The sequence below is a fragment of the Streptomyces sp. NPDC053493 genome (assembly GCF_044544825.1).
GTDB lineage: Bacteria > Actinomycetota > Actinomycetes > Streptomycetales > Streptomycetaceae > Streptomyces.
On sequence record NZ_JBITXS010000005.1, the window covers coordinates 115,344 to 169,404 of the forward strand.

The 54,061-nt window shown below is 72.4% G+C and carries 58 protein-coding genes, 2 tRNA genes and 2 riboswitches (2 of these 62 only partly in view); of the genes, 45 read left to right on the top strand and 15 right to left on the bottom strand.

The genetic code is table 11. The annotated features are described in order from the left end of the window. On the top strand, positions 1-970 hold the 3' end of the coding sequence (locus tag ACIGO8_RS16740) for an immune inhibitor A domain-containing protein (protein WP_399730367.1). 1,448 nt of this gene lie to the left of the window's left edge; the window shows 970 of its 2,418 coding nt (coding positions 1,449-2,418); its start codon lies off the left edge, out of view; the stop codon is at positions 968-970. 144 nt (positions 971-1,114) lie between these two features. Continuing rightward, the gene (locus ACIGO8_RS16745) at positions 1,115-1,417 is read left to right on the top strand and encodes a hypothetical protein (RefSeq protein ID WP_399730369.1); all 303 of its coding nucleotides are present in this window, start codon (positions 1,115-1,117) and stop codon (positions 1,415-1,417) included. Positions 1,418-1,510: 93 nt separating this feature from the next. Here ACIGO8_RS16745 and ACIGO8_RS16750 read toward each other — a convergent pair whose 3' ends face one another. Both ACIGO8_RS16750 and ACIGO8_RS16755 read right to left on the bottom strand, forming a co-directional pair. Further along, positions 1,511-2,104 (bottom strand): nicotinamidase, encoded by a 594-nt coding sequence (locus ACIGO8_RS16750; RefSeq protein ID WP_399730372.1) that lies wholly within the window; start codon positions 2,102-2,104, stop codon positions 1,511-1,513. An 86-nt stretch (positions 2,105-2,190) separates the two neighbouring features. After that, positions 2,191-3,519, bottom strand: a complete 1,329-nt coding sequence (locus tag ACIGO8_RS16755; RefSeq protein ID WP_399730374.1) for a nicotinate phosphoribosyltransferase — start codon at positions 3,517-3,519, stop codon at positions 2,191-2,193. Positions 3,520-3,631: 112 nt separating this feature from the next. Between ACIGO8_RS16755 and clpS the strand changes: the two genes are divergently transcribed. The 10 genes from clpS (at position 3,632) to ACIGO8_RS16805 (ending at position 11,433) form a co-directional block, all read left to right on the top strand. Further along, on the top strand, positions 3,632-3,937 hold the full coding sequence (gene clpS, locus ACIGO8_RS16760) for an ATP-dependent Clp protease adapter ClpS (RefSeq protein WP_399730377.1): 306 nt from the start codon (positions 3,632-3,634) through the stop codon (positions 3,935-3,937). Continuing rightward, positions 3,937-4,521, top strand: coding sequence for a DUF2017 domain-containing protein (locus tag ACIGO8_RS16765; protein WP_399730380.1), 585 nt, complete (start codon positions 3,937-3,939; stop codon positions 4,519-4,521). The genes clpS and ACIGO8_RS16765 overlap by 1 nt, the downstream gene beginning before the upstream one ends. 343 nt (positions 4,522-4,864) lie before the next feature. Continuing rightward, positions 4,865-6,301 carry an amino acid permease gene (locus tag ACIGO8_RS16770; protein WP_399730383.1) on the top strand — a complete coding sequence of 479 codons (1,437 nt, stop codon included), beginning with the start codon at positions 4,865-4,867 and terminating at the stop codon, positions 6,299-6,301. Between the two features lie 86 nt (positions 6,302-6,387). Continuing rightward, the gene (locus tag ACIGO8_RS16775) at positions 6,388-6,813 is read left to right on the top strand and encodes a Mov34/MPN/PAD-1 family protein (RefSeq protein WP_399730386.1); all 426 of its coding nucleotides are present in this window, start codon (positions 6,388-6,390) and stop codon (positions 6,811-6,813) included. Next, positions 6,795-6,936: riboswitch (cobalamin riboswitch) on the top strand. It overlaps the preceding gene by 19 nt. A gap of 42 nt (positions 6,937-6,978) precedes the next feature. Next, positions 6,979-8,052 carry an ABC transporter substrate-binding protein gene (locus ACIGO8_RS16780; RefSeq protein ID WP_399730388.1) on the top strand — a complete coding sequence of 358 codons (1,074 nt, stop codon included), beginning with the start codon at positions 6,979-6,981 and terminating at the stop codon, positions 8,050-8,052. Further along, positions 8,049-9,080 (top strand): FecCD family ABC transporter permease, encoded by a 1,032-nt coding sequence (locus ACIGO8_RS16785; protein WP_399730391.1) that lies wholly within the window; start codon positions 8,049-8,051, stop codon positions 9,078-9,080. The genes ACIGO8_RS16780 and ACIGO8_RS16785 overlap by 4 nt, the downstream gene beginning before the upstream one ends. After that, positions 9,077-9,874: an ABC transporter ATP-binding protein gene (locus tag ACIGO8_RS16790; RefSeq protein WP_399730393.1), complete on the top strand. Its 798-nt coding sequence runs from the start codon at positions 9,077-9,079 to the stop codon at positions 9,872-9,874. The genes ACIGO8_RS16785 and ACIGO8_RS16790 overlap by 4 nt, the downstream gene beginning before the upstream one ends. A 44-nt stretch (positions 9,875-9,918) precedes the next feature. After that, the gene (locus ACIGO8_RS16795) at positions 9,919-10,095 is read left to right on the top strand and encodes a putative leader peptide (protein ID WP_399730396.1); all 177 of its coding nucleotides are present in this window, start codon (positions 9,919-9,921) and stop codon (positions 10,093-10,095) included. A gap of 94 nt (positions 10,096-10,189) precedes the next feature. Next, positions 10,190-10,468 carry a MoaD/ThiS family protein gene (locus ACIGO8_RS16800; protein WP_399730398.1) on the top strand — a complete coding sequence of 93 codons (279 nt, stop codon included), beginning with the start codon at positions 10,190-10,192 and terminating at the stop codon, positions 10,466-10,468. Between the two features lie 14 nt (positions 10,469-10,482). Further along, on the top strand, positions 10,483-11,433 hold the full coding sequence (locus tag ACIGO8_RS16805) for a PLP-dependent cysteine synthase family protein (RefSeq protein ID WP_399730401.1): 951 nt from the start codon (positions 10,483-10,485) through the stop codon (positions 11,431-11,433). Between the two features lie 22 nt (positions 11,434-11,455). On the opposite strand, the gene ACIGO8_RS16810 is transcribed toward ACIGO8_RS16805, so the two are convergent. Then, on the bottom strand, positions 11,456-11,992 hold the full coding sequence (locus tag ACIGO8_RS16810) for a type II toxin-antitoxin system PemK/MazF family toxin (protein ID WP_399730404.1): 537 nt from the start codon (positions 11,990-11,992) through the stop codon (positions 11,456-11,458). Between the two features lie 199 nt (positions 11,993-12,191). On the opposite strand from ACIGO8_RS16810, the gene ACIGO8_RS16815 reads away from it, so the two are divergent. Continuing rightward, positions 12,192-12,944, top strand: a complete 753-nt coding sequence (locus ACIGO8_RS16815; protein ID WP_399730407.1) for an MBL fold metallo-hydrolase — start codon at positions 12,192-12,194, stop codon at positions 12,942-12,944. Positions 12,945-13,054: 110 nt separating this feature from the next. On the opposite strand, the gene ACIGO8_RS16820 is transcribed toward ACIGO8_RS16815, so the two are convergent. Together ACIGO8_RS16820 and ACIGO8_RS16825 are read right to left on the bottom strand one after the other, a co-directional pair. Further along, a complete protein-coding gene (locus ACIGO8_RS16820; protein WP_399730409.1) occupies positions 13,055-14,308 on the bottom strand; it encodes a PTS transporter subunit EIIC in 1,254 nt (417 codons plus the stop codon). 258 nt (positions 14,309-14,566) lie between these two features. Further along, on the bottom strand, positions 14,567-15,868 hold the full coding sequence (locus tag ACIGO8_RS16825; RefSeq protein WP_399730411.1) for a PTS transporter subunit EIIC: 1,302 nt from the start codon (positions 15,866-15,868) through the stop codon (positions 14,567-14,569). A 195-nt stretch (positions 15,869-16,063) separates the two neighbouring features. Here ACIGO8_RS16825 and ACIGO8_RS16830 point away from each other — a divergent pair, with 195 nt between their 5' ends. The 4 genes from ACIGO8_RS16830 to rdgB all read left to right on the top strand — a co-directional run bounded on the left by ACIGO8_RS16830 (position 16,064) and on the right by rdgB (position 18,244). Continuing rightward, the gene (locus ACIGO8_RS16830; RefSeq protein WP_399730412.1) at positions 16,064-16,297 is read left to right on the top strand and encodes a glucose PTS transporter subunit EIIB; all 234 of its coding nucleotides are present in this window, start codon (positions 16,064-16,066) and stop codon (positions 16,295-16,297) included. 91 nt (positions 16,298-16,388) lie between these two features. Continuing rightward, the gene (rph, locus tag ACIGO8_RS16835) at positions 16,389-17,120 is read left to right on the top strand and encodes a ribonuclease PH (protein ID WP_399730415.1); all 732 of its coding nucleotides are present in this window, start codon (positions 16,389-16,391) and stop codon (positions 17,118-17,120) included. Positions 17,121-17,220: 100 nt separating this feature from the next. Beyond that, positions 17,221-17,634, top strand: coding sequence for a hypothetical protein (locus ACIGO8_RS16840; protein ID WP_399730418.1), 414 nt, complete (start codon positions 17,221-17,223; stop codon positions 17,632-17,634). Positions 17,635-17,641: 7 nt separating this feature from the next. Continuing rightward, on the top strand, positions 17,642-18,244 hold the full coding sequence (gene rdgB, locus ACIGO8_RS16845) for an RdgB/HAM1 family non-canonical purine NTP pyrophosphatase (RefSeq protein ID WP_399730421.1): 603 nt from the start codon (positions 17,642-17,644) through the stop codon (positions 18,242-18,244). Between the two features lie 54 nt (positions 18,245-18,298). On the opposite strand, the gene ACIGO8_RS16850 is transcribed toward rdgB, so the two are convergent. The 3 genes from ACIGO8_RS16850 to bcp form a co-directional block, all read right to left on the bottom strand. Then, positions 18,299-18,371: transfer RNA gene (locus tag ACIGO8_RS16850), tRNA-Leu, on the bottom strand. Between the two features lie 103 nt (positions 18,372-18,474). Further along, positions 18,475-19,971, bottom strand: coding sequence for a glycine betaine/L-proline transporter ProP (gene proP / locus ACIGO8_RS16855; RefSeq protein ID WP_399730424.1), 1,497 nt, complete (start codon positions 19,969-19,971; stop codon positions 18,475-18,477). 168 nt (positions 19,972-20,139) lie between these two features. Beyond that, on the bottom strand, positions 20,140-20,613 hold the full coding sequence (gene bcp, locus ACIGO8_RS16860) for a thioredoxin-dependent thiol peroxidase (RefSeq protein ID WP_399730426.1): 474 nt from the start codon (positions 20,611-20,613) through the stop codon (positions 20,140-20,142). A gap of 125 nt (positions 20,614-20,738) precedes the next feature. Between bcp and ACIGO8_RS16865 the strand changes: the two genes are divergently transcribed. From ACIGO8_RS16865 to ACIGO8_RS16875, 3 genes are all read left to right on the top strand, one after another. Continuing rightward, positions 20,739-21,059, top strand: a complete 321-nt coding sequence (locus tag ACIGO8_RS16865; protein ID WP_399730429.1) for a DUF3618 domain-containing protein — start codon at positions 20,739-20,741, stop codon at positions 21,057-21,059. A 79-nt stretch (positions 21,060-21,138) separates the two neighbouring features. Further along, a complete protein-coding gene (locus tag ACIGO8_RS16870) occupies positions 21,139-21,477 on the top strand; it encodes a GroES family chaperonin (protein WP_399730430.1) in 339 nt (112 codons plus the stop codon). A gap of 73 nt (positions 21,478-21,550) precedes the next feature. Further along, a riboswitch (guanidine-III (ykkC-III) riboswitch) is annotated at positions 21,551-21,620 on the top strand. Positions 21,621-21,654: 34 nt separating this feature from the next. After that, a complete protein-coding gene (locus ACIGO8_RS16875) occupies positions 21,655-21,975 on the top strand; it encodes a multidrug efflux SMR transporter (RefSeq protein ID WP_086831901.1) in 321 nt (106 codons plus the stop codon). Positions 21,976-22,002: 27 nt separating this feature from the next. Here ACIGO8_RS16875 and ACIGO8_RS16880 read toward each other — a convergent pair whose 3' ends face one another. Next, on the bottom strand, positions 22,003-24,489 hold the full coding sequence (locus ACIGO8_RS16880; protein WP_399730434.1) for a transglycosylase domain-containing protein: 2,487 nt from the start codon (positions 24,487-24,489) through the stop codon (positions 22,003-22,005). 121 nt (positions 24,490-24,610) lie between these two features. Between ACIGO8_RS16880 and ACIGO8_RS16885 the strand changes: the two genes are divergently transcribed. The 4 genes from ACIGO8_RS16885 to ACIGO8_RS16900 all read left to right on the top strand — a co-directional run bounded on the left by ACIGO8_RS16885 (position 24,611) and on the right by ACIGO8_RS16900 (position 28,772). Continuing rightward, complete coding sequence (locus ACIGO8_RS16885; protein ID WP_399731285.1) at positions 24,611-25,411, top strand: ABC transporter permease; 801 nt, start codon at positions 24,611-24,613, stop codon at positions 25,409-25,411. A gap of 241 nt (positions 25,412-25,652) precedes the next feature. Further along, positions 25,653-26,420, top strand: coding sequence for an ABC transporter permease (locus tag ACIGO8_RS16890; RefSeq protein WP_399731288.1), 768 nt, complete (start codon positions 25,653-25,655; stop codon positions 26,418-26,420). A 9-nt stretch (positions 26,421-26,429) separates the two neighbouring features. Then, positions 26,430-27,491 (top strand): ATP-binding cassette domain-containing protein, encoded by a 1,062-nt coding sequence (locus tag ACIGO8_RS16895; RefSeq protein ID WP_399730437.1) that lies wholly within the window; start codon positions 26,430-26,432, stop codon positions 27,489-27,491. A 12-nt stretch (positions 27,492-27,503) separates the two neighbouring features. Next, positions 27,504-28,772, top strand: a complete 1,269-nt coding sequence (locus ACIGO8_RS16900; RefSeq protein WP_399730439.1) for a DUF445 domain-containing protein — start codon at positions 27,504-27,506, stop codon at positions 28,770-28,772. 13 nt (positions 28,773-28,785) lie between these two features. Here the strand turns inward: ACIGO8_RS16900 and ACIGO8_RS16905 are convergent, their stop codons facing one another. Continuing rightward, entirely contained in the window at positions 28,786-29,088 is a 303-nt protein-coding gene (locus ACIGO8_RS16905; protein WP_399730441.1) for a hypothetical protein, read from the bottom strand. 123 nt (positions 29,089-29,211) lie between these two features. On the opposite strand from ACIGO8_RS16905, the gene ACIGO8_RS16910 reads away from it, so the two are divergent. After that, complete coding sequence (locus ACIGO8_RS16910) at positions 29,212-30,144, top strand: YDG/SRA domain-containing protein (RefSeq protein ID WP_399730444.1); 933 nt, start codon at positions 29,212-29,214, stop codon at positions 30,142-30,144. Between the two features lie 104 nt (positions 30,145-30,248). Here ACIGO8_RS16910 and ACIGO8_RS16915 read toward each other — a convergent pair whose 3' ends face one another. Next, entirely contained in the window at positions 30,249-31,250 is a 1,002-nt protein-coding gene (locus ACIGO8_RS16915) for an SEC-C metal-binding domain-containing protein (protein WP_399730447.1), read from the bottom strand. Between the two features lie 63 nt (positions 31,251-31,313). Between ACIGO8_RS16915 and ACIGO8_RS16920 the strand changes: the two genes are divergently transcribed. Beyond that, on the top strand, positions 31,314-32,105 hold the full coding sequence (locus tag ACIGO8_RS16920) for a class E sortase (protein ID WP_399730450.1): 792 nt from the start codon (positions 31,314-31,316) through the stop codon (positions 32,103-32,105). Positions 32,106-32,145: 40 nt separating this feature from the next. On the opposite strand, the gene ACIGO8_RS16925 is transcribed toward ACIGO8_RS16920, so the two are convergent. Beyond that, positions 32,146-33,633: an MFS transporter gene (locus ACIGO8_RS16925; protein ID WP_399730452.1), complete on the bottom strand. Its 1,488-nt coding sequence runs from the start codon at positions 33,631-33,633 to the stop codon at positions 32,146-32,148. 106 nt (positions 33,634-33,739) lie between these two features. Here ACIGO8_RS16925 and ACIGO8_RS16930 point away from each other — a divergent pair, with 106 nt between their 5' ends. The 5 genes from ACIGO8_RS16930 (at position 33,740) to ACIGO8_RS16950 (ending at position 38,080) form a co-directional block, all read left to right on the top strand. After that, positions 33,740-34,285 carry a winged helix-turn-helix transcriptional regulator gene (locus ACIGO8_RS16930; protein ID WP_399730454.1) on the top strand — a complete coding sequence of 182 codons (546 nt, stop codon included), beginning with the start codon at positions 33,740-33,742 and terminating at the stop codon, positions 34,283-34,285. A gap of 121 nt (positions 34,286-34,406) precedes the next feature. Beyond that, complete coding sequence (locus ACIGO8_RS16935; protein ID WP_399730456.1) at positions 34,407-34,712, top strand: DUF6412 domain-containing protein; 306 nt, start codon at positions 34,407-34,409, stop codon at positions 34,710-34,712. A gap of 144 nt (positions 34,713-34,856) precedes the next feature. Then, complete coding sequence (locus ACIGO8_RS16940) at positions 34,857-35,588, top strand: YidC/Oxa1 family membrane protein insertase (protein WP_399730458.1); 732 nt, start codon at positions 34,857-34,859, stop codon at positions 35,586-35,588. Positions 35,589-35,726: 138 nt separating this feature from the next. After that, positions 35,727-36,584, top strand: coding sequence for a fumarylacetoacetate hydrolase family protein (locus ACIGO8_RS16945; RefSeq protein ID WP_399730459.1), 858 nt, complete (start codon positions 35,727-35,729; stop codon positions 36,582-36,584). A 77-nt stretch (positions 36,585-36,661) separates the two neighbouring features. Continuing rightward, on the top strand, positions 36,662-38,080 hold the full coding sequence (locus ACIGO8_RS16950; RefSeq protein ID WP_399730461.1) for a choice-of-anchor A family protein: 1,419 nt from the start codon (positions 36,662-36,664) through the stop codon (positions 38,078-38,080). Here the strand turns inward: ACIGO8_RS16950 and ACIGO8_RS16955 are convergent. Further along, positions 38,052-38,552 carry a heme-degrading domain-containing protein gene (locus ACIGO8_RS16955; protein ID WP_399730463.1) on the bottom strand — a complete coding sequence of 167 codons (501 nt, stop codon included), beginning with the start codon at positions 38,550-38,552 and terminating at the stop codon, positions 38,052-38,054. The genes ACIGO8_RS16950 and ACIGO8_RS16955 overlap by 29 nt on opposite strands. Further along, positions 38,549-39,628, bottom strand: coding sequence for a Gfo/Idh/MocA family oxidoreductase (locus tag ACIGO8_RS16960; RefSeq protein WP_399730465.1), 1,080 nt, complete (start codon positions 39,626-39,628; stop codon positions 38,549-38,551). Before ACIGO8_RS16960 ends, ACIGO8_RS16955 begins: the two co-directional genes overlap by 4 nt. Positions 39,629-39,684: 56 nt before the next feature. Between ACIGO8_RS16960 and ACIGO8_RS16965 the strand changes: the two genes are divergently transcribed. From ACIGO8_RS16965 to ACIGO8_RS17025, 13 genes are all read left to right on the top strand, one after another. After that, complete coding sequence (locus ACIGO8_RS16965; protein ID WP_399730467.1) at positions 39,685-41,067, top strand: ROK family protein; 1,383 nt, start codon at positions 39,685-39,687, stop codon at positions 41,065-41,067. A 159-nt stretch (positions 41,068-41,226) separates the two neighbouring features. After that, a complete protein-coding gene (locus tag ACIGO8_RS16970) occupies positions 41,227-42,123 on the top strand; it encodes a hypothetical protein (protein ID WP_399730470.1) in 897 nt (298 codons plus the stop codon). Between the two features lie 61 nt (positions 42,124-42,184). Continuing rightward, entirely contained in the window at positions 42,185-42,952 is a 768-nt protein-coding gene (locus ACIGO8_RS16975; RefSeq protein WP_399730473.1) for a GntR family transcriptional regulator, read from the top strand. Between the two features lie 175 nt (positions 42,953-43,127). After that, positions 43,128-44,249: a TIGR03364 family FAD-dependent oxidoreductase gene (locus ACIGO8_RS16980; RefSeq protein ID WP_399730476.1), complete on the top strand. Its 1,122-nt coding sequence runs from the start codon at positions 43,128-43,130 to the stop codon at positions 44,247-44,249. A 7-nt stretch (positions 44,250-44,256) separates the two neighbouring features. Then, positions 44,257-44,943 (top strand): phosphonatase-like hydrolase, encoded by a 687-nt coding sequence (locus tag ACIGO8_RS16985; RefSeq protein ID WP_399730478.1) that lies wholly within the window; start codon positions 44,257-44,259, stop codon positions 44,941-44,943. After that, positions 44,940-45,995, top strand: coding sequence for an ABC transporter ATP-binding protein (locus ACIGO8_RS16990; RefSeq protein ID WP_399730480.1), 1,056 nt, complete (start codon positions 44,940-44,942; stop codon positions 45,993-45,995). The genes ACIGO8_RS16985 and ACIGO8_RS16990 overlap by 4 nt, the downstream gene beginning before the upstream one ends. Beyond that, the gene (locus ACIGO8_RS16995; protein WP_399730483.1) at positions 45,988-46,926 is read left to right on the top strand and encodes a 2-aminoethylphosphonate ABC transporter permease subunit; all 939 of its coding nucleotides are present in this window, start codon (positions 45,988-45,990) and stop codon (positions 46,924-46,926) included. Before ACIGO8_RS16990 ends, ACIGO8_RS16995 begins: the two co-directional genes overlap by 8 nt. Further along, positions 46,913-47,710 (top strand): ABC transporter permease, encoded by a 798-nt coding sequence (locus tag ACIGO8_RS17000; protein WP_399730486.1) that lies wholly within the window; start codon positions 46,913-46,915, stop codon positions 47,708-47,710. The genes ACIGO8_RS16995 and ACIGO8_RS17000 overlap by 14 nt, the downstream gene beginning before the upstream one ends. 67 nt (positions 47,711-47,777) lie before the next feature. Continuing rightward, on the top strand, positions 47,778-48,845 hold the full coding sequence (locus tag ACIGO8_RS17005) for a 2-aminoethylphosphonate ABC transporter substrate-binding protein (RefSeq protein WP_399730489.1): 1,068 nt from the start codon (positions 47,778-47,780) through the stop codon (positions 48,843-48,845). Between the two features lie 164 nt (positions 48,846-49,009). Continuing rightward, complete coding sequence (locus ACIGO8_RS17010) at positions 49,010-50,554, top strand: alkaline phosphatase family protein (protein WP_399730493.1); 1,545 nt, start codon at positions 49,010-49,012, stop codon at positions 50,552-50,554. A gap of 80 nt (positions 50,555-50,634) precedes the next feature. Next, the gene (locus ACIGO8_RS17015) at positions 50,635-51,414 is read left to right on the top strand and encodes an HAD-IIA family hydrolase (RefSeq protein WP_399730495.1); all 780 of its coding nucleotides are present in this window, start codon (positions 50,635-50,637) and stop codon (positions 51,412-51,414) included. Positions 51,415-51,499: 85 nt separating this feature from the next. After that, entirely contained in the window at positions 51,500-52,168 is a 669-nt protein-coding gene (locus ACIGO8_RS17020) for a hypothetical protein (protein WP_399730498.1), read from the top strand. Positions 52,169-52,172: 4 nt separating this feature from the next. After that, complete coding sequence (locus ACIGO8_RS17025; protein ID WP_399730500.1) at positions 52,173-52,817, top strand: class F sortase; 645 nt, start codon at positions 52,173-52,175, stop codon at positions 52,815-52,817. A gap of 218 nt (positions 52,818-53,035) precedes the next feature. On the opposite strand, the gene ACIGO8_RS17030 is transcribed toward ACIGO8_RS17025, so the two are convergent. Further along, positions 53,036-53,109: transfer RNA gene (locus ACIGO8_RS17030), tRNA-Lys, on the bottom strand. 183 nt (positions 53,110-53,292) lie between these two features. Here ACIGO8_RS17030 and ACIGO8_RS17035 point away from each other — a divergent pair. After that, a protein-coding gene (locus tag ACIGO8_RS17035; RefSeq protein WP_399730502.1) for a peptidoglycan-binding protein crosses the window boundary here: on the top strand, positions 53,293-54,061 show its 5' portion. The gene runs 758 nt beyond the window's last position; only the first 769 of its 1,527 coding nucleotides appear in the window; the start codon lies at positions 53,293-53,295; its stop codon lies off the right edge, out of view.

Below are 54,061 nucleotides of genomic sequence, written 5' to 3' on the forward strand. Positions count from 1 at the left end.
TGACGACCTCAAGAACACCCTGACCCGCTCCGTCGACCTGACCGGCAAGTCGACCGCCTCCCTGGAGCTCCAGGGCTGGTACGACATCGAGCAGGACTACGACTACCTGTACGCCGAGGTCTCCACCGACGGCGGCGCCAACTGGCACGCCCTCGACGGCACCGCCGACGGCAAGCCGCTGCAGAAGGACGCGTCCGGCGCCCCGGCCCTGACCGGCGCCTCGAACACGCACCAGAAGCTCGTCTACGGCCTGGACGCGTACGCGGGCAAGAAGTTCGACCTGCGCTTCCGCTACCAGACGGACGGCGGCGCGGGCGGCAAGGGCTTCACGGCCGACGCCATCACGCTGACCGCGGACGGTGCCGCCGTGTTCTCGGACAACGCCGAGAACGGTGCCAACGGCTGGGTCGCCAAGGGCTTCTCCCGCATCGGCAAGGGCTTCGCGAAGGAGTACGAGCAGTACTACATCGCGGAGAACCGCCAGTACGTCTCGTACGACAAGACCCTCAAGGTCGGCCCGTACAACTTCGGCTTCACCGGCGACAAGGCCAGCTGGGTCGAGCACTACCCGTACCAGAACGGTCTGCTGATCTGGAAGTGGGACCTGTCCCAGAAGGACAACAACACCTCCCAGCACCCGGGTGTGGGCCGCATCCTCCCGATCGACGCCCACCCGAGCCCGCTGAAGTGGGGCGACGGCACGCTGATGCGCGGCCGCGTCCAGGCGTACGACTCGCCGTTCAGCATCTCCCGCACGGACGGCTTCCAGCTGCACAACAAGGGCGTCGGCACCTGGGTCCCGTCCCAGGCCGGCAACCCGACCTTCGACGACCGCAAGGGCGTCTACTGGTTCAAGGAGACCCAGCGCTCCGGTGTCCAGGTAACTGACACCAACACCAAGATCCAGGTCGTCAAGGAGGCCAAGGACGGCTCCACGATCACGGTCCAGGTGGGTCCCTCGACGAAGTAACGACGAGTTTTTCTGAATCGTCGCAGGTCAAAGCATGATCGGCCGTCGCCCTCTAGCGGGCGGCGGCCGATCGTGTTTAGGTGCGTCTTACGGCTTCGGCCGCCCGACCTTATTGACAGTAGTTCCACGGGGGAGTGGTTCCGCATGCCCAACGGAGGGTTCAGCAGACTGCCGGGAGGCAGTGTCGTCGTCGCCATCGGACTGCCCAGCCCGGCCGGCGACGGGGCCACCGTCCGCTTCCTCGTGCACGCCGCGAACCGCGCCCGCGCCCTGACCCGGCTGCGGAACCTCGGCCTGCGGGCGGTCTACCTCCGCGGCAACACCGAGCCGCCCACGCCGGACGAGATCACGGCCGTCCTGCACCACCCGGAGGGCCTGCTGTGGCGGACCACCGCCCAGGAGCTGTGGCACCCGATACGGTCCCTGCCCCAGGCCCCGGCCGCCTGAGCCCGGCGACACGCGGGACCCGGGCCCGCGGGCCCCGGCCGCCCGAGCCCGGCGACGCGCAGGGCCTGAGCCCGGGGCTCCGCCGCCGCGCTGCTACGAGGCGACGATCGGCTTGCCGGACAGCTCCACGCCCGCCTCGCGCAGCTCGTCCAGCGCCCGCTCGGTGGTCTCCTTCGCCACTCCGGCCGTCAGGTCGAGCAGCACCTGGGTGCGGAAGCCCTCACGGGCCGCGTCCAGGGCCGTCGCGCGCACGCAGTGGTCGGTGGCGATGCCGACCACGTCGACCTCGGTGACCTTGCGGGCCCGCAGCCACTCGGCGAGCGTCTCGCCGTTCTCGTCGTGCCCCTCGAAACCGCTGTACGCGGCCTCGTAGGCGCCCTTGTCGAAGACCGCGTCGATCGCGCCGCTGGCGACGGCGGGCGCGAAGTTCGGGTGGAAGCCGACGCCCTCGGTGCCGGCCACGCAGTGCCGCGGCCAGGACGACACGTAGTCCGGCTCGTCCGAGAAGTGGTCGCCCGGGTCGACGTGGTGGTCGCGGGTGGCGACCACGTGCTGGTAGGCGGCGCCGCCCGCCATCCCGACCAGTTCGGTGACGGCGGCGGCGACGTCGGCGCCGCCCGTCACCGCGAGGCTGCCGCCCTCGCAGAAGTCGTTCTGAACGTCCACAACGATCAATGCGCGGTGCATGGCGGGTGTCCTTAGCGAGGCGGCCGTGGGGTCGGATTCGAGCCTAGAGACTTCCCCCTCCCTTCGGGAGGGGGCGCTCTGGGGCGTTACAGGTATTCGGTCGGCAGGACCGGCTCGCCCCGCGACAGCTGCATCGCCGACATCGGCAGCGCGGCGCGGGCCGCGATGTGCCGGGAGCGGGCCGCCTCCAGGGGCTCGCGGGCCACCACGTCGCCGCCCTTGACCAGCTCGACCAGGAGCTGGCGGTCGACGAGCTCGGCCGGGACGGCGCCGGTGCCGATGACCTCGGCCTCGGCCACGCCCTCGGCGTCCGTCCGGCGGGCCGCCCACTTGCGGCCGCCGACGGAGGCCTTGCCGCCCACCGACTTCTTCGCCACCGGCGTCAGCGGCGCCTTCGGGTCGGCCGAGGCGGCCCGAGCGACCAACTTGTAGACCATGGAGCAGGTCGGGTGGCCGCTGCCGGTGACCAGCTGGGTGCCGACGCCGTACGCGTCGACGGGCGCGGCCGCGAGCGAGGCGATGGCGTACTCGTCGAGGTCGGAGGTGACCACGATCTTGGTGTCGGTCGCGCCGAGCTCGTCGAGCTGCGCGCGCACCCGGTGGGCGACGAGCAGCAGGTCGCCGGAGTCGATGCGGACCGCGCCGAGCCCGGTGCCGGCCACCTCGACGGCGGTGCGGACGGCCTCGGCCACGTCGTAGGTGTCGACCAGGAGGGTGGTGCCGGCGCCCAGCGAGTCGACCTGGGCGCGGAAGGCGTCGCGCTCGGTGTCGTGCAGCAGCGTGAAGGCGTGCGCGGAGGTGCCGACGGTCGGGATGCCGTAGCGGAAACCGGCCGCGAGGTCGGAGGTGGAGTCGAAGCCGCCGACGTACGCGGCGCGCGAGGAGGCGACGGCGGCCAGCTCGTGGGTGCGCCGGGCGCCCATCTCGATGAGCCGGCGGCCGCCCGCGGCGGCCGACATGCGCGAGGCGGCGGCCGCGATGGCGGAGTCGTGGTTGAGGATGGAGAGGATCACGGTCTCCAGCAGGACGCACTCCGCGAAGGAGCCCTCGACCCGCAGGATCGGCGAGCCCGGGAAGTACACCTCGCCCTCGGGATAGCCCCAGACGTCGCCGGAGAAGCGGTAGCGCGCGAGCCAGGCGAGGGTCGGCTCGTCGACGATCTGCCGCTCCCGCAGGAAGCCGATCACGCCGGCGTCGAAGCGGAAGTTCTCGACCGCGTCCAGGACCCGTCCGATGCCCGCGACCACGCCGTAGCGCCGCCCTTCGGGCAGCCGGCGGGTGAAGACCTCGAAGACGGACCTGCGGTCCGCCGTGCCGGCCCTGAGGGCCGCCTGGAGCATCGTCAGCTCGTACTGGTCGGTGAAGAGCGCGGTCGACGGCACGTCCACCGGCAGCCCAAGGTCCGCAGCGTTCATAGGAGGATGCTACCGCAGTATTCGTCAGAGTGACGAATATTCGGCGGCCGATGGCGCCGTGCGGGTGGCCCCGTTTGTGCGACGGGCCGGTCAGGGTGGCAGCATGGGGTAAGTGAGCGTTGCGCCTATCGAGATCGAACGGACCGCACCGGCCGAGGAGGTCTCCGCCGTCGTCGAACCCGACGTGCCCTGGGTGACCCTCGTGCACAACGACCCGGTCAACCTGATGAGCTACGTCACCTACGTCTTCCAGGCGTACTTCGGCTACTCCAAGGACAAGGCGCACAAGCTGATGCTCGACGTGCACCACAAGGGCCGCGCGGTGGTCTCCAGCGGCACCCGTGAGGAGATGGAACGGGACGTGCAGGCGATGCACGGCTACGGACTGTGGGCGACGCTCTCCCAGGACCGCGGCTGATGGCGGGGCACTTCGAGGCGCTGCCCGGCGGCGGCGCGGCCGTCGCGCTCGACGAGGTCGAGATCTCCATCCTGCGCTCGCTCGCCGTGCAGCTCATGGAGCTGATCGGCCCGGGCGACGAGCCCGTGGAGGGCGAGGACCCGCTGGCCGCGCTCTTCGCCGAGGGCCCGAGCGAACCGCCCTCCGACCCGGCGCTGCGCCGGCTCTTCCCCGACGCGTACGGGGACGACACCGACGAGCTGCGGCAGGCCGCGGCCGACTTCCGCCGCTTCACCGAGAACGACCTGCGGGCCCGCAAGCGCGACGACGCCCTCGCGGTCGTGCGCAGCCTCGACGCCCTCGCCTCGGCGGCGGCCGGCGAGGGCGGCGGCGTCCTCAAGCTCACCGCGGACGAGTCCCGGGCCTGGCTCGGCGCGCTCAACGACCTGCGGCTGACCATCGGCACCCGGCTGGAGGTCAAGGACGACGACGAGAGCGAGCAGCTCTACCGGCTGCCCGACTCCGATCCGCGCAAGCCGATGGTGATGGCGTACCTCTGGCTCGGCGGACTTCAGGAGTCACTCGTCGAGACGCTCCTGCCGTAGCGGCGCTCCGCGGAACGGGCTACCGGCCGGTATCCGCGGTGTTCGCTCAGCGGACGCTCAAATCCGGATAACGAATACGTTATCCAAGCGCCTTCCTTGCCCTCTTGTGTCCTTTTGGCCCTGCTATTCATGTGGCGTGGGTCACGCGCGAACGCGCCGATCACTGTGAACCCCGTGATAAATCTTCACGACCACCCGGGGACGCCACCCCTGTCCCCGGGGGCGCTACGACCGGCTGACCGCCGGCGGCACTCCATCCACATCCGGGGGGATCAGGACCTGACCCGCAGCACACACGGCCCAGCGGCCGCGCGCGGATCAGCATGGAGAAAGGCGCACCACCATGACCTCAGTGCAGGTCGACAAGCAGCACGACGGCAATGAGGCCGCGGACTCCGCCTCGGGCGAGGGTTATCACCGGGCACTCGGCGCCCGCCAGATCCAGATGATCGCGATCGGCGGCGCCATCGGCACCGGACTCTTCCTGGGAGCCGGCAAGGGCATCTCCATCGCGGGACCGAGCCTGATCCTCGCGTACGCCATCGCGGGCCTCGTCATCTTCTTCATCATGCGGGCGCTCGGCGAGCTCCTCATGTACCGCCCCGTGTCCGGCTCCTTCTCGGAGTACGCGCGGGAGTTCATCGGCCCCTTCGCGGGCTTCGCGACCGGCTGGACGTACTGGCTCTTCTGGGTCGTCACCGGCATCACCGAGGTCACCGCCGCGGCGACCTACATGACGTACTGGTGGGACATCCCGCAGTGGCTGTCCGCCCTCGTCTTCACCGTGATCCTCTACGGCGCCAACCTGATCTCCGTGAAGCTCTTCGGTGAGCTGGAGTTCTGGTTCTCCATGGTCAAGGTCACCGCCATCGTCGGCATGATCCTGATCTGCGCCGGCATCCTCACCCTCGGCTTCTCCGACGCCGGCGACACCGCCTCCGTCACCCACCTGTGGGACCTCGGCGGCTTCTTCGCCGGCAAGGACGGCATCTTCTCCACCCTGATGACCCTGCAGATGGTCATGTTCGCCTTCCTCGCGGTCGAGCTGGTCGGCGTGACGGCGGGCGAGTCGAAGGACCCGAAGACGGTCCTGCCGAAGGCCATCAACACCGTGCCGTGGCGCATCGCCGTCTTCTACGTCGGCGCGCTGATCATGATCCTGTCGGTCGTCCCGTGGACCGAGTTCAAGCCGGGCGTCAGCCCGTTCGTCGCGGCCTTCGAGAAGATGGGCCTCGGCATCGGCGCCGCCATCGTCAACTTCGTCGTCCTGACCGCGGCCCTGTCCTCCTGCAACTCGGGCATGTACTCCACCGGCCGCATGCTGCGCGACCTCGCGCTCAACGGCCAGGGCCCGAAGGTCTTCACCAAGCTCACCAAGTCCGGCACGCCGCTGGTCGGCACCACGGTCTCCGCCGCGCTGATGACGGTCGGCGTCTGGATCAACTACCAGTGGCCCGGCGAGGCGTTCAACTACGTCGTCTCCTTCGCCACCATCTCCGGCATGTGGGCCTGGATCGTCATCCTCATCTGCCAGATCCGCTACCGGCTCAAGGCCGACCGCGGCGAGCTGCCCCAGTCGCCGTTCAAGGCGCCGGGCGGCATCTGGTTCAGCGTCTTCTCGCTCGCCTTCATCGCCATGGTCGTCGTCACCATGGGCATGGACAAGGACAACCGGGTCGCGCTCTACGGCGCGCCGGTCTGGGGCCTGATCCTGGCCGTGTCCTACCTGGTGCTCAAGGCCCGCAACCCCGAGAGCGCCGCCTTCGCCAAGCGGTCGTAACACCTCCGACCTGCACCGTCTCAGCATGCGGGCCGCTTCGTACCACTTCTCGGTACGGAGCGGCCCGTCTGTTTATTCTGATGAGCATGCTGACCATCACCCGGGCCCTGTACGACCAGATCGTGGAACACTCCCGCGCGGACCACCCCGACGAGGCCTGCGGCGTGGTCGCCGGACCGGCCGGCACGGGCCGCCCCGAGCGCTTCATCCCGATGCTGAACGCCGCCCGCTCGCCCACCTTCTACGAGTTCGACTCCGGCGACCTGCTCAAGCTCTACCGCGAGATGGACGACCGGGACGAGGAGCCCGTGGTCATCTACCACTCGCACACGGCGACCGAGGCCTACCCGTCCCGTACGGACATCTCCTACGCCAACGAGCCGCAGGCCCACTACGTCCTCGTCTCCACCGCCGACACCGACGGCGCCGGGCCCTTCCAGTTCCGCTCCTACACGATCGTCGACGGCGTCGTGGCGGAGGAAGAGGTCAAGATCGTCGAGGCCTACGAGTAGGCTGATCGCGACCTTTCGGGCGGCAGGACCCAGGAAGCCGGTGCGAATCCGGCGCGGTCCCGCCACTGTGACCGTCCCCCAGGGGACGCGAGCCAGGAACTGACCTGCCGCCTTCTCACCACCGCTCGGGGACGTGGAAATCCCCGTCAGGAGGCCCGCACCGTCATGTCCTGGCGCCGCCCGCTGCTGTCCGCCGCCGCCCTGATACCCCTGCTCGCCGCCTGCTCCGCACCGGCGCCCGGCACCGGGACCCCAGCCGCCGGCGCGGCCGCGCCCGGCTTCCCGTACACCGTCACCAACTGCGGTGTCACCACCACCTTCCAGGCCCCGCCGAAGCGCGCCGTGACGATGAACCAGCACGTCACCGAGATCATGCTCGCCCTCGGCCTGGAGAAGTCGCTCGCCGGCACCGCCTACCTGGACGACGCGATCCTGCCCGCCTACAAGAAGGCGTACGACTCCGTCCCGGTCCTCGCCAAGGAGTACCCCTCCAAGGAGGCGCTGCTCGCCGCCGCTCCCGACTTCGTCTACGGCGGCTACGCCTCCGCCTTCGACGCCAAGGCCGGCCGCGGCCGCGACGACCTCAAGGCCTCCGGCATCGCCAGCCGCCTCAACACCGAGTACTGCCCGAGCGGCCGCACCTCACTCGACGACCTCTACCGCGAGGTCGACGAGGTCGGCCGCACCTTCGGCGTGCCCGACCGCGCCGCGCGCTGGACCCGCGAGGCCCACGCCGGCGTCGCCGCCACCGAGCAGCGGCTCCAGGGCGTCGCACCCGTCTCCGTCTTCGTCTACGACAGCGGCGACAAGACCGCGTTCACGGCCGGCGGCAAGGGCATCGGCAACGAGCTGATCACCCGCGCCGGCGGCCGCAACGTCTTCGCCGACCTCGACAAGACCTTCGGCGACGCCGGCTGGGAACAGGTCGTGGCCCGCAAGCCCGACGTCGTCCTCATCTACGACTACGGCGCCACCACCGTCGAACAGAAGAAGAAGCGGCTCCTCGACGACCCCGCCCTGCGCGACGTGCCCGCGATCAAGAACCGCCGCTTCGCCGTGCTGCCGCTGTCCGACACCGTCCTCGGCGTCCGCGCGCCCGCCGCCATCGGCAAGCTCGCCGCCCAGCTCCACCCGGACCGGACGGGCTCGGCACACCCGGCCCGGACGCCCGCGGTCCGGACGGCCCCGGCCCGGACGCCCTCGGCCGCGCACCCGACCGCGACGCCCGACGCCCGATGAGCCCGGCCCAGCGGCAGTCGGCCGTCGTCGCCGGACTGCTCGTCGCGCTCGCGGCCGCGGTCGTCGCCTCGCTCGCCCTCGGCTCCGTCCGCATCCCGCCCGGCCAGGTCCTCGACGCCCTCACCGGCCGGGCCGCGCCCTCCCCGTACCGCACGATCGTGCTCGACGTCCGGCTGCCCCGGGTGCTGCTCGGCGCGATCGTCGGCGCCGGCCTCGCCGTCGTCGGCGTCGTCCTCCAGGCCCTGGTCCGCAACCGGCTCGCCGATCCCTTCCTGCTCGGGATCTCCTCCGGCGCCTCCGCGGGCGCCGTCCTCGTCCTGGTCGCCGGCGGCGGCATCGGGCTGATCGGCGGCCTCACCACCACCGTCGCCCTGCCCGCCGGAGCCTTCGCCGGCGCACTGCTCTCGCTCGTCCTCGTCTACGCGCTCGCCCGCCGCGGCGGCACCATGACCGGCGCCCGGCTGGTGCTCGCCGGCGTCGCCGTCTCGTACATCCTCTCCGCGCTCACCACCCTGCTGCTGGTCGTCGCGGGCCGGCCCGAACAGTTCCAGGAGGCGCTGTTCTGGTCGCTCGGCGGCCTCGGCAGCGCCCGCTGGGACAGCCTCGCCCTGCCCGCCGCCGTCCTCGCGCTGGGCATCGGGGCCCTGCTCACCCTCGCCCGCCCGCTCGACCTGCTCCTCGTCGGCGAGGAGGGCGCCACCGTGCTCGGCCTCGACACCGCCCGCTTCCGCGCCGCCGTCTTCGTCCTCGCCTCGCTCGTCACCGCCGTCCTCGTCGCGGCCAGCGGCAGCGTCGGCTTCGTCGGCCTGATGGTCCCGCACGCCGCCCGGATCGCCGTCGGCGCCCCGCACCGCCGGCTCCTGCCGGTCGCCGCGCTCGGCGGAGCGGTCGCCCTGGTCCTGGCCGACCTCGCCGCCCGGACCGTCGCACCGCCCCAGGACATCCCGGTCGGCGTGCTCACCGCGCTCACCGGCGGGCCCTTCTTCCTCTGGCTGATGCGCCGCCGTGCCGAAGGAGCGCCGGCATGAGCGGGCTGCGGGTCGAGGCCCTGTCCTACGAGGACCGGCTGCGCGACGCCGACCTGGTCGTACGGCCCGGTGAGACCGTCGGCCTCGTCGGCCCCAACGGCAGCGGCAAGACCACCCTGCTCCGCTGCGTCTACGGCACCCTGGCGCCCACCTCCGGCCGGGCCCTGCTCGACGGCGACGACCTGCGCGCGATGCGGCCGCGGGCCCGGGCCCGGCGGATCGCGACGGTGCCGCAGGAGAGCGCGGCCGAGTTCGAGCTGACCGTCCGCGAGCTCGTCGCCCTCGGCCGCTCCCCGCACAAGCGCTTCTGGGAGGGCGACACCGCGGCCGACCTCGCGCGGGCCGACGAGGCGCTGGCCCGGGTCGGCATGGCGGACCTCGCCGGCCGCCCGTATCCCGCGCTCTCCGGCGGCGAACGCCGGCGCGCGCTGGTCGCCCGCGCCCTCGTCCAGGACCCGGCGCTGCTCGTCCTCGACGAACCCACCAACCACCTGGACATCCGCCACCAGCTGGAAATCCTCGGCCTCGTCCGCCGTTTGGGCACCGGCAACCTCCTCGCCCTCCACGACCTCACCCTCGCCGGCGCCTACTGCGACCGGCTGTACGTCCTCCAGGCCGGCCGGATCGTCGCCGAAGGAGCACCCGAGGAGGTGCTCACCCCGGCGCTCCTGCGCACGGTCTACGGCGTGGAAGCCGAGGTCATCCCGCATCCGCGGACCGGCAGCCCGCTCGTCGTCTACCTCCCGGCACCGACGGGCCGTCCGACAGCCGAACGAGATATGTCCGCCATGTGAGATCACATTCCGGAACCCGGACCGGGAATCGATACGATGACCGCATGGTTTCCCACGACGTGAGCGAAGAGACGCCGGGCACACCCCTGCTCGCTCCGTTCGCCGGCGCCCACTCCGCCGCCGCGCTCCTGCTCGGAGCCTTCGGCGGCGGAGCCGCGCGCCTGCACGTCGACCTGTGCCGCCTCGCCAGCGCGATGTGTACGCCGCGCGCTGCGCTCTGAACCACCGGCCCGAGCGCAATCCCAGCACGAACCCCCTCGCGCGGGGGCCAGAGCCGCGCGCCCATTCCGCCCCTTCCGACAGGAGCCCCACGCCATGGCCATCGAGGTCCGCATCCCGACCATCCTCCGCACCTACACCGACGGCGCCAAGTCCGTCGAGGGCAGCGGTGAGACCCTCGCCAAGCTCTTCACCGACCTGGAGACGCGCCACCCCGGGATCGAGGCCCGCATCGTCGACGGCGACAAGCTCCGCCGCTTCGTCAACGTCTACCTGAACGACGAGGACGTCCGCTTCCTCGACGGCATCGACACCAAGCTCAACGACGGCGACAACGTGACGATCCTGCCGGCCGTCGCCGGCGGCATGGTCTGAGCGGACCGGTCCCCATGCGTTACGACTCCCCGCTGGCGGCGGTCGGCAACACGCCGCTGGTCCGGCTGCCCCGGCTCTCCCCGTCGGACGACGTCCGCATCTGGGCGAAGCTGGAGGACCGCAACCCCACCGGCTCGGTCAAGGACCGCCCCGCGCTCCACATGATCGAGCAGGCCGAGAAGGACGGCCGGCTCACTCCCGGCTGCACCATCCTGGAACCCACCAGCGGCAACACCGGCATCTCGCTCGCCATGGCGGCCAAGCTCAAGGGCTACCGCATCGTCTGCGTCATGCCGGAGAACACCAGCGAGGAGCGCCGCCAGCTGCTCGCCATGTGGGGCGCCGAGATCATCTCCTCGCCGGCGGCCGGCGGCTCCAACACCGCCGTCCGCGTCGCCAAGGAGCTCGCCGCCGAGAACCCGTCCTGGGTGATGCTCTACCAGTACGGCAACCCGGACAACGCCGGCGCCCACTACGCCACCACCGGCCCGGAGATCCTCGCCGACCTGCCCTCCGTCACCCACTTCGTGGCGGGCCTCGGCACCACCGGAACGCTCATGGGCGTCGGCCGCTACCTGCGCGAACACAAGCCCGACGTCAAGATCGTCGCCGCCGAGCCGCGCTACGACGACCTGGTCTACGGCCTGCGCAACCTCGACGAGGGCTTCGTCCCCGAGCTGTACGACGCCTCCGTCCTCACCACCCGCTTCTCCGTCGGCTCCGCCGACGCGGTGACGCGCACCCGCGAACTCCTCCAGCAGGAGGGCATCTTCGCCGGCATCTCCACGGGCGCGGCCCTGCACGCGGCCATCGGCGTCGGCAAGAAGGCCGTCAAGGCGGGCGAGAGCGCCGACATCGTCTTCGTCGTCGCCGACGGCGGCTGGAAGTACCTGTCGACGGGCGTCTACACGGCGGCCACGACGGAAGAGGCGATCGCGACGGTCCAGGACCAGCTCTGGGCCTGAGCGACCGGCGCGAAGCGGCGCGCTAGCGCGCGAGATGGCGGACCTGGTCCCAGACCACCGGGTCCGCCAGTCCCACCTTCCGGCGGAACTCCCACACCGGCACGTCCCGCAGCTCGTCCGTCTCCAGGAAGCTCGGCCGGCCCTGCGCGTCGCCCACCGAGCCCGGCGGAAGCGCGATCACGCCGGGCCGCTCGTCGTGGTACTTGCTGGTGATCTTGGCGACGAGCGCGTTGTCGCCGCGCAGCGCGAGCACCAGGCAGGGCCGGTCCTTGGAGCCCGGCCCGTCCTCGTACGGCACGTCCGCCCACCAGATCTCACCCGCCCGCGGCAGCCGCTCGGGCCGCGCCGCGGGCCGGCCCGGAGGCCGGCCCGGCGGCTGAGCGGTCGGCCGGGCCGTCGTCCGGCCCGGAGGCCGCGTCCGTCCCGAGGGCCGCCTCGACGTGCGTCCCGGCCGCCGGTCCGCCGGCCCGCGCCCCTGCCGCCGCCGGCCGCCGGCGAGCGCCACGACGCACGCGATCACCACGACCGCGACGAGCGCGGGCCACCAGGACGTGTCCATACCTCAAGACCGTACCGTCGCGCCCGCCACGCCGCCGGGCCGCCCCGCCATCCATCCGAACCGGTGACAGAGCCCGTGAGTTCGCCCACAACGGGCCACCACGGAGGAGCGACGGGCCGCCACGCACCGTACTCTCGACAGACCGCACGACCTCCCCACAAGCGCGCTTTCCGCACCCGTCCACGGAGGTTCACGCTCCATGAAGCTCACCGTCGTCGGCTGCTCCGGGTCGTTCCCGTCCGCGGAATCGGCCTGCTCGAGCTACCTCGTCGAGGCCGACGGCTTCCGGCTGCTCCTCGACATGGGCAACGGCGCCCTCGGCGAGCTGCAGCGCCACATCGGTCTGTACGACCTGGACGCGATCTTCCTCAGCCATCTGCACGCCGACCACTGCATCGACATGTGCGGCTACTTCGTCGCCCGCTACTACCGCCACGAGGGCGGACGCTGCGACGCGATCCCCGTCTTCGCCCCGGAAGGCGCCGAGCAGCGGCTGACCACGGCGTACGCGGACACGCCGTCACCGACCGCGATGGGCGAGGTCTTCGGCTTCCAGACGCTGAAGTCCGGCACCTTCGAGGTGGGCCCCTTCACGGTCCGTACGGAGAAGGTGAGCCATCCGGTGGAGGCGTACGGCATCCGGATCGAGCACGCCGGCCGGGTGCTGACCTACTCCGGGGACACCGGCGTCTGCGACGCGCTCCACGACCTGGCCGCGGGCGCGGACCTCTTCCTGTGCGAGGCCTCCTTCACCCACGGCAAGGAGGACATCCCGGACCTCCACCTCAACGGCCGCGAGGCCGGCGCCCACGCCGCCCGTGCCGCGGTCGGCCGCCTGGTCCTCACCCACATCCCGCCCTGGACGGACGGCGCCCGCAACCTGGCGGACGCGCGCGAGGTGTACGGCGGCCCGGCGGAGCTGGCCCGCGCGGGCGCGGTCTACGAGATCTGAGCCGTACGGCTGCGCGCTCTCCGAGCACGGGGAAGGCCCCGGAACCTCTGGGTTCCGGGGCCTTCCGTCGCGCGGGGTGCGGGTCGCACGGTGCGGCGTGCGGGCGAGGCTCACGCCTTGGTGAGGTCCTCGACCTCCTCCTCGGGCTCGCGGCCCGGGGTGGGGAGGTTGAACTTGGTGATCGCGAAGCGGAAGACCACGTAGTAGACGGCGGCGAAGACGAGACCGATCGGGATGATCAGCCAGGGCTTGGTGTCGAGCTTCCAGTAGAGGGCGTAGTCGATGAGACCGCCCGAGAAGTTGAAGCCCGCGTGCACACCGAGCGCCCAGGTGACCGCCAGGGACACGGCGGTGAGCACGGCGTGGAGCACGTACAGGATCGGCGCGATGAACATGAAGGAGAACTCGATCGGCTCGGTGACACCCGTGACGAAGGAGGTCAGGGCCAGCGAGACCATCATGCCGAGCACGGCCTTGCGGCGCTCCGGGCGAGCGGTGTGAGCCATGGCGAGAGCGGCGGCCGGGAGGCCGAACATCATGATCGGGAAGAAGCCCGACATGAACATGCCGGCGGACGGGTCACCCGCGAGGAAGCGGCCGTAGTCGCCGTGGACGACCTCGCCCGCCGCGTTGGTGAAGTCACCGAGCTGGAACCAGGCCACCGTGTTGACGAACTGGTGCATGCCGATCGGGATCAGGCCGCGGTTGATGAGACCGAACAGGCCCGCGCCGCCGGCACCGAGGCCGGTCATCCACTCGCCGAAGGCGGAGATGCCGTCGCCGATGGGCTCCCAGACGAGGCCGAAGAAGACACCCACGGCCACGCCGACGAAGGCCATGATGATCGGGACGAGGCGGCGGCCGTTGAAGAAGCCGAGCCAGTCGACGAGCTTCTTGCGGTGGTAGCGCTGCCAGAGCACCGCGGAGAGCAGACCCATGATGATGCCGCCGAGGACACCGGGGTTGTTGTACGTGGCGGCTATGTCGGCGCCGGCCTGGACCTTGGCCTCGGTGACCGGGAAGGCCTCGAGCACCTTGCTGTAGACCAGGAAGCCGACGAGCGCGGCCAGCGCCGTCGAGCCGTCGGCCTTCTTGGCGAAGCCGATGGCGACGCCGATGCAGAAGAGCATCGGCAGGTTGCCGGTGATCGCTCCGCCCGCGTTGGCGAACACGGAGGCGACCTTGTCCCAGCCGAGACCGTCGGCGCCGAAGACGTCGGGCTGGCCCAGACGGACCATGAGACCCGCGGCCGGCAGTACGGCGATCGGCAGCTGCAGGCTGCGACCGACCTTCTGCAGGCCCTGGAACAGGCCGGATCCGCGCTTCTTCGCGGGAGCGGCGGCCTGGGCGGTGGCCGTACTCATCAACTTCCTCCAGTTGGGCAAGGCGCCGCCAGAGGACAGGGGAAAAGGGGGTGACGGCGGCGTCTCGGGGGAACGCGGTGGTCTGGACCGCGTGGTCTACACCATTGAGTGGTGTAGACCTGTTGTAGCACGTGGGACTTAGATAAGGAACCTGTGAATTCTGTGCGCTGAGCCATAGCCGGACACGGGACGACAAAAGGCCCCCGGACCAAGAGGTCCGAGGGCCCGTGCCCGTGAGGGGCAGGTCCTGGGGCGGGCTCACGCCTTCGTGACGTCCCGCTCGATCTCCTCTCCCAGCTCCTCCGGTTCGCGCCCCGGCGTCGGCAGGTCGAACTTGGTGATCGCGAAGCGGAAGATCACGTAATAGACGACGGCGAAGCCCAGCCCGATCGGGATGATCAGCCACGGCTTGGTGGCGAGGCCCCAGTTGATCACGTAGTCGATCAGGCCGGCCGAGAAGCTGAAGCCGTCGTGCACGCCCAGCGCCCAGGTGACCGCCATCGACACACCGGTGAGCAGCGCGTGGATCGCGTACAGGACCGGGGCGATGAAGAGGAACGAGTACTCGATCGGCTCGGTGATGCCGGTGACGAAGGAGGTCAGACCGACCGAGAGCATCATGCCGCCGACCTCCTTGCGCCGGTTCGGGCGGGCGCAGTGGGCGATGGCCAGGGCGGCCGCCGGCAGCGCGAACATCATGATCGGGAAGAAGCCCGAGGTGAACTGGCCGGCGTTCGGGTCGCCCTGCAGGAACATGTTGATGTCGCCGTGCACCACGGTGCCGTCCGGCTTGGTGTACGTGCCGAACTGGAACCAGATCGGCACGTTCAGGAACTGGTGCAGGCCGATCACCAGCAGCGCGCGGTTGGCCACGCCGAAGATGCCCGAGCCCCAGGAGCCGAGCCCCACCAGCCAGTCGCTGAAGTTCTCCAGGCCGTCGCCGATCGGCGGCCAGATCCACAGGCAGAGCGCGGCGAAGGCGATGCCGACGAAGGCCATGATGATCGGGACGAGCCGGCGGCCGTTGAAGAAGCCGAGCCAGTCGACCAGCTTGACCCGGTGGTAGCGCTGCCAGAACCAGGCCGCGAGCAGACCCATGACGATGCCGCCGAAGACTCCGGGATTCTGGTACGTGTACGCGACGAAGGTGTCGTCCGCGCCGAGGCAGGCGCCCTGGATGTCCTTCGTGCCCGACGGGCAGTCCTTGGGGAAGGCGTGCAGCACGCCGCGGTAGACCAGGAATCCGGCCACGGCGGCGAGCGCCGTGGAGCCGTCCGCCTTCTTCGCCATGCCGATGGCCACGCCGATGCAGAAGAGCAGGGGCAGGCCGAGGTCGGAGTCGAGGAGCGCGCCGCCCGCTCCCGCCATGACCTTGGCGACGTCGGTCCAGCCCAGGCCCTCGTCACCGAACACGTCCGGCTGGCCGAGGCGGTTGATGATGCCGGCGGCCGGGAGGACGGCGATGGGCAGCTGGAGGCTGCGGCCCATCTTCTGCAGCCCCTGGAAGAAGCCGCTCCACCGCGATCTCCTCGGTGCGGCGGCGGCGCTTTCGCTACTCATCGGCGTCCTCCCTGGCGCTGCGGATGCACACTGGTGTAGACCAGTTGCGATAGGCTCCCGGAGGTCGCTGGAGGCAGGCCGCCGGTGATCGTCATCATTCGGCAGAACGGCGGTATGCGCGCGCGAGGTTGGGCCAACCGTGGGTTACCGTGACAAAGCGGACCATCGGTGCGCAGAACGAAGAGGGAGAGTCATATGGCCAGCAAGGCTGAGAAGATCGTCGCCGGCCTCGGCGGCATCGACAACATCGAAGAGGTCGAGGGCTGCATCACCCGCCTGCGCACCGAGGTCGTCAACCCCGCCCTGGTCGACGAGGCCGCGCTGAAGGCCGCCGGCGCCCACGGCGTCGTGAAGATGGGCACCGCCATCCAGGTCGTCATCGGCACCGACGCCGACCCGATCGCCGCCGACATCGAAGACATGATGTGACAGACCCGCAGTGAGCGCCGGCCACGGCCGGCACAAGGGGCCCGATCCGGCAGGGGAACGGGCCCCTTCGCCATGGAGCTAGGCTCGACACATGTCTCGCATCGACGGCCGTACCCCCGAACAGCTCCGCCCCGTCACCATCGAACGCGGTTGGAGCAAGCACGCCGAGGGCTCCGTCCTCATCTCCTTCGGCGACACCAAGGTCTTCTGCACCGCCTCCGTCACCGAAGGCGTGCCGCGCTGGCGCAAGGGCAGCGGCGAAGGCTGGGTGACCGGCGAGTACTCCATGCTGCCCCGCTCCACCAACACCCGCGGCGACCGCGAATCCGTCCGCGGCAAGATCGGCGGCCGCACCCACGAGATCTCCCGGCTCATCGGCCGCTCCCTGCGCGCCGTCATCGACTACAAGGCCCTCGGCGAGAACACCATCGTCCTCGACTGCGACGTCCTCCAGGCCGACGGCGGCACCCGCACCGCCGCCATCACCGGCGCCTACGTCGCCCTCGCCGACGCCGTCGCCTGGGCCCAGTCCAAGAAGCTCGTCAAGGCCGGCCGCAAGCCCCTCACCGGCACCGTCGCCGCCGTCTCCGTCGGCATCGTCGACGGCGTCCCGCTCCTCGACCTCTGCTACGAGGAGGACGTCCGAGCCGACACCGACATGAACGTCGTCTGCACCGGCGACGGCCGCTTCGTCGAGGTCCAGGGCACCGCCGAGGCCGAGCCCTTCGACCGCAAGGAACTCAACGCCCTCCTCGACCTCGCCTCCGGCGGCTGCGCCGAACTCGCCGAGATCCAGCGCAAGACCCTCGAGGGAACCCTCTAGCGACCGGACGACCCGGCACACCGGCCCTCCGGAACTTACCGAGCGGCGACTGCGTCCTTTACGACACGGGCGCACGGGTCATACCGTGCGCCCCGTCCACATGTCGTACGCACAGGGGGAGGACCCGAACGTGAAGCGCCGCCGCTCCATAGCACTCGCCGTCACCACGGCAGCAGCACTCAGCACACTCGTCGGCTGCGGGGCGCTCGACAAGGCCATGGACTGCGTCAAGACCGCCGACGCCATCGCCACCTCCGTCAGCAACCTCCAGCAGGCCGTCAGCAACGCCTCCAACGACCCGACGCAGATCGAAGAGGCCCTCACCAGCATCGACAACGAGCTGGGCAACCTCAAGAACACCACGGACAACGCCGACCTCTCCAAGGCCGTCGACGACCTCGACAAGGGCGTCGACTCGGTCCGCGCCGCCGTCAAGAACGGCGACACCACACCCGACCTCACGCCCGTCACCGACGCGGCCACCGAGATCGGCAAGGTCTGCACGCCCGGATAATCGGAGCATGACCCGTCTGATCCTCGCCACCCGCAACGCGGGCAAGATCACCGAACTCCACGCCATCCTCGCCGACGCGGGCCTCGACCTCGAACTCGTCGGCGCGGACGCGTATCCCGAGATCCCCGACGTCAAGGAAACCGGCGTCACCTTCGCCGAGAACGCCCTCCTCAAGGCCCACGCCCTCGCCCGGGCCACCGGCCTGCCCGCCGTCGCCGACGACTCCGGCCTCTGCGTCGACGTCCTCGGCGGCGCACCCGGCATCTTCTCCGCCCGCTGGTCCGGCACCCACGGCGACGACAAGGCCAACCTCGACCTGCTGCTGGCCCAGCTCTCCGACATCGACGACGCCCACCGCGGCGCCCACTTCGCCTGCGCCGCCGCCCTCGCCCTCCCCGACGGCACCGAACGCGTCGTCGAGGGCCGCATGCCCGGCACCCTGCGCCACGAGCCCGTCGGCACCCACGGCTTCGGCTACGACCCGATCCTCCAGCCCGAGGGCCACGACGTCACCTGCGCCCAGCTCACCCCGGCCGAGAAGAACGCCATCAGCCACCGCGGCAAGGCCTTCCGGGCCCTCGTGCCGGTGGTGCGGGAGCTGATCGGCTGAGCGAGGCACGCGAACGGCCCAGCGCTACGGTCCGCGCTGGGCCATTCGTACGGGTACGCCCGGTCGGATTCGAACCGACAGACACGACCACCTAAAGATCGCCGCTCAGCCCTTGGCGTACGGGCGCGTACACGATCCCTTACTTTACCCGCCGTCCTCCACGGCGCCAGGTGTTCGCGACCGCAGGGCAGTTGGGGCGGAGGAGACGCGGGTTCGCGAGACGCAGGGCGTCAGAACTTCGGCTCGGGGGCCTGGGCCATGACCAGTTCCGCGGCCTCCTCGTGGGTCTCCACCGCCGGCGGTGAACCCTCCAGCGGGCGGCGGGCCGTCTCCTTCATGCAGGCGACCGCGACCACGCCGACCAGGGCCGCGCCCATCGCGTAGTACGCGGGCATCAGGCTGCTGCCGGTCGCGCCGATCAGGGCCGTGATCACCAGGGGTGTCGTGCCGCCGAAGAGGGATGTGGAGACGTTGTAGCCCACCGACAGCGAGCCGTAGCGCAGATGGGTCGGGAAGAGCGCCGGCAGGGCCGCCGACATGGTGCCCAGCATGCAGAGCAGCGACAGGCCGAGCATCAGCATGCCCGCGGTGATCGCCACCACGCCGCCCTGGCCGATCAGCAGGAACGCGGGCAGCGACAGGAACAGGAAGCCCAGCATGCCGGCCATCAGGACCGGCTTGCGGCCGAAGCGGTCGTTCAGGTGCCCGACGCGGGTGATCAGCAGCATCATCAGGACCATGACCAGCAGCAGCACCAGCAGGCCGTGGGTCTCGCTGTAGCCGAGCTCGTCGGAGAGATAGGTCGGCATGTACGACAGCAGCATGTAGTCCGTGATGTTGTACGCGCCGACGAGCGCGACGCACAGCACCAGAGCCCGCCACTGCTCGCGGAAGATCTTGCCCAGGTCGCCCTTGGTCGTGGTCTCCACCGTGTCCGCCGCCTCCGAGGCGGGCGCCGACTCCGACTCCAGCTTCTGGAAGGCGGGCGTCTCGTCGAGCCGCATCCGCAGGTAGAGCCCGACCAGGCCCAGCGGTCCGGCCACCAGGAACGGCACCCGCCAGCCCCACGCCTCCATCGTGTCGGCGCCCAGCCACGCCGTGAGCGCGGTCACCAGACCGGCCGCGCCGACGTAGCCGGCCAGGGTGCCGAACTCCAGGAAGCTGCCGAAGTAGCCGCGCCGGCGGTCCGGCGCGTACTCGGCGATGAACGTCGACGCGCCGCCGTACTCGCCGCCCGTCGAGAAGCCCTGCACCATCCGCAGGAGGACCAGCAGCGCCGGCGCCCAGAAGCCGATGGAGGCGTACGACGGGATCAGGCCGATCGCGAAGGTGCCGAGCGCCATCAGGATCATGGTCAGGGCCAGGACCCGCTTGCGGCCCAGCCGGTCGCCCATCGGGCCGAAGACCATCCCGCCCAGCGGCCGGATCAGAAAGGCGACGGCGAACGTCGCGAACGAGGAGAGCAGCTGGACGGTGTCGTTGCCGGCCGGGAAGAAGACATGGCCGAGCGTCACGGCGAGATACGCGTAGACGCCGAAGTCGAACCACTCCATGGCGTTGCCGAGCGAGGCCGCCCGTACGGCCCGCCGGACCGCCGCCTCGTCGGTCACGGTGATGTCGGTACGGCGCAGCTTCGGCCGCTGCCGACGGGTGACGGCCCGGAACAGCCGGGGATGGCGCCGCAGGGCACCGGGATCGGCGGCGGCGTCGTGGTCGGGGGCCGGCATGGCCGTACGTCCTTTCGCTGGGGATGTTCCAGGAAGGACGTCTGCACGGTCATGCCGGGCACAAACGGAATCCGGCCGTGATTGCGACCCAGATCACGATCTCCGGGTGAGACGGGAGACGGGAGGCGGACCGGTCGGGCCGGCCGGGCCGACCGGTCCGTCGCCGGGTCAGGCCTCGATCTTCAGGTCCTTGAGGATCTTGGCGACGTGGCCGGTGGCCTTGACGTTGTAGAGGGCGCGCTCGACCTTGCCCTCCTCGTCGACGACGACGGTCGAGCGGATGACGCCCGTCACCGTCTTTCCGTAGAGCTTCTTCTCGCCGAAGGCGCCGTACGCCTCGAGCACCTTCTTCTCCGGGTCGCCGACCAGCGTGACCTTGAGGTTCTCCTTCTCGCGGAACTTCGCCAGCTTCTCCGGCTTGTCCGGTGACACGCCGATGACGTCGTAGCCCGCGCCGGCCAGCAGGTCCAGGTTGTCGGTGAAGTCGCAGGCCTGCTTGGTGCAGCCGGGCGTCAGGGCGGCCGGGTAGAAGTAGACGATGACCTTGCGGCCCTTGTGGTCCGCGAGCGAGACCTCGTTGCCGTCCGCGTCGGGCAGGGTGAAGGCGGGGGCGGTGTCGCCGGGCTGCAGTCGCTCGCTCATGGCTGGATCTCCTCGGGAATCTGCGCGTACGTCATGAGCCTAATGGGGGTCGGGGACGACCGGCGGGGCCGGAAGCTGACAGACTGTCTGTCAACGACCGGATCCACGACTACGGAGGCAGCGCGGTGTCGGACGCCAGGACCCCTGCGCAGATCGAGGCGGACATCGTCCGCCGGCGCGAGCAGCTCGCCGTCACTCTCGACGAGATCGGCATTCGGATGCACCCGAAGACGATCATCGGGGACGCGAAGGCCAAGGTGGCCGCCCAGGTCGACCACACCGCCGGCCGGGCGTTCGTCGCCGTGAACCGGGTCGTCTCGGACGTGAAGGCCCGCTTCACGCACGAGGACGGCGCGCCGCGTCTGGAGCGGGTGGTGCCCGTGGCGCTGGTCGCCGTCGCGCTGGTCGGGGTGATCGCCGCGTCCGCCCGCCGGGGCAGGCGGTGAGGTCGGGCCCGTCGCGGCTTCGTACGGCCCTTTCCGGTCCCGGGTACGGGCGACACGCCCGGGCAGGTAGGTTCGAACCGTGAGCGAGAACACGCACGACAAACTGCCCATCCGGATGCTCCACGACCGCGTCCTGGTCCGGACCGACTCTCCCGAGGGAGAGCGGCGCTCCGGCGGCGGCATCCTGATCCCGGCGACCGCCGCCGTCGGCCGCCGCCTTGCCTGGGCCGAGGTCGTCGCGGTCGGGCAGAACGTCCGGACCGTGGAGATCGGCGACCGCGTCCTGTACGACCCCGAGGACCGCGCCGAGGTCGAGGTGCGGGGCGTGGCGTACGTCCTGATGCGCGAGCGCGACCTGCACGCGGTCGCCGCCGACCGCTTCCAGGGCGCCTCGGACTCGACCGGGCTGTATCTGTAGGACAGCCGTAGGTGAGGGGCCGAAGGGCTGAAGGGCCGAAGGGTCCGGTGACCGGTGTCACCGGGCCCTTCGCCCGTTTTTTGCTAGCCTGGAATCACCCGACGAGACGCGCCGTACCGGGTCATACGACAAGACGACGCACCCCTGTTGTTCCGTCTCGCGGAGGTGTTCGTCGTCATGGCCTGGGTTCTTCTCGTGGTCGCGGGTCTGCTCGAGGTCGGCTGGTCGATCGGCATGAAGTACACCGACGGGTTCACCCGTCTGTGGCCGAGCGTGCTCACCGGCGCCGGGATCGTGGCCTCGATGATGCTGCTCTCGCAGGCCGCCAAGACCCTTCCCATCGGTACCGCCTACGGCGTGTGGGTCGGCATCGGCGCGGCCGGGGCGGCGGTGCTCGGCATGGTGGTGCTCGGTGAGCCGGCGACCGCCGCCCGGATCTTCTTCGTCTGTCTGCTGTTGGTGGCCGTGGTGGGCCTCAAGGCGACCTCGGGCCACTGAGCGGTCCGGCCGCGACGCCGGCGGGCCTCACGGCGACGTCGGGCCACTGAGCGGCCTGGCCGGGCCGCCGGCCGGGTCGGTGACGGCCGGGTCGGTGACCGGAGGTCCGGCCGCGGGGCCGTCGCCGCCCGGGCCCGGCCCGGCGGCCGGATCGCCCGCCTGGCCCACGCCCGCCTGGCCCGGGGCCGCCGGGGCGCTGCCCGCCGGGCCCGTGCCCGACGGCGGCGGTCCGGCCGGCAGCGGCGCGGCCTCCTGCGCCGGGACCTGGACCGGATCGCGGCCCGGGTCACCCGGCTGCCGCGGATCCGGCGCCCGCTCGACCCGGCTGCGCGCGTCCTCCCGTACCGTCGCGTCGTCCCGTACCGCCGGCTTCGGCGCCGACGGCCGCGGACGTCCCAGGCCCGGCGCGCCCGGCCTGCGCCCGCCCGGCCCCTCGTATCCCTCCACCTCGTCCGCGAAGTCCGGCGGCCAGGCCTCCGGCGGCGGCTCCTCGGCGCCCGGCATCAGCCGCAGGTCGAAGTCCTTCGGCGCGACTCCGGCCAGCGCCTCGCGCGTGAACTGGCCCCAGATCTCGGCCGGCGCGCCGCCTCCGTTGATCCGCGGCAGCCCCAGTGCCCCGTACAGCGGCAGCTGCCGGCCCGTCTCCGGGTCCTGGCCCATCATCGCGACGACGGTCGCGAGCTCGGGCGTGTACCCGGCGAACCAGGCCGCCTTGTCGTCCTCCGCCGTGCCCGTCTTGCCCGCCGCCGGCCGTCCGGCCGCGAGCGCCGCCGTGCCCGTGCCGCCCTCGACCACACCGCGCAGCACGGAGGTGGTGGTGTCGGCGGCCTCGCGGCCGACGGCCTGACCCTCCCCGTCGGCCGGCAGCGCGAACTCCTCGCCGTCCCGGCCGATCTTCTCCACCAGCGTGTACGGACTGTGCCGGCCGTGGTTGGCGAGCGTGGCGTAGGCCCGCGCGAGGTCCAGGACGCTCGCCGTGGCCGGGCCGAGCGCGATGGACGGCGAGGCGGTCAGGTCGGGCGTCCGGCGCGGCAGCCCGAGCGCCACCGCCGTGTCACGGACCCGGGCCGGGCCGACGTCGACCGCCATCTGCGCGTACACCGCGTTCACCGACTGGTCGGTGGCGGCCCGCACGGTGATGTCGCCGAAGCTGGTGTCGTCCTCGTTGGCCGGGTCGTAGACGGCGCCGTTCCAGCCCTGCACCGGGCGGCGGTTGTCGCCGTCGTAGAGGGTGTTCGGGGTGATCCGCTCGCCCTCCTGCGTCTGGGCGCCCTCCTGGAGCGCGGCGGCGAGCACGAACGGCTTGAAGGTGGAGCCGACCTGGTAGTCGCGGCGGGTGGCGTTGTTGACGAACTGCCGGGTGTAGTCGATGCCGCCGTAGAGGGCGACGACCCGGCCGCTCGCCGGTTCGACGGCCGCGCCGCCGACCCGTACGTACCGGTCGGCGGGACGGCGCTCCGGGTCGAGCTTGGCGGTGACGTGCTCCTCGACGGCCCGCACGAAGGCGTCCTGCTTGGCCCGCTCCAGCGTCGTGGTGATCCGGAAGCCGCCGGCCGCCAGGGTCTTCTCGTCGACGATGCCGTGCTCGGTGAGGTACTGCTCGACGGCCTGGACCAGATAGCCGCGCTGGCCGGAGAGCCCGGCGGAGGGCCGCACGGCGTGCGGGGCGGGGAAGACGGCGGCGGCGCGGGCGGCGGGCGGGAGCCAGCCCTCCTTGACCATGCCGTCGAGGACGTAGTGCCAGCGGGCCAGCGCGCGCGCCCGGTTCTCGGGGTGGGTGGCCACGTCATAGGCGTTGGGGGAGTTGAGGAGCGAGGCGAGGTACGCGCCTTCGGCGGTGTCGAGGTCCTTGGCGTCCTTGCCGTAGTAGGCGCGGGCGGCGGCCTGGATGCCGTACGCGTTGCGCCCGAAGTAACTGGTGTTCAGGTAGCCCTCGAGGATCTCGTCCTTGGTCTTCTCGCGGCCCAGCTTGAGTGCGATGAAGAACTCCTTCGCCTTGCGGGTGAGGGTCTGCTCCTGGCCCAGGTAGTAGTTCTTGACGTACTGCTGGGTGATGGTGGAGCCGGACTGGCGGCCCTTGCCGGTGAGGGTGTTCCAGGTGGCGCGGACCATCGCCCGCGGGTCGACGGCCGGCGAGGTGCGGAAGTCGCGCTCCTCGGCGGCGAGGACGGCGTGCCGGACGCCGAGCGGGACGCGCGCCAGGCTGACGTTCTCGCGGTCGACCTCGCCGGCCCGCGCGATCTGGGTGCCGTCGCGGTAGAGGAAGAGGTTGGACTGGGCGACGGCGGTGGCGTTGGCGGCCGGGACGTCCACGAGGAGGTAGCCGGCGACGAGGCCGCCGAGGAGGAGCAGGGCGAGGAGGACGACGAGGCCGAACAGCCGCCGCAGCAGGCGCCGCAGACGGCGGCGGCGCGGCGGCGGGGCGGGGACGGTCGGGTCCCGCGGCTCCCAGGTGGCCGGTTCGGGCGGCAGGGCCTCGTTCGCGCCGGAGGGCATACCGGATGAAGGGGACATAGGACCATATCCTGCCTCCGCCGGGCGGAAAAACCGGTCGCGACGGCCCGGGAGATCCCACTAACGTCGTGCGCTTTGGTGCTTTCGGTGCCGGACATCGGGAGGAGCGGGAGGCAGCATGCTGCGGCTCTACGCGACGGTCGCCGCGGGTGGTTTCAGGCGCCATGCCACCTACCGGGTGGCCACGGCGGCCGGCGTGTTCACCAACACGGTCTTCGGCTTCATCCTGTCGTACACCTATATGGCCCTCTGGGACGCGCGGCCCGGCCTCGCCGGATACGGCATGGGTGACGCCCTCGCCTATGTGTGGATCGGCCAGGCGCTGATCACCGTGTGCGGACTGATGGGCGGCGGTTTCGAGGACGAACTGATCGAAAGGATCAGGACCGGCGACATCGCGGTCGACCTCTACCGGCCGGCCGACCTCCAGACCTGGTGGTTCGCGGCCAACCTCGGCCGTTCGGCCTACCAGCTGCTCGGCCGGGGCGTCGCCCCGATGCTCTTCGGCGCCCTCGTCTTCGACCTGACGCTGCCGGACAGCCCCTGGACCTGGCTCGCCTTCCTCGGCGCCGTGGCGCTCGGCTCGGTCGTCAGCTTCGCCATCTGGTACCTCGTCGCGCTGAGCGCGTTCTGGCTGCTCGACGGCCAGGGCGTGGTCCAGGTCGCCTGGCTCGGCGGCCTGTTCTTCTCCGGGATGCTGCTGCCGCTGGGCGTCTTCCCGGGCGCGCTGGGCGAGCTGGCGCGACGGCTGCCCTGGGCCTCGATGCTCCAGATGCCGGCGGACGTGTACCTGGGGCGGTACGAGGGGTGGGAACTGGCCGGCGCGTACGCGTTCCAGGCCGGCTGGGCGGTCGTCCTGCTCGCGGCGGGCCGGGCGGTCCAGTCGGCGGCGACGAGGAAGGTGGTGGTGCAGGGTGGCTGAATCGCCGACGGGTGGGTTTTCGGGCGTGGCGGGTGAGTCCGGCGGCCTGGCGGACGCGGCGGGCGCGGCGGGCGAGCGGAGTGTGGCGGGCGACCAGGGTGTCGCCGGCGAGCCGGGCGGGTCGTGGTCCGCGTACCGTACGGCGCGCGAGTCCTGGTCCGCGTACCGTACGGCGCGCGAGTCCTGGCCCGCGTACCGTACGGCGCGCGAGGCCTGGCGTACCTACCGCCTGGTGGCGGGCATGTGGATCCGCTCCACCCTCACCTACCGCTCCTCCTTCGCGCTCACCCTCCTCTCCTCCTTCACCGTCACCCTCTTCGACTTCGTCGTCATCATCCTGATGTTCGGTCAGGTGCGGGGCCTCGGCGGCTTCTCCTTCCCCGAGGTCGCCTTCCTCTACGGCACGACCGGGACCTCCTTCGGGCTCGCCGACCTCGTCATGGGCTCGCTGCCGAGGATGGGCAAACGGGTGCGCGACGGCTCCCTCGACACCTTCCTGCTGCGGCCCGCCCCGGTCCTCGCCCAGGTCGCCGCCGACCGCTTCGCGCTGCGGCGGCTCGGACGCCTGCTGCAGGGCCTGTTCGTCCTCGGCTGGGGCCTGGTGCTGCTCGACGGGGTGACGTGGACGCCGCTGACGGTGCTCATGGTGCCGGTGATGCTGCTGAGCGGGGCGCTGATCTTCGCCGCGGTGATGGTGGTGGGCGCGTCCGCGCTGTTCTGGATGCAGGACGCGGCCGAGGTCACCAACTCGTTCACGTACGGCGGCAACACGCTGCTCCAGTACCCGCCGACGATCTTCGCCCAGGACCTGGTGCGGGGAGTCGTCTACGTCGTACCGCTCGCCTTCGTCAACTGGCTGCCCGCCCTCCACGTACTCGGCCGGCCGATGCCGGCCGGCGTGCCGCGGTGGACGGCGTTCGCGTCACCGGCGGTGGCGGTCGTGTGCTGCGCGGTGGCGGCGTGGGCGTGGCGGACGGGCCTGCGGGCGTACCGATCGACAGGAAGCTGAGAGACCGACATGCCCTTCGACGACAGGCCCTTCGACGACATGCCTGGTGGCGACAAGCCCTTCATCGAACTGGACGCCCTGGAGAAGACCTTCACCGTCCGCCGCAAGGCGGGCCTCCTGCGCCGCGAGAAGCGGGAGGTCCGGGCGGTCGACGGCATCTCCTTCACCGTCGAGCGCGGCGAGATGGTCGGCTACATCGGCCCCAACGGCGCCGGGAAGTCCACCACCATCAAGATGCTCACCGGCATCCTCACCCCGAGCGGCGGCCGGCTGCGCGTCGCCGGCATCGACCCGTCCCGCGAACGCGCCCGGCTCGCCCGGCGCATCGGCGTCGTCTTCGGCCAGCGCACCACCCTGTGGTGGGACCTGCCGCTGCGCGACTCGTACACCCTCGTCCACCGGATGTACCGCATCCCCGACGACCGCTACGCCGCGAACCTCGCCCGCTGCGTCGACCTCCTCGACCTGGGCGACCTGCTCGACGTACCCGTACGGCAGCTGTCCCTCGGCCAGCGGATGCGCGGCGACATCGCGGCGGCGCTGCTGCACGACCCGGACGTGCTGTACCTGGACGAGCCGACGATCGGCCTCGACGTCGTGTCGAAGGCGAAGGTCCGCGACTTCCTGCGCGAACTCAACGCCTCGCGCGGCACGACGGTCCTGCTGACCACCCACGACCTGACCGACATCGAGCAGCTGTGCTCGCGCGTCATGGTCATCGACCACGGCCGGCTGATGTACGACGGCGAACTCGCCGGCCTGCATGCGGTCGGCGAGAGCGAACGGCTGCTGGTGGTCGACCTGGAGCGCGAACTGCCGCCGGTCACCGACGTGCCCGGCGCCCGTTTCGTACGGGCCGAAGGGCCCCGCCAGTGGCTCGCGTTTCCCGCCTCGGCCTCGGCGGCGCCGCTGGTGGCGGCGGTCGCGGCGGCGTACCCGTTGGTGGACCTGTCGGTGCGGGAACCCGACATCGAGGCGGTGATCGCGAAGATGTACGGAGGAGTGTCCGAGGGCGCGTCGGGGGAGGCGTCCGGGGGAACTCCGCGCGCGGTTCGGGAGTCACTGAGGTAGGGAGGTGAGGTGATGGTCAGCTTCACGTACACGGCGGCGGACGCGGAGAAGAGCAGGGGCGTCCGGCGCATGAAGGCGCTGGCGACGGGCCTGCTGGCCCTGGTGGCGGCGATCTACGCCCTGGCGACCTGGGCGAAGGCCTCGGACGCCGGCGCGTGGGCGGGCTATGTGGCGGCCGCGGCGGAGGCCGGCATGGTCGGCGCGCTGGCCGACTGGTTCGCCGTGACGGCGCTGTTCCGCCGCCCGCTGGGCCTGCCCATCCCGCACACCGCGATCATCCCCACCAAGAAGGACCAGCTGGGCGCCTCGCTCGGCTCCTTCGTCGGCGAGAACTTCTTGTCCGCCGACGTCGTACGGGGCAGGCTGCGCGGTTTCCGCATCGCGAGCCGCCTCGGCACCTGGCTCGCCGACCCGGCCCACGCCGACCGGGTGACGTCGGAACTGGCGGCGGCCCTGCGCGGCGCCCTGACGGTGCTGCGCGACTCCGACGTGCAGGCCATCGTGAGCGAGGCGGTCACCCGGCGGGCGGAGGCCGCGGAAGTGGGCCCGGCGCTGGGCAAGACGCTCGGCCGGCTGGTGTCCGACGGCGCCCACCACAGGGCCGTGGACCTGGTGTGCGCCCGGGCGCACGACTGGCTGGTGACGCACGGCGACTCCGTCATGGAGGCCGTCCAGGGCGGCGCGCCCGGCTGGACGCCGCGCTTCGTCGACCGACGCGTCGGCGAACGCGTCTACAAGGAACTGCTCCGCTTCGTCACCGAGATGCGGGACATGCCCGCCCACCCGGCGCGCGGCGCCATCGACCGCTTCCTGACGGACTTCGCCGCCGACCTGCAGGCCGACACCGACACCCGCGCGCGCGTGGAGCGGCTGAAGTCCGACCTGCTGGCGCGGCCCGAGATCCAGGACGTCATCGCCTCCGTCTGGTCCTCGCTCCGCTCGATGATCCTGGCCGCGGCCGAGGACGACCAGAGCCAGCTCCGCCGCCGCGCCCGCGCCTCCCTGATCTCCCTGGGCCAGCGCCTGGCCGGCGACGCCCGCCTCCAGGAGAAGGTCGAGGGCTGGTCGGAGGACGCCGCGGCGTACGTGGTCACGACCTACCGCGGCGAGATCACCTCACTGATCACCGACACGGTCGCCGGCTGGGACGCCACCCAGACCTCCCGCAAGATCGAGGCCAACATCGGCCGCGACCTCCAGTTCATCCGCATCAACGGCACGGTGGTCGGCGCCCTCGCCGGCCTCCTCATCTACACGATCAGCCACGCCCTCGGCGGATGACGGCCCTCAGGGCTCACCCCGCCTTCCGGGTCACCGCCCAGGAGGCGGCGGCCATCCCGCCGGCCACCGAGAACACCGCGGGCCACGCCCCGATCTTCTTCGCGAGCGGATGCGACCCGGCGAACGCGGCCACGTACGCCCCACCGAGCCCCGCGGCCACCTTCCCACCCCCCACCCGCTGCCACTCCCGCGCCGCCACCCCGCCCGCCACAGCGAGCACCACACCCCCGAGCGCCCGCTTCTTGGTCCACCGAGCGACGGCATATCCACCGACGAGCCCGGCGGCGGCGATGAGGGGGGAGGGGGTGCGGGGCATGTGTGTCCCTTTCATCGGGCGGCGAAGGCATCAAATGTCGCCGAGTGATCAATATTTGGCCAGCGATGGCCGAATGATCGCCGCTGCGGCCAAATGGGTTCGTTTTCTTGGCAACATGTTCGCATGGCTGCGTATAGAGCTGTCTTTGGGCACATCGAGGACGTCCTTCCTGGGACTCATTACGACTCGCGCAAGGACGTCAAGGAAGCCGGCCTCCACAAGGAGGAGCAGGCGGGCATCTCGTGGGGACGAGACAGCGAAGGGCGCCGCGTGGCCGACGCCATCGTCTTGAACAACGGCTACGAGGACGATCGTGATGGCTGGGACGAAATCCTCTATACGGGAGCCGGCGGCCGTAACCCCAACACGGGCCGGCAGGTGGCCGATCAGGACTGGGAGAACGCAGGCAACGACGGCCTTCGCAACAGCAGGCTGTTCGGCCATGCCGTACGGGTGATCAGGGGGTCGGCAGGTGACCCTGACTTCTCGCCTGAGAAGGGATATCGCTACGACGGGCTGTATCGAGTCGTCGAGGACATGGAAGAGACCGGCAGCGCCGGCTTTCGGATCCTTCGGTTCAGGCTGAAGCGACTGGGCGAGGAAAAGCAGGAGTTGACGCCTCTTGAGCAGCAGTTCGACGAGGTCATCCATGGCGAAGCGCCGCGCAGGACGACGACGGTGGAGCGCATCGTGCGGGACACGGCGGTCGTCCGCAGAGTGAAGCAGTGGTACCGGCACCGTTGCCAGATATGCCGGGAAGCGGTGCCGGTGGGGCCCGACGGCAAGAGCTACGCGGAAGGGGCCCACATTCAGGCCCTTGGCCCGGTCGGCGGTCCGGACATAGAGGGCAATGTGCTGTGCCTCTGCCCGAATTGCCATATTCGGCTGGATCGCGGCGCTCTCTATCTGACCGACACCCTTGACGTGGTGGATCGATTCGCTGCGACGGAGACGTCCGCGATCAGCCCGCTCTGGACCGTTCCGGAGCACCGCATCAAGGCGCGGTTCGCCCGCGCGCACCGTCGATTCTGGAAGATCCTCGACTCCATGCCCTAGCGGAGAGTCAGAAAGGGGCGGCCTCCACCAAGGAGGCCGCCCCTTTCTTCGTGCAGGCTCGGTCGAGCTGTGCCTAGGCCTGCGCCCACGCCCAGGCCCTGCGCCTACACGTCCGCGCCGTGGCACCGGCCGTACGTGCGGCCCGAGCCGCACCAGCAGGGGGCCGTGCGGGGTGGGGGCCAGGGGGTGGCGCGGCCGCGGGCGGCGAGGGTGGTGGTGTATTGGGGGAGGAGGTCCGGGTTGGCCGGGGAGGAGGACTCGGAGGCGGCGAAGGCCTCGTAGGAGGGGACCGTGGCCGGGACGATGCCCAGGTTCGGGGTGCCGGACTGGGCGAGTTCGCGCAGGGAGGCCTCGATGTCGGTGAGGTGGGCCCGGTACGTCGGGTACTCCGCCTCCAGCTCGGGGTAGGCCGCGAGGAGCTCGTCCAGTTCGGCTTCCGGCCAGTGGAGGACGGCGACCGGGAAGGGGCGGGAGAGGGCGGTGCGGTAGGAGCCCAGCTCGGAGCGGAGGCGGGTGATCTCGGCCTGGAGCTCGGCCGGGTCGGAGGAGCCGAGGGCCCACAGGCGCTTGGGGTCGTGCAGCTCGTCCAGCGGGACGTCGGCCGTGTGGAGCCGGTCCGCGAGGAGGTCGTGGTCGTCGTGCGGGAGCGCCAGCATGCGGCGCACGCGGTGGCGGCCGGACAGCAGGGACTGGAGGGCGTAGGAGACCTCGTCGGTGGAGGTCACCAGCAGACCGGTCGCCTCCGTGAAGGTCGCCTCCGCGTCCTCCAGCTCGTCGTGGGCCTCCAGCGTCTCCGCGACGATCTCCCACGGCGCCGGCTCCGCCGGGCGGGCGCGCCGGACGCCCTCGATGATGGCCCGGGCCTCGGCCTCGTGGCCGTACTCCCAGAGGTTCGCCGCCTTCAGTGACCTGATCAGGAGCGGGTCGGCCGGGTCGGCGTCGAGCAACGAGTCGTACAGGGTCGTCGCCCGCTCGCGGTCGCCCGCCAGCTCCAGGTGCGCCGCCGCGCGCAGCAGCAGCGGTTCGCGGTCCTCCGGGTACTGCCCCGCGGTGCGGAGCAGACGCTCGGCTTCGGTGGTGTGATCGGCAGGCATGTCGGCGCGCATGCCGACCACCGTACTGCTGTACGCCCCTGGAGAGTTGGCGCATGAGCGCTTATCGTGCCCGGCGTGCGGGCCAGGGTGCGGGATCGTGTTCCGGTGGTCGTGCAGGCGCGGCGGGGCCGCGGGCCGGCCGCCCGGCTGCTGTGGGGCTGCGCCGAAACCTTCGTCACCTGCGGTGTTCTCGTTCTTCTGCTGGTCGTCCACCAGCTCTGGTGGACCAACGAGCAGGCCCGCGCCGAGGCCGGACGGCAGGTGCGCAACCTCGAGCGGGCGTGGGATTCGTCTCCCGGCCCGACGGCCGCCCCGGAGCCCGTTCCGCGTCCCGCACCGGCTTCCACCACGGCGCCCACCCCCGCTCCCACCGGTCCTCCCGACCCGACGGTCGCGCCGGCCGTTCCGGCCGACGAGCCGTCCGCCGACGGGCCCGCCTACGCCGTCCTGCGCATCCCGCGCCTCGGCCTCACCGTTCCCGTCGCCGCCGGCGTCAGCCGGCGCTCCGTGCTCGACCGCGGCTTCGCCGGGCACTATCCCGGCACCGCCCAGCCCGGCCGGACCGGCAACTTCGCCCTCGCCGGGCACCGCAACACCCACGGCGAGCCCTTCCGCCACATCAACCGGCTCCGGCCCGGCGACACGCTCACCGTGCGGACCCGCGAGGCCACGTTCACCTACCGCGTCGACCGGGTCCTGCCCGAGACCTCGGCACGCGACAGCGGAGTCATCGCGCCCGTTCCCCGGTCCCTCTACAAGCCGTCCTACGGATACGACGAGCCCGGCGCCTATCTCACGCTCACCACCTGCACGCCCGAGTTCACCTCGCGCTACCGGCTGGTCGTGTGGGCGAAGCTCGTCGCGTGACCGCCACCGTCGCCGTCGCTGCCACCGCCCCCGCTACCCCCTAGTGGCGGCCGGCGCCGGGCCGGGACACGGCGAGGGTGAGGGCCGCGCCGGCGAGGCCGAGGGCGGCCGACGCCACCAGGGCCACGTCGGCGCCCGCCGTCGCCAGCGCGAGGGAGAGGGCCACGCCCGCCGAGGAGCCGATGTAGCGGGCGGTGTTGTTGGCGCCGGAGCCCATCGCGGCCCGCTCCCGCGGCACGGAGTCCACGGCGAGCCGCGGCAGCGCCGCGTTCAGCAGGCCGCTGCCCGCGCCCGCCACGACCAGGCCCGGCAGGAGCCGGAGCACCCCCGCGCCGAAGCCCGAGCCGGACCCCGCGCCGGACCCCGCGCCGTCCAGCGCGCCGAACAGCGCGAGGACGCCGGCCGTCGAGAGGACGAAGCCCAGGGCCAGTTGGTACGCGGCGGACATCCGGCCCGCCAGGCGGCGGGCCTGCAGCGCCACCAGGAACGCCGTGCCCGACCACAGGAGGAACAGCCACGCGGTGGTGAGCGGCGCCATGCCCGCGCCGCGCTGGAGCAGGGCCGGCAGCACGCTGAAGAAGCCGATCACCGCGAGGCCGGTGAACAGCGCTCCCGCCGTGGCCGCCCGGAACGCCGGCCGCCGGAACAGCGCCAGGTCGATCATCGGCGCCCGGCCGCGCCGCTCCACCCGTACGAACAGGGCCGTCAGCGCCGCCGCGGCGAGCAGCAGCAGCCCCACGGGCGGACGCAGCCAGCCGTCCCGGCCGAGGGTGAGCGCGGTGAGCAGCGCGGCCAGGGCCAGGCCGAGGGTGACGGATCCGGCGATGTCGGGGCGGCCCTGGCGCGGGGCGCGGGACTCGGCGAGCGTACGGGTGCCGAGCGCGGCGGCGGCCAGGGTGGCGGCCGCGAGGACCTCGTAGGTCCAGCGCCAGTCGGCCACGCTGCTGAGGGTGCCCGCGAGCACCGGGCCCAGCGCGATGCCCGCGCTGACGAACGCGCCCCACACACCGGTCGCCCTGATCCGTGCCGCGCCGCCCGGGTACGCGTGGGCCAGCAGGCCCAGGCTGGCCGCGAGTACGGCGGCGCTCGCCGCGCCCTGGGCGATGCGGGCGAGGGTGAAGGTGAGGGTGGTGGTGGCGAGGCCGCCGAGGCCGGTGGTGAGGCCGAGGGCGACGGTGCCGAGGAGGAAGACCCGGCGGCGCCCGTGGTCGTCGGCGAGGCTGCCGGCCACGAGGAGGAGGACGGCGAGTCCGAGCGGCGTGCCGTTGAGCAGCCAGGCCTGCGCGGACGCCGGTGTGCCGAAGGCGGCGGCCGTGGCGGGCAGGGTGAGCATCGGCGCCGTGTAGTTCATCAGCGTGAGGGCGGTGGCGGCGCTGGTGACGGCGAGCGTCGCGCCGGGGCGGGGCCGGGGCTGGGGTCGGGGCCGGGGTCGGGGCCGGATGCGGGCCCCTGGCCGAGGAGGCTCGGCCACGGTGGTGGCGGTGAGCGGGCGTCCGGGAGCGGGTTCGGGCGGCGGCGTGGCGGGCATGGCGGGACCTCGACCTCCGTAGGTTCGTTCATTGAACCTTGAGTGGAGTTCCCACCGTAGCAGCCATGGTTCATTCATTGAACCCAGCCCGGTTACACTCGTCCCCATGGCCCTCGGCAAGGACTACGCGACCCAGCAGTGCTCCATCGCCCGCGCCCTCGAAGTCATCGGCGAGCGCTGGACCCTCCTCGTCGTGCGCGACGCCTTCTACGGCGTCCGCCGCTACAACGACTTCCTCGTCCACCTCGGCGCCCCGCGCGCCGTCCTCGCCGGCCGCCTCCAGGCCCTCGTCGAGGCCGGAGTCCTGGACAGGCGTCGCTACCAGGAGTCGCCGCCGCGCGACGAGTACGTGCTCACCGAGCGCGGCATCGCCCTCTGGCCGGTCCTGCGCTCCCTCGGACTCTGGGGCCGCGAGGCCCTGCCCGGCGCCCTGCCGATGCGCCACTTCCACCACGCCGACTGCGGCACCGAGGTCGGCCCGTACGGCGAGTGCCCGGCCTGCCGGCGGGCCGTGCACCCCGCCGACATCGAGATGCGGCCCGGCGCCGGACTCGACCCGGACCCCGCCGACCCGGTCAGCCGCGCCCTGCTCGCGCCCCGCCGGCTTCTCGTACCGCTGGAACTCTCCGAGCCCGCGAAGCGTCCTGTATAACGGTCGATGGACGGTGAGCCGGACGATACGGACATCGGACGGTACGGACATCGGCCGGTACGGACGGGCGATTCGAACATCGGACGGTGCGGAACACCGGACGACTCGGAAGGAGGAAGAGATGGTCGGCAAGACGCTGCTGCGCGTGCTCGCACCGCTCCTCTTCCTCCTCGCCCTCGTCGACTTCCTGCTCTCCGACGGCGCCGGCACCGGCGCGGGCCTCTCCGCCGCCTTCGCGCTCGCCGCGACGGCCTTCGTCTGCGCCCTGATCGGCGCCGGTACGGCCCCGCCCGTACCGCCCACCCGCGTCCGCACCGCCCTGCGCGACCGCGCCCGGCGCACCGCCTTCCTGCCGCAACGCGACCCCGACGCCTCGGGCCGCCGCAGGCCCCGAGCGCCCGGCCGTCTCCTCCCGACGGCCGCGTAAGGGCACCTCGCACCCCGGCAGTTCTCTTCTGCTCTCTCCTGCTTCCGGCGTGCTCACCTGCTCCTTCCCGCTCTTCACGCGGTTCCGTCCTGCCGACGATCTCCTGTCTTTCTCCGGCACGACGAGACCCCACGGAGGGCTCCCATGTCCGTTTTCGCCTCGCTGGTCGAGCACCTCGCCGATCTGCTCCAGCCGCTGTTCGCCACCGCCTCCACCGCCGCCGCCATCGTGCTCTTCACCATGGCCGTACGGCTCGCGATCCACCCGCTCTCCCGGGCCGCCGCCCGCGGCCAGAAGGCCCGCACCCGGCTCGCCCCGCAGCTCGCCGAACTCCGCAAGAAGCACGCGAAGAACCCCGAGCGGCTGCAGAAGGCGGTCATGGAGCTGCACGCCAAGGAGAAGGTGTCGCCCTTCGCCGGCTGCCTGCCGAGCCTGCTCCAGGCACCCGCCTTCTTCCTGATGTTCCACCTCTTCTCCAGCGGCCGGATGGCCGGGCACAGCCTCTTCGCCGCCCCGCTCGGCGCCCGCTACACCGACGCCCTCTCCCACGGCGGCGTCCTCGGCCCGGCCGGCCTCGTCTACCTCGCGCTGTTCGCGCTCGTGGCCGCCGTCGCCACGTACAACTACGTGCGGACGAAGCGGCAGCAGGCCCTCGCCCCGGCCCCGGCGATCGCTCCCGACCAGCCGGGTGCCGCCCTGACGACGGCCATGACCAAGTACCTGCCGCTGCTGTCCTTCGCGACCCTGATCTCGGTCGCCGTCGTCCCGCTCGCCGCCGCGCTCTACATCGTCACCAGCACCACCTGGTCGGCCGTCGAGCGGGCCTTCCTCTACCGGGACATGCCCGCGGCCGGCGCACTGGTTACCGCCGCGTAAGGGTCCAGGGTGTGAACGGGGTCTTGCAGAGTGACCCGTTGTCTTGGAGGATCGACCAATCCTCCGATGGCCGCACTCCATCGGCCGGGGCTCATCACGGCCCGCTCCCCGGGCCACCTCGACCACAGGGAGAAGACCATGAAGCTGCTGCGTGTCGGCCCGGCGGGGGCCGAGCGCCCCGCCCTCCTCGACCAGGACGGGACGCTGCGCGACCTGTCCGCGCTGGTCGACGACATCGACGGCAGTCTGCTCGCCGACGGAGCCGCGCTCGACCGCATCCGCGCCGCGCTCGGCGCGGGCGTGCTGCCCGCGCTCGACCCGGCCGGGCTGCGGATCGGCCCGCCGGTCGGACGGATCGGCAAGGTCGTGTGCATCGGGCTGAACTACCACGGTCACGCGGCGGAGGTCGGCGCCGCGATCCCGGAGGAGCCGGTCGTCTTCCTGAAAGCCGCCGACACCGTCGTCGGCCCGGACGACACCGTGCTCGTACCGCGCGGCTCGGTCAAGACCGACTGGGAGGTCGAGCTGGCGATCGTGATCGGCCGCACCGCCCGCTACCTGGAGACCGACGAGGAGGCCCTCGCCCACGTCGCCGGCTACGCCCTCGCCCACGACGTCTCCGAGCGCGAGTTCCAGATCGAGCGCGGCGGCACCTGGGACAAGGGCAAGAACTGCGAGACCTTCAACCCGCTGGGCCCGTGGCTGGTCACCGCCGACGAGGTGCCCGACCCGCAGGACCTCGGTCTGAAACTGTGGGTCAACGGCGAGCTGAAGCAGGACGGCCACACCTCCGACCAGATCTTCGCGGTCGCCGAGGTGGTCCGTTACGTCAGCCGCTTCATGACGCTGTACCCGGGCGACATCATCAACACCGGTACGCCGGCGGGCGTGGCCATGGGCCAGCCGGAGCCCAAGCCGTACCTGCGGCCCGGCGACGTCGTCGAGCTGGAGATCGAGGGCCTCGGGCGCCAGCGCCAGGAGCTCAAGAGCGCCTGAGCCGCTCGGGCGACGGCCCTCGCGCGCCGCGCGTGGGGCCGTCGCCTCCGGCTGCGGCATTCTGCATATTGCCGCATATGCGCGCACATGGAACGAACCGCCCTCGCCCGCTCCTTTCCGCCCGCCCCGCCGTGGCCGCCGCCGTCGGAGCCGCCGCGCTCGTCGGCGTCCTGGCCGTCCCGGTCCCTCCTGCCGCCTCCGCGGAACCGCTGCCCGGCGGGCTCGGCCCCTGCCTGCCGGGCAGCTGCCCCGCCCCGTACCCGGACGTGACCGCCGGCCCCGTCGCCGGCCGCGACGCCAATCTCAACGTCTTCGTCGGCGGCGACCTCCTCGTCCGCGGGGCGGCGGCCGCGGCCGAGGGCAAGGTCGTGGTCCTCGGCGACGTCGACGTCGCCGAGGACGTGGACGAGCGCGCGGGCGTCTCGGAGGTCTACCACGTGGGCGTGGCGGGCGTCGGTTCGCGCGTCCCGCCGGACAACGGCACCGACTTCCTCACCGCCGGCGGGAACGTCACCGTCGCCGAAGGCCGGCGCCTGCTCGCCGCGGAACAGGCCTCGCACGGAGTCGTACGGTACGGGGGCACGCTGACCGGCACGGTCGGCCCGGCGTCCGTCCCCGACTCCGAGGCGGCCGGGCCGTACGAGAACCTGCCGGCCCGGCTCACGGCCGCCAGCCGGTGTTACGCGTACGCCGACGGCCGGCCGCGCGCCGCCACCGGCACGGCGGCCGACACGGGCGGCGAGACCGTCTTCACGGGTGACGGGAAGTCCGCGCTCCAGGTCTTCGACGTCGACTTCGACCTGGAGTCGGCGGCCGGCGGCCCGCAGCGCCTGAAGTTCGCCCGGATCCCGGACGGCGCGACGGTCCTCGTCAACGTCCGCGGCGCGGAGCGGAGAATCGACACCGACGTCCACGGCGTCCCGAAGGGGCTGCGGGAGCGGCTGCTCTGGAACTTCCCCGACGCGAAGAAGGTGGTGTTCGAGGGCGGCGGGCAGTTCGAGGGCAGCGTGCTCGTCGCCGACCGGGAGAGCACGGCCACGGTGACGGGGCCGGGCATGAACGGGCGCTTCTACACGAGCGGTTCGCTGACGCAGGCCGCGGAGGCGCTCCACGCCTATCCCTTCGACGGCGAGCTGCCGTCCTGCGGCGGCGAGGGCGGTGGGGGCGGCGAGGGCGGTGGAGGCGCGGAAGCCGGCGCGGTCGCGGAAGCCGGCGCGGCGGTGGTCGGTGCGGCGGGTGCGGGCGCCGAGGGCGGCGACGACAAGCCCCGCTCCGTATCCACGGCCACGCCTACCCTGACGCCTCCGCCGGCCCGAACCTCGACTCCCACCCCGTCCTCGACTCCGACGGCCGGCGGCCGCGGCCGTGGTGAACTGCCCGGTACCGGCGCCGGATCGACCACCGGCCGGATCGTCATGGGAGCCACCGCCATCGGCCTCGCCGCCACCGGCGCGGTGCTCGTGGCCGTCAGCCGGCGGCGGCGCCGTAAGAACTGAGCAGCCGTTCCAGGCCGAGGACCACCAGGGCGTGGTCCTCGGCCTGCGGGAGGCCCGAGACCGTGACCGAGCCGATGACGCCGGCGCCCTCGACCGTGATCGGGAACGAGCCGCCGTGCGCCGCGAACCGGTCCGGGTCGAGGCGCGAGGACGCCTCGAACGTCGTGCCCTTGGCGCGGAAGCGGGCCCCGACGAGGAACGAGCTCGCGCCGTACCGCTCCACCACCCGCCGCTTCCGGTCGATCCAGGCGTCGTTGTCCGCGCTCGACCCGGGCAGCGCGCAGTGGAACAGCTGCTGCGCCCCGCGCCGTACGTCGATCGCGACCGGCGCGCGCCGCTCCCGGGCGAGGCCGGCCAGGATCGTGCCGAGCGTCCAGGCGTCCTCGTACGTGAAGCGGGGCAGGACCAGACGGGCCTCCTGGGCCTCCAGTTCGGCGACCTCTTCTGCCGGCTTCTCGGCGGTCCCGGTCACAGCGACACCACCACGCCCTCGCGGGCGGACGTGCGCGCCGCCTCCAGGACGTCGAGCGCGGCGGCCGCCTCGTGTGCCGTGACCGGGTTCTCGCCGGTGCCGCGCAGGGCGGCGGCGACGGCCGCGTAGTAGGCCGGGTAGTCGCCGGGCAGGGTCTCGACCGGCGTGCCGCCGCCGGTGAGCGGGGACTCGCCGGAGCCGAGCCGGCCCCACAGCTCCTCCGGCTCGACGCCCCAGGCGCTGCCGGGCTCCGGCCGCAGGCCCTCGCGCAGGGCGGCCTCCTGCGGGTCGAGGCCGTACTTCACATAGCCCGCCCGCTGTCCCAGGACGCGGAAACGGGGCCCGAGCTGGGCGGTGGTGGCGCTCATCCACAGGTGGGAGCGGACGCCGTTCGCGTGGGTGAGCGCGAGGAAGGTGTCGTCGTCGGCCTCGGCGCCGGGCCGGCGCACGTCCGACTCCGCGTACACGCGGACGGCCGGGCCGAAGAGGACCAGGGCCTGGTCGACGACGTGACTGCCCAGGTCGTAGAGCAGTCCGCCGATCTCCTCGGGCGCGCCGGACTCGCGCCAGCCGCCCTTGAGCCGCGGGCGCCAGCGCTCGAAGCGGGACTCGAAGCGCTGGACCTCGCCGAGGGCGCCGTCGGCGACGAGGGCGCGCAGGGTGCGGAAGTCGTTGTCCCAGCGCCGGTTCTGGAAGACGGAGAGCAGCAGCCCGCGCTCGTCGGCGAGCGCGGCGAGCGCGCGGGCCTCGGCGGCGGTGCCGGCGAGCGGCTTGTCGACGACCACGGGCAGCCCGGCCTCCAGGGCGGCGGTGGCGACCGGGACGTGGGTCTTGTTGGGCGAGGCGACCACGACGAGGTCGAGCTCGTCGGCGCGTGCGAGGAGCTCGTCGGCGGTGGCGACGACGCGGACGCCGGGGTGCTCGGCGCGGGCCTGGGCGGCGCGCTCGGGGTTGCCGGTGGTGACGGTGTCGAGGACGAGGTCGGGAGAGGCGGCGATCAGCGGGGCGTGGAAGACGGAGCCGGCGAGTCCGTACCCGACGAGCCCGACGCGGAGGGGAGTGGCGGGGGAGGTCATGCTCCTCACTTTGGCAACGCTGTTGCCAAAGTGCAAGCGACCGGCACAATGACCTGGTGAGAACCGACACGAGCGGGCCCGGGGCCAATCTGCCGGCGCTGCGCAGCCACAATGCCGCGCTGGTGCTCGATCTGCTGCGCACGGCGGGTCCGGACGGCATCAGCCGCCCCGAACTGGCCGAACGCACCGGCCTCACCCCGCAGGCCGTCAGCAAGATCACCGCCCGGCTGCGCGCCGAGGGCCTGGCGGCGGAGGCCGGCCGCCGCGCCTCCACGGGCGGCAAGCCGGCGACGGCGCTGCGCCTCGTCCCGGCGGCGGCGTACGCGATCGGCCTGCACCTCGACCGCGACGAACTCACCGTCGTCCTCCTCGACCTCGCGGGCAGCCGGCTCGCCACCCGCCGCGCCCCGCTCGACCTGGGCGCGGGCGCGGAACCGGTCCTCGCGACGGCGGTGGCCGAGGTGGCGGCCCTGACGGGCCCGGCGGCCCGCGCCTCCGACGCACCCGCACCCGGTGGCGCAGCCGTCCCGGTCTCCGGATTCGCGCCCGGGCCCGGCGGTGCGCCCGCATCCGGCGGCGCGCCCGCATCCGGCGGCGCGCCCGGGCCCGGCGGTGCGCCCGCATCCGGCGGCGCGCCCGGGCCCGGTGGCGCGCCCGCATCCGGCGGTGCGCCCGCATCCGGCGGCGCGCCCGGACCCGGTGGCACGCCCGGACCCGGTCCGCATGCCCTGGCCTCCGCCTCGGCCGCGTCCGCCTCCCACGCGCCCGCACCCCGTGACTCCTCCGCCTCAGGTGCTCGCCCCGGCAACGTCCTCGGTGTCGGTGTCGCCATGCCCGGGCCGCTCGATCACCGGGCCGGGACGCCCGGACGGGTCACCGGCTTTCCCGAGTGGGACGGTTTCCCGCTCCGCGAGGAGCTGGGCCGCCGGCTCCGGCTGCCCGTCGTGCTCGACAAGGACACCAACGCCGCCGCCCTCGGCCTCGCCCTGCGCCCGGGCGCGCCCGACTCCTTCGCGTACGTCCACCTCGGTACGGGCCTGGGCGCGGGCCTCGTCCTCGGCGGGACGGTGCTGCGGGGCGGCAGGACCGGCGCCGGGGAGCTCGGCCACCAGACCGTGCAGCTCGACGGGCCGCCCTGTGACTGCGGCGGGCGCGGCTGCCTGGAGGTCCTGTGCCTGACGGCCCTCGCGCGCGGCGACCTGGCGGAGGCGGCCCGTGTCCTCGGCACCGGCGCGGCGAACCTCGTCCGGCTGCTCGACATCGACCGGGTGCTGCTCGGCGGCCGCGAGGTGCTCGCCGCCCCGGAGACGTACGCCCGCGGCGCGCGCGAGGTGCTCGCCGCGCTCGGCCTGCCGGCCGACGTGGCCGTCGCCACCACCCCGGACACCGTCGCGGAGGGCGCCGCCCATCTGATCCTCGCCCCGGTCTTCGGCAAGTAGCGGGGCCGCCGCCCGGTCTGTCGGTACGAAAATACGCTGATCGGGCGGAATCGGCGGCGCGTACGGAGGGTCCGGCCGCGTCACTGCCGGGACGGGGCCGCCCCGCGTGGCAGCGTCGCGGGCGTCCCGTACGTCAGCGAGCAGCAAAGGCACCGTCCCATGCGACCGCGCACCGCACTCGCCGCGCTCACCACGACCGCCGCGCTCACCACCACGGCGGTGCTGCCGTCGGCGCCGGCCCTCGCCGCGCCGGCGCCCGCCTGCGGTGTCGCGAACGCCGCCGACTTCCCGCTGGCCACCCGCATCCGCGGCGGGCCGGCCGACTATCCCGCCGGCGGCGACTTCCGGACCTGGCACCTGGACCTCACCAACACCACCGCCGAGGCCTGCCGCGGCGTCCATCCCGTGCTCGTCCTCACCGACCGCGAACGGGCGCTGCGGCCCAGCCAGATCAGGGCCGAGTTCTACGACGCCGAGGCGCGCGTGTGGCGGCCCGTCGCCTTCGAGAGCACCGACCAGGACGAGAGCGTCGGCGTGTTCGACGCCCCGCCACCCGCGACCCCCGCCTCGCCTCCAGTCTCCGCCTCATCCCCGTCCCCACCCGCATCCCCGTCCCAGCCTTCGGCTCCCGCCTCCCCTCCCTTCCCCGGCTTCGCGGTGCCCGCCCGCGACACCCTCACCGTCCCCGTACGCCTCTCCTTCAGCGCCGACGCCGCTCCCGACGAGATCGTCGTCAACGCGGCCGTCGTCCAGAAGCAGGGCGACGACGGCGACTGGGTCGGCGCGTCCGACGAGTACCGGCTGACCATCGGCCCGGCCGACCCGGAAGGCGCCGAGACCTTCCCGGGCACCGACCGGCCCAAGGACCCGACGGCCCCCGCCCGACCCACCGTCCCCGGCGCCGCCCCACCCACCGCCGTCCCCGGCATCCCCGAAATCGCCCGTACGGGACGGGAATCCGCCCTCCGCTTCGTCGCCCCGGTCTCCGCCGTCCTGCTCACCGCGGGCGCCCTGCTCATCGCCCTCGCCCGCCACCGCCGCCGCCGGCACTCCTAGGGGGTGTCTCGGCCACGCCGCGTACACCTTTCCGTTCACCACCGTCTGCGACGATCACCGCGTGGAGAAACACAGCAGTCCCGACCTTCCCGGCGCGCCCATCAACTCCGGCATCCCCGCGCACGGCCGCATCCCGAAGTACTACGCCGTGAAGGCGAAAGTCGCCGCGCTCATCGACGAGTTGGGCGAGGGCGGCCTGCTGCCCACCGAGCGCGACCTCGCCGTCCGCTACGAGGTGTCGCGCGAGACCGTCCGGCAGGCCCTGCGCGAGCTGCTCCTCGAAGGGCGGCTGCGCCGGCAGGGCCGGGGCACGGTCGTCGCGGGGCCGAAGCTGGAGCAGCCGCTCTCGCTCGCCAGTTACACCGAGGGCGTACGCCGCCAGGGTCGCCGCCCCGGCCGTGCGCTCATCTCGCTCGACCGCTTTCCCTGCCCCGAGGCCCTCGCGGCCGAGGTCGGCGTGAAGCGCGGCGAGCCCGTCTGGCACATGGAGCGGGTGCTGCTCGCCGACGACGAGCGGGTCGGCCTGGAGAGCACATACGTCTCCGAGGCCCGCGCCCCGCGCCTGGACACCGACTTCGATCCCGACTCCTCCTTCTACGCCTATCTGCACGACCGCCTGGGCATCTCCTTCGGCGACGCCGACGAGCGGATCGAGACCGTCCTCGCGACCCCGCGCGAGGCGCTGCTCATCGGCACTCCGCCCGCACTGCCGATGCTGCTGATCCACCGTGTCTCGCGGGACACGGCGGGCCGGCCCCTGGAGCGGGTGCGCACCCTCTACCGCGGCGACCGGTTCAGCTTCACGGCGCACCTGGGCCGCCAGGGCTGACCGCCACGCCCGACCGCCCGCAGGCCTTCCCGCCGCGCCCCGACCGTCCCGAGACCAGGACCACCCTTGAATATCACAGAACGATAACGGGTCTAGTCCAAGCTTGTCGGGCCGTTCACCGTCCCGTCGCCCACCCGACCGGTCGGGGACACCCGTCCCCACGACCGTTTCCGTCATGAAGGTGATCGTCGTAGGAGCCGGCGTGGTGGGAACCATGCACGCCTGGCAGGCAGTCGAACGCGGCCATGAGGTCGTCCACATCGAGCGCGAGGCCGAGGCGCGCGGAGCCTCGCTCCGCAACTTCGGCCAGATATGGGTCAGCGGACGGGCGGGCGGCGAGGAACTCGACACCGCCCTGCGCGCCCGCGAACTCTGGGAGGGCATCGGGGCCCGCGTCCCCCGCCTCGGCTTCCGGGCCATCGGCTCGCTCACTCCCGTCCGCGGCGAGCTCGAACGCGCCGTCGCCGAGGCCGCCCTGGCCCGCCCGGACGCCGCCGCCCGCGGCTACAAGCTGCTCACCCCGGCCGAGGCCCGGGCCGTCAACCCGGCGCTGCGCGGCGACTTCGACGCCGCCCTGTGGTGCGAGCGGGACGCCGCCGTCGAGCCGCGCACCGCCCAGCTCGCCCTGCGCCAGGCCCTCCTGGCCACCGGCCGCTACACCTTCCTGCCGCACCGCGAGGTGCGGGAGGTCGTCGGAGGGCACGCGGTGCGCGACGACCACGGCGACACCCACTCCGGCGACGCCGTCGTCCTGTGCACCGGCGCCTGGCTGTCCGGCCTGGTCCGCGAGGTCGCCGGCGAGATCCCGGTCCGCCGGGTGCGGCTCCAGATGATGCAGACCGACCCGCTCGGCGAGCCGCTCACCACCTCCGTCGCCGACGCCGACTCCTTCCGCTACTACCCGGCCTACGCCTCGCCCGCGCTGGACGCGCTCAACGCCGGCCAGGCGCAGGACCCGACGGCCGCCGCCCACAGGATGCAGCTGCTGATGGTGCAGCGCCTCGACGGCGGACTGACCATCGGCGACACCCACGAGTACGAGCATCCCTTCGCCTTCGACACCCTCGAAGACCCCTACGAGCACCTCACGCGCGTGGTCGAGTCCTTCCTCGGCCGCCCGCTGCCGCGCGTGCGCCGCCGCTGGGCGGGCGTGTACGCGCAGTGCACCGACACCAGCCGCGTCGTCCACCGCCAGCGGGTGCGCGACGGCGTGTGGCTGGTGACCGGACCCGGTGGCCGCGGCATGACCTGCTCGCCCGCCATCGCCGAGACCACCGCGAACGAACTGGGCTGGTGAACCGCACATGTCCGCATCCCGCACCATGAACCTCGTCGTCCTCGACATGGCCGGCACCACCGTCGCCGACGGCGGCCTCGTCGAGCAGGCCTTCACGGCCGCCGCCGAACGCCTCGGCGAAGACCCGGCCACGATGATCGACCACGTCCGCGCCACCATGGGCGAGTCCAAGATCACCGTCTTCCGTCATCTCCTCGGCGGTGACGAGACCCGCGCCCAGCAGGCCAACGTCGCCTTCGAGGAGGCCTACGGAGAGCTGGTCGCCCAGGGCAGGATCGCTCCCGTGCCCGGCGCCGCCGAGGCCGTCGCCGCCCTCCGCGAGCAGGGCCGGACCGTGGTCCTCACCACCGGCTTCGCCCGGGTCACCCAGGACGCCATCCTCGACGCCCTCGGCTGGCGCGAGCTCGTCGCGCTGACCCTCTGCCCCGCCGACGCGGGCGGCCGCGGCCGGCCCTGTCCCGACATGGTGCTCGCCGCCCTGCTCCGTACCGGCGCCGTCGACGACGTCCGGCGGATCGCGGTCGCCGGCGACACCTCGTACGACATGCTCAGCGGCGTCCGCTCCGGCGCCGGGATCGTCGCGGGCGTCCTGACGGGCGCGCACGACGAGGCCGCGCTCACGGAGCACGGCGCCACCCACGTCCTCGCCTCGGTCGCGCAACTGCCCGCGCTGATAGAGGAGTACGAGGCATGACCAGCGGCATCCGCTTCGACGGCGTCACCGTCGCGTACGGCGGCAACACCGTCCTCGACGCGCTCGACCTGACCGTCGAGCCCGGCGAGGTCATGGCCCTGCTCGGGCCCTCCGGCTCCGGCAAGACCACCGCCCTGCGGGCCGTCGCCGGATTCGTCCGGCCCGCCTCCGGGCGGGTGTTCATCGGCGACCGCGACGTCACCGGCCTGCCGCCGCACAAGCGGGGCATCGGCATGGTCGTCCAGCAGTACGCCCTCTTCCCGCACCTGCGCGTCGAGGACAACGTCGCCTTCGGCCTCAAGGCGCGCAAGGCGCCCAAGGCCGAGATCCCCGGCCGGGTCGCCGAGGCCCTGGAGATGACCGGGATGGCCGCCTACGCCAAGCGCTATCCGCGCGAGCTCTCCGGCGGCCAGCAGCAGCGCGTCGCCATCGCCCGCGCCCTCGCCATCCGGCCGAACGTGCTGCTCCTCGACGAGCCGCTGTCCGCGCTCGACGCCCAGCTGCGCTCCGGCATGCTCGCCGAACTCGCCCGGCTGCACCGCGAGCTGCCCGAGGTGTCCATCCTGTACGTCACCCACGACCAGGTCGAGGCGCTCACCCTCGCCGACCGGATCGCCGTCATGGACCGGGCCCGGCTCCAGGACTGCGGCACGCCGCAGGAGCTGTACCGGCGGCCGCGCACCGAGTTCACCGCCTCCTTCGTCGGCAACGCCAACCTGCTGCCGGTGACGGTCGGCGCGGACGGCGTCCTCCTCGACGGCGTCCGCCTCGACGTGCCGGTCGCCGAAGCCGTCCCCGGCGCCTCGGCCACCCTGTGCGTGCGGCCCCACCTCGTCGGCCTCGGCCCCGGCCCCAACGCCCTGCGCGGCCGGATCACCGAGGTCCAGTGGCGCGGCGCCACCCACCGCCTGTACGTGGAGGTGGGCGCGGGCCACCGGCTCAAGGCGGACGTGCGGGAGCTGCGCGTCACGCCCGCGCTGGGCGACGAGGTGGAACTCCACTTCGCGCGCGAGGACGCGGTGCTGCTCGCCGCGGGGGTGAACGATGGCTAGCCGGGGCGGCACCCTCGTGAAGGCGTCGCCGCCCGCGCCGGTGACCGCGCCCGCGCCGTCCGCCCCGTCCGCCCGGGCGGAACGCGTGCCCACCGCCCTGCTCTGGGCCGCCCCGCCCGTCCTCGCCCTCGCCCTCGCCTTCCTCTATCCCCTCGCCCTCGTCGTCCGCGAGTCCTTCGCACCCGGCGCGTACGCCCAGGTCCTCGCCTCCACCTCGTTCCGGGACGCGCTCGTCACCACCGTCTGGCTGGCCGTCGCGGCCACCGCCGGGTGCCTCGTCCTCGGCTTCGTCCTCGCCCTCGTCATCGCCTTCGTGCCCTTTCCCGGCGGCCGGGCGGTCGCGAGGTTCATCGACGTCTTCCTGTCCTTCCCGTCCTTCCTCGTCACGCTCGCCCTGCTGTTCCTGTACGGCACGGTCGGCATGGCCAACGGGCTGTGGACGGACCTGACCGGCGCCGCCGACGGGCCCTTCCAGTTCCTGACCACGCCGTGGGGCGTGCTGCTCGCCGAGATCACGTACTTCACACCGTTCGTGATGCGGCCGCTGCTCGCCGCGTTCTCGCAGCTCGACACCGCCCAGCTGGAGGTGGCCTCCTCGCTCGGCGCCCGCCCGCTGCGGATCGTGCGCCGGGTGATCCTGCCCGAGGCGCTGCCCGCGCTCGCCGCCGGCGGCAGCCTCGTCCTCGTCATGTGCCTCAACGAGTTCGGCATCGTCCTGTTCACCGGCGCCAAGGGCGTCACCACGCTGCCGATGCTCGTCTACGGCAAGGCCATCCTCGAGTCCGACTACGCGGCCGCCTGCGTCGTCGCCGTCGTCAACGTCCTGATCTCCGTGGGCCTCTACACCGTCTACCGGGCCGTGACCAGGTCCGGCGGCAGGCAAGGGCCGCGCCGGTCCCCAGAAGGGAGGCGCCGTCGTGCTGGTGCATAGCCGTGCCGGGCGCTGGGGCTCCTGGGCCCTGTTCGCGGTCCTCTTCGTGCCGCTCTTCGCCCTGCCCCTCCTCGTCGTCCTCGCCGCCTCCTTCTCCACCCACTGGTCCGGCGCCTTCCCCACCGGCCCGACCGCCGGGCACTACACGGCGGCCGTGCGCGGCCAGTCGCTCCAGGCGCTCACCACCAGTCTGGTCACCGCGCTCACCGCGAGCCTGCTCGCGCTGACCTTCGGCACCTGGGCGGCGCTCGCCGCGGCCGCGCTCGGCCGGCGCGGACGCCGCGTCGTCGACGCGCTGTTCGTGCTGCCGGTGGCCGTGCCCTCGGTGGTCGTCGGCCTCGCCGTCCTGGTCGCCTTCTCGCAGCCGCCGCTGCTCCTGAACGGCACGCGCTGGATCGTGATCCTCGCGCACACCGTTCTTGTCACGGCGTTCGCCTATCAGTCGGTTTCGGCCGCCATCCTGCGTCTGGACCCGATGTACGAACAGGCGGCGGCCAGTCTGGGCGCCCGTCCCTCGTACGTCCTGCTCCGGGTGCGGCTGCCGCTCCTGCTGCCGTCGCTGAACGCGGCGGCGGGGCTCTGCTTCGCCCTGTCCATGGGCGAGCTGAGCGCCACGATGATGCTCTACCCGCCGGACTGGATGCCGCTGCCCGTGCTCGTCTTCACGGCCACGGACCGCGGCTCGCTCTTCACCGGGTCCGCCCTCGCGGTGGTCCTCATGACCGCGACCCTGCTCGTCCTGCTCGCGGTCGCCCGCATCCGCACCAAAGCCTCGTACCGCTAGCAGCCCCCGAACCGCCGGCGATCCCCGTGCCGCCGGTCATCCCGTACCGCCAGGAGAGAACGACGTCATGCGCACGACGACCCAGCACCTCAAGCCGATCGCCGCCCTCACCGGCGCGCTCGCCCTCGCCGCCGGCCTCACCGCCTGCGGCGGCACCTCCGCCGCCTCCGACGAGAAGACCGTCACCGTCTACAGCGCCGACGGCCTCAAGGGCGAGGCGGGCGACGGCTGGTACGACAAGGTCTTCAAGGACTTCGAGAAGCAGACCGGCATCAAGGTCGAGTACGTGGAGGGCGGCTCCGGCGAGATGGTGCAGCGCGCCGCCCGCGAGAAGAGCAACACCCAGGCCGACGTCCTCGTCACCCTGCCGCCGTTCATCCAGCAGGCCGACTCCAAGGGACTGCTGCAGGCGTACACGCCGAAGGACGCCGACATGGTCGGCGGCATCGACAAGGCCGACGACGGCAAGTGGATCTCCGTCGTCAACAACTACTTCGGCTTCATCCACAACAAGAAGGAGCTGCCGGCCGCGCCCACGACCTGGGAGCAGCTGCTCGACGCCACGTACAAGAACAAGGTGCAGTACTCGACGCCGGGTGTCGCGGGCGACGGCACGGCCGTGCTCATCAAGGCCATGCACGACTTCGGCGGCAAGGAGCCGGCGATGGAGTACCTGAAGAAGCTCCAGGCCAACAACGTCGGACCGTCCTCCTCCACCTCCAAGCTGGCGCCGAAGGTCGACAAGGGCGAGATCCTCGTCGCCAACGGCGACGTCCAGATGAACTTCGCCCAGGCCCGGTCCATGCCGAACCTCGCCATCTGGTTCCCCGCGAAGGAGGGCGGCAAGCCGACCACCTTCGCCCTGCCCTACGCCGCCGGCCTGGTGAACAAGGCCCCGCACACCGAGAACGGCAAGAAGCTCCTCGACTTCATGCTGAGCGAGCAGGCGCAGCGCGAGGTCAGCTCCGTCGGCGGCGGCTTCTCCGTCCGCAAGGACGTCCGGGCCACCGACGCCAACGCGATCGAGCTGGGCAAGCTGATGGAGGGCGTCGAGGTCTTCGAGCCGGACTGGTCCGACATCGACAAGAACCTGACGGCGTACGTCGACGCGTGGAAGTCCGCCACCGGAAGCTAACCCGGCTCGGCCCAAGAGTTCACCGCACGTCTCTTCCGTCCCGCCGGAGTGTCGCGGAAAGATAACGGGTACGGACCAAAGCTCAACGCCCCTGAGGAATCAGGGGCGTTGGCATGCGACGACCCGAAAAAGTTGCGACCCCCTTCCCCCCGGAGGATCCCGACATGCCGCTCACCGGCATATCCCGCCGCACCGTGCTCGCCGCCGCCGGTGCCACCGCCGCCGTCGCCGCCACCGGCCTCGCGACCGCTCCCACCGCCCAGGCCGCCGCCGGCGCCGCCCCGACGCTCCCCAACGGCACCAGCAAGGACAAGGTGCTCGTCGTCGGCATGGACGGCCTGCGCCACGACCGCATCGACGCCGCCAAGGCGCCCACCCTCAAGTCCCTGATGGCCAACGGCACCTACGGCCGCTCGCTCCTCTACGCCAACCCCATGGCCGCCACCTCCTCCGGCCCCGGCTGGTCGACCATCTCCACCGGCGTGTGGCCCGACAAGCACGGCGTGAAGGACAACACCTTCACCGGCCGCAACTACGGCACCTATCCCGGCTTCCTCGCCCGCCTCCACCAGGTCCGGCCCGACCTCTCCCTCTTCGCCGCCGTCGACTGGCCCGAGCTCGACACCTACGGCACCGTCACGCCCGGCGCCGACGCCAAGGTCGTCTACAACAACGACTACGCCGTCAACGACCTCCAGATCACCGAGATCACCGAGGACGTGCTGCGCAACCAGAACCCCGACGTCCTCTTCGTCTACTTCGGCGAGACCGACGAGATCGGGCACACCTACGGCGCCGCCAGCCAGAAGTACCTCGACGCCATCGACGTCCAGGACGGCTACCTCGGCCGCCTCGTCGCCGCGATCCAGGCCCGGCCCTCGTACGCCACCGAGCGCTGGACCGTCATCGTCGCCACCGACCACGGCCACACCGACGCCGGCGGCCACGGCGGCTCCAGCATCGAGGAGCGCCGCACCTTCGTCCTCGCCCAGGGCCCCGGCATCGCGGCCGGCGCGCGCCCCGTCGACACCCGGCTCGTCGACGTCGCCGCCACCGTCTTCCGCCAGCTCGGCATCACGCCCGACCCGGCCTGGGGCCTGGACGGCAAGCCGGTCCAGGACCGCTCCACCGACCCCTTCGAGGCCCTCTATCCGTCCCTCTCCGGCCGGGTCGACGAGACCGGCATCCCGGCCGGCGTCCTCGGCTTCACCCACACCGCGCCCAGCGGCTGGTCCGTCATCAACAACGCCATGGGCACCGGCGGTGTGACCGAGTGGCGCGGCTGGGCCTTCGCCACCGACGAGTTCTGGTCCCGCAGCCAGCGCGACCAGTGGCGCGAGCTCAACGTCCGCGCCCGGGGCGTGTTCGCCGTCGCCGACTCCGACGAATGGGCCGACAAGACCTTCTCCGGCACGTACGACTCCACGCTGGTCAGCCCGGCGTACGCGGTGACCGGCGCGGCCCGGGTCACCCTGGACTTCACCACCCTCTACCGCCAGGAGGGCGCCCAGACCGCACAGATCCTCGCCTCCTTCAACGGCGGCACGCCGACGGTGGTCAAGAGCTACACGGCGGACGTCGTCTCGCAGCCCCAGTCGGTCACGGTCGCCGTGCCGGCCGGCGCCTCGAACGTCAGCTTCCGCTTCCGCTACACCGGGTCCAACAACTGGTACTGGGTGATCGACGGGGTCAAGGTCAGCACTTCCTGACCTAGGCTGGGGGCGTCGCCACAGCGTCGTCGCGTCGCCCCCAGCACACAGCACGTTCGTACGGCAGGAGTCCCGCACCCATGGCAGAGCGCAAGCCGATCGAATCCTGGCTCACCGACATGGACGGCGTCCTCATCCACGAGGGCGTGCCGATCCCCGGTGCCGACGCGTTCCTCGCGAAGCTGCGGGACACCGGGAAGCCCTTCCTGGTCCTCACCAACAACTCGATCTACACCGCGCGCGACCTGCACGCCCGGCTCGCCCGCATGGGCCTGCACGTCCCGGTCGAGAACATCTGGACCTCGGCGCTCGCCACCGCCCAGTTCCTCGACGACCAGCGGCCCGGCGGCACCGCGTACGTCATCGGCGAGGCCGGCCTCACCACCGCGCTGCACGACATCGGCTACGTGCTCACCGACCACGACCCGGACTACGTGGTCCTCGGCGAGACCCGCACGTACTCCTTCGAGGCCATGACCAAGGCGGTCCGGCTCATCAACGCCGGCGCCCGCTTCATCTGCACCAACCCCGACGAGACCGGCCCGTCCCTGGAGGGCCCGCTGCCGGCCACCGGCTCGGTCGCCGCGCTGATCACCAAGGCGACCGGCAAGGAGCCGTACTTCGCGGGCAAGCCGAACCCGCTGATGATGCGCACCGGCCTCAACGCGATCGGCGCCCACTCCGAGACCAGCGCGATGATCGGCGACCGGATGGACACCGACATCCTGGCCGGTCTGGAGGCGGGCATGCAGACCTACCTGGTGCTGACCGGACTGACCACGGAGGCGGAGATCGACCGCTTCCCGTTCCGCCCGTCGAAGGTCGTCAAGTCGATCGCTGACCTGGTCGAGCGCGTCTGACGAAGGTCCTGGCCGGACCCCTGATCGGCCGTCCGGGGATGCGAAAGGGACCGAACCGGGTGACCCTGCAGAGCAGGAGGTCACCATGCGTTCAGGTCCCATCGCTCTGCGTGCCGCGGGAGCGGCCGTGGTTCTGGTGCTCGCGCCCACGGCGGGCACCGCCCTCGCCCACGACGGCGTCCAGGCCACCGTCACGCCGGCCGACGCCTCGCCCGGTGCCGACGTCGACATCCGCGTCACCGGCTGCAAGGGCACCACCGGCGCCGCCACGTCCCCGGCGTTCGCGGCGGAGGCCGAGCTCACCGGGCGCGACGGCGGCAAGAGCCCGCTGTTCGGCGACACCACCCTCAAGCGCGAGCTCGACGAGGGCACGTACAAGGTCAGCGTGACCTGCGACGGGCACCGCCACCGCGACGTGGGCACCGTGCACGTCAAGCGGCACCACGAGCCGACGCACCACCCGACGCACCAGCCCACCCATCACCCGTCCCCGATCGCGCCCGTCCACGCGGGCGGCGGCGGTGCGGCCGTCTTCGCGGCCCCGGCCGCCCCTGGCATGGCGCAGACGGCCGCCGAGGAGGGCCTCGGCACCCCGTACACCCTCATGGGCCTGGGCCTGGCCGCCGTGGCGGCCGTCTCCGTCGCCTTCCGCAGCGCCCGTCGCCGAGGCGGCGAAGGAGCGGGAGCGGGAGCCGGTGCGGGTGCGGGCTCGGGCTCCGGGCCGGGTTCCGGTTCCGCTCCGGGCACGGACTGACCGCGTGTCCTCCGGTCGCGCGCTGACCGGAACGGCCTGGGCGGTGCTGCTGCTCGGCCTGTGGGCCTGGGGCCGGGACGGCGCCGACGGCCCCGGCGCGGCCTCCGGCCCGACCACCGGCGACATCGCCGCCGTGGGCCGCCCGCCCGGCGTACCGCTGCCCCCGGCACACAGTCCGCTGGAGCCCGCCCCGCCGCGCCGGGTGGCCGTCCCGTCGCTCGGGATCTCCGCGCCCGTGGTGCCCCGCGGGCTGGACGGGGACGGGGCGATCGACCCGCCGCCGTACGAGAGCGCGCAGACGGTCGGCTGGTACGACGCCGGCACCCGCCCCGGCGCGGCCGGCCCCGCGCTCCTGGTCGGCCACGTCGACACCGAGACCCGCCCCGCCGTCTTCTACGGACTGAGCGCGGCACGCCCCGGCGAGACGGTGGCCGTGACCCGTTCGGACGGAAGCGTCGCGGAATTCACGATCGACGACGTCCAGGTCGTCCCGAGGGACGGTTTCGACGCCCGCCGGGCCTACGGCCCACGGCAGCCCGGCCGCGCCGAACTGCGCCTGATCACCTGCGGCGGCACCTTCGACCCCGAGACCCGTAGTTATACGGCGAACGTGGTCGTCTCCGCGTATCTGACGGGCGTGCGCGGCTGAGGAGTGCGGGAGCGGAGGGCCGGGGGAGTGGGGACCGGGGGCCGGCCGACGGGGGCGCGAGCCGCCGGCCGTCGGCCGGTCCGGTCCTCGACCGCGGGCTCACGGACCGCGGGAGGAGCCCGGAGCCGGCGCGGGAGGTCGGGATCCGCTCACTGTAAGGGATGCGCGGGAAACGACCGAGGCCCTTCACCGTGTGGTGAAGGGCCTCGGCCTTCGCGTGCGCCGCCAGGGACTCGAACCCCGGACCCGCTGATTAAGAGTCAGCTGCTCTAACCAACTGAGCTAGCGGCGCCTGCTGACATCGATAACTCTACAGGACGTCCGACCGTGCTCCTGACCATTTACGACCCCGCCCGGCCTGTCGGATGGTCGTATTGAGCCTTCGATACGTCAAAATGCGATATGTCCCGACAGTTGAGAAGCTGACGCCCGTGCAAGAGCGCCAAAAGATCTTGACGAGTGTGGAGGGGAACGCATGAGTGTGCCGGTCTTCGAAGAAATCGAGCCCGCGGCCGACTGCGGCTGCCCCGGCTGCGCCCAGCGGCGCCGCGACCTCGCCCTGGGCCTTCCCGTACGGGCGGGCGGCCACCCGGCCGCGCACGGCACCCGTCGCGCGCTGGTCCTGGTGACGGCGGCGGGAGTGGTCCTGGGCGGTGGGGCGGGAGCGGCCGGCGCGGACGCGGCGGCCGCGGCGGGCCTGACGGGCCGCGCCACCGGCCCGGTCCCGGAAGCGTTCACCGACCCGGTCGACGTGCCGGTCGCCGAGCCGGTCGCCGGGCCGGTCGCCGGCCCGGTCGACGCGTCGATCGACGAACTGATCACCGACCCCATGGCCGAGCCGATCGCGGAACCTGTCGCCGACCCGGTCACCTACCCGGTGGCCGAGCCCGGCGGTGGGCCGGGGCCGGAGACGCCGCAGGGCGGCAGAGGGCCGCTGCACGGGGCGCCCGGCCCGGGCCCGAGCACCGGCACCGTGCCGTCGCCGGACGCGTCCCCGACGACCAGTCAGGTCTCCACCGAGTCCCTGCGCAAGTCCACCCGGGCCGAGATCATCAACCGGGCGAAGAAGTGGGTCGCGTCCGGCGTCCCGTACTCCATGGAGCGGTACTGGACCGACGGCTACCGCCAGGACTGCTCCGGCTACATCTCCATGGCCTGGAACCTCCGCAGCAACGAGTGGACCGGCAGCCTCGACCGGTTCGCCGAGCGGATCGACCGCACCGAGCTCCAGCCCGGCGACATCC

Excerpts from the sequence above, each read along its gene's own strand:
- ACIGO8_RS16780 (WP_399730388.1), top strand. The coding sequence starts at position 6,979 with ATGTCCTGGCGCCGCCCGCTGCTGTCCGCCGCCGCCCTGATACCCCTG.
- ACIGO8_RS16940 (WP_399730458.1), top strand. The coding sequence starts at position 34,857 with ATGTCCGTTTTCGCCTCGCTGGTCGAGCACCTCGCCGATCTGCTCCAG.
- ACIGO8_RS16925 (WP_399730452.1), bottom strand. The coding sequence starts at position 33,633 with ATGCCCGCCACGCCGCCGCCCGAACCCGCTCCCGGACGCCCGCTCACC.
- ACIGO8_RS16970 (WP_399730470.1), top strand. The coding sequence starts at position 41,227 with ATGCGACCGCGCACCGCACTCGCCGCGCTCACCACGACCGCCGCGCTC.
- ACIGO8_RS16815 (WP_399730407.1), top strand. The coding sequence starts at position 12,192 with ATGAAGCTCACCGTCGTCGGCTGCTCCGGGTCGTTCCCGTCCGCGGAA.
- ACIGO8_RS16935 (WP_399730456.1), top strand. The coding sequence starts at position 34,407 with ATGGTCGGCAAGACGCTGCTGCGCGTGCTCGCACCGCTCCTCTTCCTC.
- ACIGO8_RS16810 (WP_399730404.1), bottom strand. The coding sequence starts at position 11,992 with ATGGACACGTCCTGGTGGCCCGCGCTCGTCGCGGTCGTGGTGATCGCG.
- ACIGO8_RS16745 (WP_399730369.1), top strand. The coding sequence starts at position 1,115 with ATGCCCAACGGAGGGTTCAGCAGACTGCCGGGAGGCAGTGTCGTCGTC.
- ACIGO8_RS16825 (WP_399730411.1), bottom strand. The coding sequence starts at position 15,868 with ATGAGTAGCGAAAGCGCCGCCGCCGCACCGAGGAGATCGCGGTGGAGC.
- ACIGO8_RS16930 (WP_399730454.1), top strand. The coding sequence starts at position 33,740 with ATGGCCCTCGGCAAGGACTACGCGACCCAGCAGTGCTCCATCGCCCGC.
- ACIGO8_RS16755 (WP_399730374.1), bottom strand. The coding sequence starts at position 3,519 with ATGAACGCTGCGGACCTTGGGCTGCCGGTGGACGTGCCGTCGACCGCG.
- ACIGO8_RS16900 (WP_399730439.1), top strand. The coding sequence starts at position 27,504 with ATGGTCAGCTTCACGTACACGGCGGCGGACGCGGAGAAGAGCAGGGGC.
- ACIGO8_RS16895 (WP_399730437.1), top strand. The coding sequence starts at position 26,430 with ATGCCCTTCGACGACAGGCCCTTCGACGACATGCCTGGTGGCGACAAG.
- ACIGO8_RS17020 (WP_399730498.1), top strand. The coding sequence starts at position 51,500 with ATGCGTTCAGGTCCCATCGCTCTGCGTGCCGCGGGAGCGGCCGTGGTT.
- ACIGO8_RS16805 (WP_399730401.1), top strand. The coding sequence starts at position 10,483 with ATGCGTTACGACTCCCCGCTGGCGGCGGTCGGCAACACGCCGCTGGTC.
- bcp (WP_399730426.1), bottom strand. The coding sequence starts at position 20,613 with ATGAGCGAGCGACTGCAGCCCGGCGACACCGCCCCCGCCTTCACCCTG.
- ACIGO8_RS16890 (WP_399731288.1), top strand. The coding sequence starts at position 25,653 with ATGTGGATCCGCTCCACCCTCACCTACCGCTCCTCCTTCGCGCTCACC.
- ACIGO8_RS16765 (WP_399730380.1), top strand. The coding sequence starts at position 3,937 with ATGGCGGGGCACTTCGAGGCGCTGCCCGGCGGCGGCGCGGCCGTCGCG.
- ACIGO8_RS16880 (WP_399730434.1), bottom strand. The coding sequence starts at position 24,489 with ATGTCCCCTTCATCCGGTATGCCCTCCGGCGCGAACGAGGCCCTGCCG.
- ACIGO8_RS16980 (WP_399730476.1), top strand. The coding sequence starts at position 43,128 with ATGAAGGTGATCGTCGTAGGAGCCGGCGTGGTGGGAACCATGCACGCC.
- ACIGO8_RS16995 (WP_399730483.1), top strand. The coding sequence starts at position 45,988 with ATGGCTAGCCGGGGCGGCACCCTCGTGAAGGCGTCGCCGCCCGCGCCG.
- ACIGO8_RS16960 (WP_399730465.1), bottom strand. The coding sequence starts at position 39,628 with ATGACCTCCCCCGCCACTCCCCTCCGCGTCGGGCTCGTCGGGTACGGA.
- ACIGO8_RS16915 (WP_399730447.1), bottom strand. The coding sequence starts at position 31,250 with ATGCGCGCCGACATGCCTGCCGATCACACCACCGAAGCCGAGCGTCTG.
- ACIGO8_RS16800 (WP_399730398.1), top strand. The coding sequence starts at position 10,190 with ATGGCCATCGAGGTCCGCATCCCGACCATCCTCCGCACCTACACCGAC.
- ACIGO8_RS17005 (WP_399730489.1), top strand. The coding sequence starts at position 47,778 with ATGCGCACGACGACCCAGCACCTCAAGCCGATCGCCGCCCTCACCGGC.
- proP (WP_399730424.1), bottom strand. The coding sequence starts at position 19,971 with ATGCCGGCCCCCGACCACGACGCCGCCGCCGATCCCGGTGCCCTGCGG.
- ACIGO8_RS16785 (WP_399730391.1), top strand. The coding sequence starts at position 8,049 with ATGAGCCCGGCCCAGCGGCAGTCGGCCGTCGTCGCCGGACTGCTCGTC.
- ACIGO8_RS16820 (WP_399730409.1), bottom strand. The coding sequence starts at position 14,308 with ATGAGTACGGCCACCGCCCAGGCCGCCGCTCCCGCGAAGAAGCGCGGA.
- ACIGO8_RS17010 (WP_399730493.1), top strand. The coding sequence starts at position 49,010 with ATGCCGCTCACCGGCATATCCCGCCGCACCGTGCTCGCCGCCGCCGGT.
- ACIGO8_RS16945 (WP_399730459.1), top strand. The coding sequence starts at position 35,727 with ATGAAGCTGCTGCGTGTCGGCCCGGCGGGGGCCGAGCGCCCCGCCCTC.
- ACIGO8_RS16795 (WP_399730396.1), top strand. The coding sequence starts at position 9,919 with ATGGTTTCCCACGACGTGAGCGAAGAGACGCCGGGCACACCCCTGCTC.
- ACIGO8_RS16840 (WP_399730418.1), top strand. The coding sequence starts at position 17,221 with ATGTCGTACGCACAGGGGGAGGACCCGAACGTGAAGCGCCGCCGCTCC.
- ACIGO8_RS16990 (WP_399730480.1), top strand. The coding sequence starts at position 44,940 with ATGACCAGCGGCATCCGCTTCGACGGCGTCACCGTCGCGTACGGCGGC.
- rph (WP_399730415.1), top strand. The coding sequence starts at position 16,389 with ATGTCTCGCATCGACGGCCGTACCCCCGAACAGCTCCGCCCCGTCACC.
- ACIGO8_RS16750 (WP_399730372.1), bottom strand. The coding sequence starts at position 2,104 with ATGCACCGCGCATTGATCGTTGTGGACGTTCAGAACGACTTCTGCGAG.
- ACIGO8_RS16875 (WP_086831901.1), top strand. The coding sequence starts at position 21,655 with ATGGCCTGGGTTCTTCTCGTGGTCGCGGGTCTGCTCGAGGTCGGCTGG.
- ACIGO8_RS16950 (WP_399730461.1), top strand. The coding sequence starts at position 36,662 with ATGCGCGCACATGGAACGAACCGCCCTCGCCCGCTCCTTTCCGCCCGC.
- ACIGO8_RS16985 (WP_399730478.1), top strand. The coding sequence starts at position 44,257 with ATGTCCGCATCCCGCACCATGAACCTCGTCGTCCTCGACATGGCCGGC.
- ACIGO8_RS16830 (WP_399730412.1), top strand. The coding sequence starts at position 16,064 with ATGGCCAGCAAGGCTGAGAAGATCGTCGCCGGCCTCGGCGGCATCGAC.
- ACIGO8_RS16910 (WP_399730444.1), top strand. The coding sequence starts at position 29,212 with ATGGCTGCGTATAGAGCTGTCTTTGGGCACATCGAGGACGTCCTTCCT.
- ACIGO8_RS16790 (WP_399730393.1), top strand. The coding sequence starts at position 9,077 with ATGAGCGGGCTGCGGGTCGAGGCCCTGTCCTACGAGGACCGGCTGCGC.
- ACIGO8_RS16905 (WP_399730441.1), bottom strand. The coding sequence starts at position 29,088 with ATGCCCCGCACCCCCTCCCCCCTCATCGCCGCCGCCGGGCTCGTCGGT.
- ACIGO8_RS17015 (WP_399730495.1), top strand. The coding sequence starts at position 50,635 with ATGGCAGAGCGCAAGCCGATCGAATCCTGGCTCACCGACATGGACGGC.
- ACIGO8_RS16770 (WP_399730383.1), top strand. The coding sequence starts at position 4,865 with ATGACCTCAGTGCAGGTCGACAAGCAGCACGACGGCAATGAGGCCGCG.
- ACIGO8_RS16775 (WP_399730386.1), top strand. The coding sequence starts at position 6,388 with ATGCTGACCATCACCCGGGCCCTGTACGACCAGATCGTGGAACACTCC.
- rdgB (WP_399730421.1), top strand. The coding sequence starts at position 17,642 with ATGACCCGTCTGATCCTCGCCACCCGCAACGCGGGCAAGATCACCGAA.